Genomic DNA, 57,671 nt, shown 5'->3' with positions numbered 1-57,671 from the left:
CTGCGCATCATGGCCGGCATTGATACCGAAATCGAAGGCGAAGCTCGTCCACAGCCGGGCATTAAAATCGGCTACCTGCCGCAGGAACCAAAACTGAACCCGGAACACACCGTCCGTGAGTCTGTTGAAGAAGCGGTGGCCGAAGTGGTTAACGCCCTGAAAGGCCTGGATGAAGTGTATGCCAAGTACGCAGAACCGGACGCCGACTTCGATAAACTGGCCGCGCAGCAGGGCAAGTTTGAAGAGATTATTCAGGCGCACGACGGCCATAACCTGAACGTGCAGCTCGAGCGTGCCGCTGACGCCCTGCGTCTGCCGGACTGGGATGCCAAAATCGAGAACCTTTCCGGTGGTGAACGCCGCCGCGTCGCGCTGTGCCGCCTGCTGCTGGAAAAACCAGACATGCTGCTGCTCGACGAACCAACCAACCACCTGGATGCCGAATCCGTCGCCTGGCTGGAACGCTTCCTGCACGACTTCGAGGGTACCGTCGTGGCGATTACCCACGACCGTTACTTCCTCGACAATGTTGCGGGTTGGATTCTGGAGCTGGACCGCGGCGAAGGTATTCCATGGGAAGGCAACTACTCCTCCTGGCTGGAGCAGAAAGATCAGCGTCTGGCGCAGGAAGCTTCTCAGGAAGCCGCTCGTCGTAAATCTATCGAGAAAGAGCTGGAGTGGGTGCGTCAGGGCGCGAAAGGCCGCCAGTCTAAGGGCAAAGCCCGTCTGGCGCGCTTTGAAGAGCTGAATAACACCGAATACCAGAAGCGTAACGAAACCAACGAACTGTTTATTCCACCTGGACCTCGTCTGGGCGATAAAGTCGTTGAGGTCAGCAATCTGCGTAAATCCTACGGCGATCGCGTGCTGATCGACGACCTGAGCTTCTCGGTACCGAAAGGCGCTATCGTCGGCATCATCGGTCCGAACGGCGCGGGTAAATCAACCCTGTTCCGCATGATGTCCGGTCAGGAACAGCCTGACAGCGGCACCATCACGCTGGGCGAAACCGTGAAGCTGGCCTCCGTTGACCAGTTCCGTGACGCAATGGATAACAGCAAAACCGTGTGGGAAGAAGTTTCCGGCGGGCTGGATATCATGAAGATCGGCAACACCGAAATGCCAAGCCGCGCCTACGTAGGCCGCTTTAACTTCAAAGGCGTGGATCAGGGTAAACGCGTGGGCGAACTGTCCGGCGGTGAGCGCGGTCGTCTGCACCTGGCGAAGCTACTGCAGGTTGGCGGCAACATGCTGCTGCTCGATGAACCGACCAACGACCTGGATATCGAAACCCTGCGCGCGCTGGAAAACGCCCTGCTGGAGTTCCCGGGCTGCGCGATGGTTATCTCGCACGACCGTTGGTTCCTCGACCGTATCGCCACCCACATTCTGGACTACCAGGATGAAGGTAAGGTTGAGTTCTTCGAAGGTAACTTTACCGAATACGAAGAGTATAAGAAACGCACGCTGGGCGCCGATGCTCTGGAGCCGAAGCGTATCAAGTACAAGCGTATTTCTAAGTAATTACCGTTAAGCGCCGTATCCGGTCTACGAGGTTAATGCAACTTCCAGGCCGGATAAGCGCGGCGCTATCCGGCATTTAACCTATCTCTGCTCGCCCATCAACTCTTTCACCAGCTCCACGCAGCGCAGGAATCGACCATCGTAGTCAGGTTCCTGAACGTGCACGAAATCGATATTGTTTTCCTGCAGCATCTCGACCAGCAGCGACTGAAACGCTTTTCGGTCAACCGAGCTGCCAAGGCTACGCAAACCATCCGCCACCCATGGGGTGTTGTTTTCCAGCAGGATCACCAGGTCAAAACGGTACTCATCAATCAACGCCTGCACAAACGGGTGTTCACGCCCTTCGTACTTTTTACAGAATGCCTGAGTGGTCACGAAATCGGTATCGATAAACGCCACTTTATTGGCATACTTGACAGCAAAATCAATGTATTGCGCTTGTCCGAGGGCAATCTTATCGTAGTCGGAATATTGCAACGCCATCTCGTCGCCGCCCAAATGGGAGAAGACGTAATCACGCCCGTATTCCCACGCACTGGTGGTGTTAAAGATATTGGCGAGCTTGTTCACCAGCGTGGATTTTCCGCTCGACTCCCCGCCAAGGATCGCCACGGTGCGCACGAAAAACGGCTTCACTTCGGTGGGAATATACTCCCAATAGCGAAACGGGTTTTCGCGGATTTGCCCGCCACTGATGCTCATAAACGTCCGTTTCGGATCCACCAGCACCGTTTCGATCCCCAGATGTTTCAGATACTGCGGGGCATCTGACTCTTCAGAGGTGTAGATCCAGTTTGGCTGGATCCCCTTCTCCTGCATAAACGTTTTGATGCCGTTGCTCCACACGTCCCAACCGTGCGGATACGGCTCCATGCCCTCTTCGTTGAAGGCATGAATTCGGATATTTTTCTGATATTTAAATGTTTGCAGCAGCCAACGTAAACGATCGGGCACCGTCGGCTGTTGCGACATGGCGCTGTCTTCAAACAGGCTGCGATCGCGCGTATCGTCATAACCCATGATGATATGCAGCTCATCGACCTGACTACAGGCACGCTGGATGAGATAGATGTGGCCGGTGTGCAGCGGATAAAACTTACCGAATACCACACCGATATTTTTCTGCTGGCGCGGAAACTCCAGCCCGAGAAAACGGTGCAGCGCCTCCAGCTTTTGCGCGCTGGGGCTTTTGATTTTGGCATTCAGCAGTTGGCTTAAATATCCCTTGGTCATGCCACTGGCATCCGCCACCTGTTGCAGGGTACAGCCCTTTTGCTTTATGGCGGTTTTGAGATAGTCGAACGATGACACAAGAGCCTCCTGCTGGAAAAATCGCGTAACACTGCCTGATGGCGCTTCGCTTATCAGGCCTACAACATCAATCCGTAGGCCGGATAAGACGCATTGCGTCGCCATCCGGCAAATTATACAACATCACTGCATACAGAGGATTATAAGTCGTCAAACACGCTTAACGCATCTGCAAGCTTTTTAACGCCAAAAACCTGCATCCCTTCCGGAACTTTTTTCGGGACGTTGGCGGCAGGCACAATCGCCCGACGGAAGCCATGCTTCGCCGCTTCAGAAATACGTTCCTGGCCGCTCGGCACCGGGCGAATCTCGCCCGCCAGTCCCACTTCGCCAAAGACCACTAAATCCTGCGGTAGCGGTCTGTCACGTAAGCTGGAGACCATTGCCATCAGCAGCGCCAGATCGGCGCTGGTTTCGGTGACTTTGACACCACCGACCACGTTGACGAACACATCCTGATCCGCCATCTGCAAGCCGCCGTGACGATGCAGCACCGCCAGCAGAATCGCCAGACGGTTCTGTTCCAGACCGACCGCCACGCGACGCGGGTTCGCCATCATTGAGTGATCGACCAGCGCCTGAATCTCTACCAGCAGCGGACGCGTACCTTCCCAGACCACCATCACCGAACTACCGGAAGTAACTTCATCGCCACGGCTTAAAAAGATAGCGGAAGGATTGCTGACTTCACGCAGGCCCTGCTCGGTCATGGCAAAGACGCCCAGCTCATTCACCGCGCCAAAGCGGTTTTTATGGCTACGCAGGGTACGGAAACGGGAGTCGGCATCGCCGTCGAGCAGCACCGAGCAGTCGATACAGTGCTCCAGCACTTTTGGCCCGGCCAGCGATCCGTCTTTCGTCACATGACCTACCATCACAATCGCCACGCCGCGCGTTTTGGCAAAGCGCGTCAGGTAAGCGGCCGTTTCGCGCACCTGCGCCACGCTGCCCGGCGAAGACTGAATATCCGCCATGTGCATCACCTGAATGGAGTCGATCACCATCAGCTTCGGCTGTTCTTCTTCGGCAATCAGGCAAATTTGTTCGATGCTGGTTTCCGACAGCATGTTCAGATTCGCCGTCGGTAGGCCAAGCCGATGCGCGCGCATCGCCACCTGCTGTAGCGACTCTTCGCCGGTGACGTACAGCGTTTTCATCTGCTCGGCGAGCTTGCACAGCGTTTGCAGCAGCAACGTCGATTTGCCCGCGCCAGGGTTACCGCCAATCAGAATAGCGCTGCCAGGTACCACCCCACCGCCCAGCACGCGGTCAAACTCTTTAAATCCGGTGGAAAAACGCGGCAATTCCTCAAGGCTGATGTCAGACAGCTTCTGCACTTTTGCGACACCCGCATTCCCGGCATAGCCGCTGAGCCGCTCGTTACGCGCCACCGTCGGCGACGCGGCAAGGCGCACCTCGGTAATGGTGTTCCAGGCCTGGCAGGCGCTGCATTGCCCCTGCCAGCGCGGGTAATCGGCCCCGCATTCATTACAAACAAAGGCGCGTTTTGGAGCTTTTGCCACGTTTTACCTCTTTCGTTAACGCTTTTGCCGGATAGCGCTGACGCTTATCCGGCATCAACACTATTTCTGGTTCATACTGCCGGAGAGAATGCAGAACACCCCCATCAGATCGGCGTGACGGATAGTAATCTCTGTCTTTTCATTCACTTTGGGTTTGGCATGATACGCAATGCCCAACCCTGCGGTTTTAATCATCGGCAGATCGTTCGCGCCGTCGCCGATCGCCACCGTCTGCGCCATCGGGATCTCATACTCTTGCGCCAGACGGGTCAGCGTATTGGCTTTGTATTGCGCATCGACGATATCGCCAATCACATTGCCGGTAAATTTCCCGTCCATGATCTCCAGCTCGTTTGCTACAGCCGCCGTCAGACGTAACTTATTACGCAGATAATCTGCAAAGAAGGTAAACCCGCCGGAGGCGATAGCCACTTTCCAGCCAAGCGTTTCCAGCTTCAACACCAGTTGAGTCAGACCAGGCATCAGCGGTAAATTTTCGCGTACCTGATGCAAAATATTGGCATCCGCGCCTTTCAACGTTGCCACACGGCTGCGCAGGCTGGCGGTAAAGTCCAGTTCACCGCGCATCGCACGTTCAGTGACTTCGGCAACCATCTCGCCGGTGCCGGCCAGCTTCGCGATTTCATCAATGCACTCGATCTGGATCGCCGTTGAATCCATATCCATCACCAGCAAACCCGGCGTACGCAGATGTGGAATCTTGCCGAGTGGCGCAACATCCAGTTTGGCATCATGCGCCAGTTTTGCCGCACGCGGCGTTAACGAACCCGCCAGGCGAATCACCTGATAATCCTCAACGCACCAGGCGGCCACGATCACCATCGCCGCGCCCAGTTTGCTCTGGTATTGCGTGAGACGTTGTTTATCCAGCCCGCGACCATACAGCAGCCAGCCACTACGGCCCGCGTGGTAATCCAGCGGCATGACTTCATCGCCACTTAAAGAGAGGGGCAGACCTGGCCACAGAGAGACATCTTCAGGTAGATCGCACCAGGTAATGTTAGGCATTAAAGCTCCTGTAAAATCGTTCGGGTCGGAATCATCCAGGGGAAAATAACGCATGAGGCTACCCTGTAACCAGCGCTTCTGGCAACATTAAGTCTCAAATTTTCAGCAGGTGGTATATGGCTCGCACAAAACTGAAATTCCGACTACATCGTGCAGTGATTGTATTGTCCTGCCTGGCGCTGCTCGTCGCCCTGATGCAGGGCGCATCCTGGTTTAGTCAAAGCCACCAGCAACAACGTAATCCGCAACTGGAAGAGCTGGCCCGTACGTTGGCACGTCAGGTCGCATTAAACGTCGCGCCGCTGATGCATACCGAAACGCCGGATGAAAAGCGCATTAAAGCAGTGCTCACGCAACTGACGGAAAGCAGCCGTATTCTGGATGCGGGCGTGTACGATGAACAGGGAGACCTGATTACTCGTACCGGTGAGAGCGTCAACGTTCGTGACCGACTGGCGCTGGACGGTAAAAAAGCCGGGGGCTATTTTAACCAGCAGATTGTCGAACCCATTCAAGGCAAAAATGGTCCACTGGGCTATCTGCGCCTGACGCTGGATACCCACACGCTCGCCACCGAGGCCAAACAGGTGGATAACACCACCAACATTCTACGCCTTATGCTGCTCCTGTCACTGGCGATTGGCGTGGTGCTGACCCGCACCTTACTGCAAGGTAAGCGCACCCGCTGGCAACAATCGCCGTTCCTGCTTACCGCCAACAAACCGGTGCAGGAAGAAGATAAAGATGATTAAGAAAAGGAAATCGCTATGACTACCCTGCGCCTGCTTATTTCAGACTCTTACGATCCGTGGTTTAACCTGGCGGTTGAAGAGTGCATATTTCGCCAGATGCCCGCTACGCAACGCGTTCTGTTCTTATGGCGTAACGCCGATACGGTGGTGATTGGCCGGGCGCAAAACCCATGGAAAGAGTGTAATACCCGTCGTATGGAAGAGGATAACGTGCGGCTCGCCCGTCGCAGCAGCGGCGGCGGCGCGGTGTTCCATGATTTAGGCAATACCTGCTTTACCTTTATGGCCGGCAAACCGGAATACGACAAAACTATCTCTACCGCTATCGTACTCAATGCATTGAATTCATTGGGCGTTATGGCCGATGCTTCGGGACGCAACGATCTGGTGGTGAAAACGCCGGACGGCGATCGCAAAGTCTCTGGTTCAGCCTATCGCGAAACCAAAGATCGCGGCTTCCATCACGGTACGCTGCTGCTGAATGCAGACCTCAGCCGCCTGGCGAACTATCTGAATCCGGATAAAAAGAAACTCGCGGCGAAAGGGATTACCTCCGTTCGCTCCCGCGTGGCCAATCTTACCGAGCTATTACCGGGCATCACCCATGAACAGGTCTGCCAGGCGGTCACGGACGCCTTTTTCGCTCATTACGGCGAGCGCGTCGAAGCAGAAGTAATATCCCCGGATAAAACGCCGGATCTGCCGAATTTTGCCGAAACCTTTGCGCGCCAGAGCAGTTGGGAGTGGAATTTCGGCCAGGCGCCAGCGTTCAGCCATCTGCTGGACGAGCGTTTCACCTGGGGCGGCGTCGAGCTACACTTCGACGTCGAAAAAGGTCATATCACCCGTGCACAGGTCTTTACCGACAGCCTCAATCCCGCGCCACTGGAAGCGCTGGCGGGGCGGTTGCAAGGGTGTTTGTATCGCGCGGATATGCTGCAACAGGAGTGCGAGGCGCTACTGGTTGATTTCCCGGAGCAAGAAAAAGAACTACGAGAACTGTCGGCGTGGATTGCCGGAGCGGTGCGTTAATAAAAAAAGCCGGATGGCGGCTACGCCTTATCCGGCCTACGATCGCGAGGCCCGGTAAGCGCAGCGCCACCGGGCATCACACAGTCTTACTCTTTATCGCCCAGCAAAACAGATTCCAGCGCGATTTTGATCATGTCGTTGAAGGTCGTCTGACGCTCAGCGGCCGTGGTCTGCTCGTGGGTACGAATATGGTCGGACACGGTGCAGATGGTCAGCGCTTTCGCACCAAACTCAGCAGCAACGCCGTAGATGCCCGCCGCTTCCATTTCCACGCCCAGTACGCCGTATTTTTCCATCACGTCGAACATTTCGCCGTCCGGAGAGTAGAACAGGTCAGCGGAGAACAGGTTGCCTACGCGCGCGTCAACGCCCAGCGCTTTTGCCGCATCAACCGCGTTACGTACCATGTCAAAGTCAGCGATAGCCGCAAAGTCATGATCTTTAAAACGGATACGGTTCACTTTGGAGTCGGTGCAGGCGCCCATACCGATCACCACGTCGCGCAGTTTGACGTCCATACGCACAGCACCGCAGGAGCCGACGCGAATGATTTTCTTCACGCCGAAATCGGTGATCAGCTCTTTGGTGTAGATGGAGCAGGATGGGATACCCATACCGTGGCCCATAACAGAAATCTTACGGCCTTTGTAAGTACCGGTGAAACCTAACATGCCGCGAACGTTGTTCACTTCACGAACATCTTCGAGGAAAGTTTCAGCAATATGTTTTGCACGCAGCGGGTCGCCCGGCATCAATACGACGTCAGCGAAATCACCCATTTCTGCATTAATATGTGGAGTTGCCATCTTCAGTTCCTTTTACATTGTTGTTTTTGCCGGATGGCGGCTGCGCCTTATCCGGCCTACAAACGATTCCTGGTAGGCCGGATAAGCGTAGCGCCATCCGGCAACGGGCATTACAGCATGTTTTTACCGTAGTCCATTGGCGACGTACCGAAGTAGCTCGCCAGCGTCTGTCCGATATCCGCGAAGGTTTCACGGTGACCTAAAGAGCCCGGTTTCACTTTCGGACCGTAGATCAGCACCGGAATGTGCTCACGGGTATGGTCGGTACCGGTCCAGCTCGGGTCGCAGCCGTGGTCGGCGGTGAGGATCAGAATGTCATCTTCACCCACCAGTTCCATCAGCTCCGGCAGACGACGGTCAAACAGTTCCAGACCAGCAGCATAGCCCGCGATGTCGCGGCGGTGACCCCAGGAAGAGTCGAAGTCCACGAAGTTAGTGAAGACAATGGTCTCGTCACCCGCTTCTTTCATCTCTTTAATCGTGGCGTCGAACAGCGCATCCAGGCCGGTCGCTTTCACTTTTTTGGTGATACCGCAGTTGGCGTAAATATCCGCGATCTTACCGACAGACACAACATGACCTTTTTTCTCGTCAACCAGTTTCTGCAGCACGGTCGGCGCTGGCGGCTCAACGGCCAGGTCATGACGGTTACCGGTACGCTGGAAGTTACCGGCTTTATCACCGATAAACGGACGCGCGATAACACGACCGATGTTGTAACCGCCCTCGGTCAGCTCTTCACGCGCGATTTCGCACAGCTCGTAGAGTTTATCCAGGCCAAAGGTCTCTTCATGACAGGCAATCTGGAACACGGAGTCAGCGGAAGTATAGAAAATCGGCTTCCCGGTTTTCATATGTTCTTCGCCCAGTTGATCCAGAATCACGGTACCGGAAGAGTGGCAGTTACCGAGGTAACCCGGCAGGTTGGCACGTTTTACCAGCTTATCCAGCAGTTCCTGCGGGAAGCTGTTTTCGTGGTCGCTGAAGTAACCCCAGTCAAACAGAACCGGCACTCCGGCGATTTCCCAGTGGCCAGACGGCGTATCTTTCCCGGAAGAGAGTTCATGCGCCCATGCGTATGCGCCAATGACTTCCGCATTACCGTCCATACCAGCAGCAATTTTACCGGTAGAACCTTCGTGAGCCTTCACCAGGCCCAGACGGGTCAGGTTAGGCAGATTCAGTGGGCCTTTGCGACCATTGTCAGCCTCACCTTTCGCACAGGCTTCTGCAATGTGTCCCATAGTGTCTGAGCCTACGTCGCCAAAGCGATCCGCATCTTCAGTCGCACCAATACCAAAGGAGTCCAGCACCATAATAAATGCACGTTTCATCTTGTTCTCCATACATCTGCGCCGCAAAAAAGCGATCAGATCAGTATACAGTTATTCGGTTATACGACGATAGACTGTCGGTGTAATTTCTGGCGCTTTATTGTCAAGGCTAATTGCCGCTTTGACCGCTTTCGCCGCTTCCTGCCAACTGGCTTCATCTTTCGCGTGGATCACTGCCAGCGGACGCTGTCCGTCTACGCTGTCGCCCAAACGGGCCATGTCGCTAAAGCCGACGCTGTAATCGATGGTATCCGATGCCTGACGGCGTCCACCGCCCATGGAAACGACTGCCATACCCAACGCGCGGGTATCCATCGCGCTGACAAAACCCTCAGTATCAGCATATACCGCTTTGCTGAGCATTGCCGTCGGCAGATACTTCGCATAGTTTTCGACGAAGTCGGTCGGGCCTTTCTGCGCCGCAACCATACGGCCAAAAATTTCCGCCGCTTTACCGTTGTCCAGCACCGCCTGCAATTTCGCACGGGCTTCGGCGTCATCTTTCGCCAGATTGCCGGAGATCAGCATTTCCACGCACAGCGCCATGGTGACATCTAACAGACGTGGATTACGGTATTCACCTGTCAGGAACTGGACAGCCTCGCGGACTTCTACCGCGTTACCTGCGCTGGAAGCCAGCACCTGGTTCATATCGGTTAACAGCGCGGTGGTACGTACACCCGCCCCGTTCGCCACGCCGACAATTGCTTCGGCAAGGGCTTCAGAAAGTTCATAGGTCGGCATAAACGCGCCGCTGCCTACTTTCACATCCATCACCAACGCATCCAGCCCTTCCGCCAGCTTTTTCGCCAGGATAGAGCCGGTAATCAGCGGGATGGAATCCACCGTCGCGGTAATATCGCGGGTGGCATAAAAACGTTTATCCGCCGGTGCGAGCGAGCTGGTTTGCCCAATAATCGCCACACCCACATCTTTAATAATTTCACGGAAACGCGCGTCGTCCGGGAAGATATCAAACCCAGGAATCGCTTCCAGTTTATCGAGCGTACCGCCGGTATGACCCAGGCCGCGCCCAGAAATCATCGGAATATAGCCGCCACAGGCTGCCACCATCGGGCCTAACATCAGCGACGTTACGTCGCCCACGCCGCCGGTAGAGTGTTTATCCACAATCGGGCCGTTCAGTTGCAGGCTTTTCCAGTCCAGCACGGTTCCTGAATCACGCATTGCCATGGTCAGCGAAACTCGCTCAGGCATTGTCATATCGTGGAAGAAAATGGTCATCGCCAGGGCGGCGATTTGCCCCTCAGAGATAGTGTTGTCGCGAATCCCATTGATAAAGAAACGAATTTCTTCATCGCTCAGCGCATGACCATCACGTTTTTTACGAATAATTTCTTGTGCGAGAAACACGGTAACCTCCCGATTATGGGCCGGGTAAGCAGTGCGCTCCCCGGCTAGTCGTATTGATGCCGGATGGCGGCTTACGCCTTATCCGGCCTACGATGGGCAATTCAAACTTAGTAGCTGCTTGCGCTCTTACCGTCGCCGTGACCCAGCGCTTTGAGCAGGCTCGCCAGCAGGCTGGATGCGCCAAAACGGTAATGGCGGGAATCTGCCCAGTCAGCACCAAACAGTTCGTCAGCAATCGCCAGGAACTGCTGTGCATCTTCTGCAGTACGCACGCCGCCAGCGGGTTTGAAACCAACGGTTTTAGAAACGCCCATATCACGGATCACTTCCATCATGATGCGTGCGCTTTCCGGCGTCGCATTGACCGGTACTTTACCGGTAGACGTTTTGATGAAATCAGCACCCGCTTTGATAGAAATTTCAGACGCTTTGCGAATCAGGGCTTCTTCTTTCAGCTCACCAGTTTCGATGATCACTTTCAGCAGCACATTTGCTGCCGCACATGCATCTTTACAGGCTTTAACCAGATCAAAACCAATCTGCTCATTACCCGCGATCAGCGCACGATACGGGAACACCACATCAACTTCGTCAGCACCGTAGGCAATCGCCGCGCGGGTTTCAGCCAGCGCGATCTCAATGTCGTCATTGCCGTGCGGGAAGTTGGTGACGGTGGCAATACGGATATCCGGTGTGCCCTGCTCTTTCAGGGTCTTACGCGCAACAGGAATGAAACGTGGATAGATGCAAATTGCTGCCGTATTGCCAACCGGGGTCTTCGCCTGATGACACAGCGCGATCACTTTTTCATTGGTGTCGTCGTCATTCAGGGTGGTCAGATCCATCAGTTTCAGTGCACGCAGGCTGCTTGCTGTTAAATCGGTCATAACATTCTCCAACGGCATCGCCGTATAAAATTTCACCTTGCGAGTTTGTTAGTATTCTAACATCCGCTCGCGATTACACTTCGATATACATCACAGTTAATGAAAACCACATACAGATTTGCATTACTCTAATGAGATCTGCTTCAAATAATTCACCTTTACACCACAGGTGCGGTGGCATCAGACGCATCCGGATCAAAGGTTGCGGCGGCATAGCTTTCTACAATGGCGCTATACCTTCGGCACATAAAGGAACCAACGATGCCCACTTCAAGCGAATTCGCGCTGCAACAGCGGTGCCAACAAATCGTGACCAGCCCGACGCTCAGCCCTGAGCAGAAACGCCACTTTTTGGCGCTGGAGGCTGAAAACGCGCTGCCTTATCCGCCACTGTCCGCTGAGGCCCGCCAGGCGCTGGATGACGGGGTGATCTGCGATATGTACGAAGGTCATGCCCCGTTCAAACCGCGCTATGTGCTGCCTGATTACGCGCGTTTTTTGGCCAACGGTTCCTCATGGCTGGAGCTTGAAGGCGCCAGCGACCTTGATGATGCGCTGTCCTTGCTCACCATCCTGTACCACCACGTTCCGTCAGTGACCTCGATGCCGGTCTACCTCGGTCAGCTCGACGCTCTGTTGCAACCGTATGTTAGAATTCTAACACAAGAAGAGATCGATATTCGAATAAAACGTTTCTGGCGTTATCTCGACAGAACCCTGCCAGACGCGTTTATGCATGCCAATATCGGCCCTGCCGATACGCCAGTCACCCGCGCAATTTTACGTGCAGATGCAGAGTTAAAGCAGGTTTCACCGAATCTGACATTCATTTATGATCCGCAAATTACCCCTGATGATCTGCTGCTCAACGTGGCGCAAAATATCTGCGAGTGCAGTAAGCCGCACATATCCAACGGCCCCGTAAATGATAAAATTTTCACAAAAGGTCAGTATGGCGTCGTGAGTTGTTACAACTCTTTACCGCTCGCCGGGGGCGGCAGCACGCTGGTCAGGCTCAATCTGAAAGCCATCGCAGAGCGCAGCACCTCTGTCGATGACTTCTTTACACGCACCCTACCGCACTACTGCCAGCAGCAAATCGCCATCATTGATTCACGATGTGAATTCCTCTACACGAAATCACATTTCTTTGAGAATAGCTTCCTCGTGCAGGAAGGGTTGATTGATCCCGAACGTTTTGTGCCGATGTTCGGGATGTATGGTCTGGCGGAAGCGGTAAACCTGCTGTGCGAAAAGGCAGGACAAAGCGCCCGCTACGGGAAAGATGCGTTCGCCAATCAGCTCGGGTATCGCATTAGCGCCCAACTGGCGGAGTTTGTCGAACGCACGCCGGTGAAGTATGGCTGGCAGCAGCGCGCGATGCTGCATGCACAGTCGGGGATCAGTTCTGACATCGGCACCACGCCCGGCGCGCGTCTGCCTTATGGTGATGAACCTGACCCCATCACCCATCTGCAAACCGTCGCGCCGCATCACGCATATTATCACGCCGGGATCAGCGATATCCTGACGCTGGATGAAACCATCAAGCGTAATCCACAGGCGCTGGTGCAACTGTGCCTCGGCGCGTTTAAAGCCGGAATGCGTGAATTCACCGCCAACGTGAGCGGCAACGATCTGGTCCGCGTCACGGGCTATATGGTGCGCCTGTCGGATCTGGAAAAATATCGTGCCGAAGGATCTCGCACTAACACCACCTGGCTTGGTGAAGAGGCCGCACGCAATACGCGCATTCTGGAACGACAACCTCGTGTGATAAGCCATGAACAGCAGATGCGCTTCAGTAAGTAAACTGATCCCTTTCTCCTGCGTCGACGGGCCGGGCAGCCGCCTGGCTCTGTTCCTGCAAGGGTGTAATCTGCGCTGTAAGAACTGCCACAATCCATGGACGATGGGGCGCTGCAACGACTGCGGAGAATGTGTGCTGCATTGCCCGCATGAAGCGCTAAGCCTGAGTGCAGGAAAAGTATGGTGGCAGTCCGATGTGTGTCAGCAGTGCGACACCTGCCTGCGCCTGTGCCCGCAGCAGGCGACGCCGATGGCGCAAACCATGAGCGTTGATCAGGTGCTGCAGCATATTCGCAAGGCAGCCCTGTTTATTGAGGGAATTACGGTCAGCGGTGGCGAAGCGACTACCCAGTTGCCGTTTATTGTGGCGCTGTTTACCGCGCTCAAAAGCGATCCTCTGCTGCAACATCTGACCTGCATGGTCGACAGCAACGGCATGCTGAGCGAAACCGGCTGGCAAAAACTATTGCCGGTGTGCGACGGGGTAATGCTCGATTTAAAAGCCTGGGATAGCACGTGCCATCGCCAGCTTACCGGTCGAGATAATACGCTGATTAAACAAAGCATTACCTTTCTGTCAAGGCAGGGAAAGCTTGCTGAGCTACGCCTGTTAGTGATCCCCGGTCAGGTGGATTATTTGCAGCATATTGATGCGCTGGCGGCGTTCATTAAGCAGTCAGGCGAGGTACCGGTGCGACTGAATGCCTTTCATGCGCATGGGGTGTATGGCGAAGCAAAAGACTGGCCGAGCGCAACGCCAGAGGATGTGGAGCAACTGGCGGCAGGATTGCGCGAGCGTGGGGTGGATAACCTGATTTTCCCGGCGCTGTATCTGTGACTGCCGGATGCGACGGCATCATAGGTAGGCCGGATAAGGCACAGCCGCCATCCGGCGCCCAACAATCACACATTAAACAACGCGGTCGTATTGCGATACAGCGCATCTGCTATCACGTCCGCAGGCTCTTGACGCAGTTCGCATAATGTCTCAAACACTCTGAGGGCCTGCTCGGGGCGATTGGGCTGCCCCTGAAAACCATTGAGCGGCATGTCCGGCGCGTCGGTTTCCAGCAGGAGTGATTCCAGCGGCAGTTGCGCCATCACCTCACGGGTTTTACTGGCGCGTGGATAGGTAATGGTGCCGCCAACGCCAATTTTGTACCCCAGTTGCACAAAGCGTTGCGCCTGCTGCAAACTCCCGGAAAAACCATGCACCACGCCGGTTCGTGGCAGAGCATGACGTTTCAGATGCATCGCCAATTTGTCATGAGTCCGTCGCGAATGCAGGATCACCGGCAGTTCATAACGCTTCGCCAGGTTAAGCTGCGCGTCCAGCACGCGTTCTTGTTTATCAAATTGCGGATCGTCCCGATAAAGGTCCAGTCCAATCTCGCCTACGGCTACCAGCTTTTGCGGGCGCGTATCCAGCGCCTGCTGCAGTTGGTCCAGACTGTCATCGCCGTGTTGTTCAATAACAATCGGATGCAGACCCAAAGCCGCAAACAACGGCGGATACTTTTCCGCTAACGCCAGTACGCGGGAAAAGTTTGCCGCCTGCGTCGCCGGAACAATGATGCAATTCACACCGACCGCCGCGGCACGTTGAATGCTGGCGGGCTCATCATCGGTAAACGGCGGGAAATCAAAGTGACAATGTGTATCAATGAAACGAAAACTCACGCCAGATCCTCGCTATCAAACGTTGTATCGTTAGCCTGAGGCGCATTGGTCACCACGGGCGCGTGGGCATCGTTGGCCACCGGTGCGGGAGGAACCACCACCGGTCCCGGCACGACAATCTTCGGCGTCTGACGAGGCAATGGCGCGTTTTTCGCCAACAACTTGCCGACGGTGGCAAGGAAGTAACGACCACACAAACGCCCGGTCTTATAGTCTTCTCGCAGCGCCGGAATACGGCTCCCCAGCGCCATGCTGTGGAGCGGTTTAGGCGGATAGATCTCAAAGATTCTCAGCTTACCCGGCGGCTTTTCAATAAAGCTCTGGATCGCGCGATAGCTGGTTTCATGGTGCTGGACCAAATTCAGCAACGGTTGCAGACTGCTTTCGCCCAGCCAGCGCTCCATACGTTTGAACCACTGCGGGGTGTAGTACATTTGCGAAGGCACAGTGCGGATCACCACCAGCGTTTTTGCGCCATGCTTCGCCGCTTCCTGTACGGGTATGGCATCGCTGACTCCCCCGTCCAGATAGTTCACACCGTCCAGCGCAACGCCAGTGCGGTAGAATCCCGGAATAGCGCTGGAGGCGCGAATGAGATCGAGCCAGTTTTGCCGGTTTGGCGAAAAATAACCAGGCGTATAATCATCACCCCGGCAGGCGCACATATAAAACGCTTTCCCTGAGGCAAACAGGCGCTCGGCGTTATCCATCGCCAGCGGCATTTGGGATGCGGTCGAATCCACCAGCCAGTCGAGATCGATTAAGTTTCCCCCGCGCACAAAGCGCACCGGGTCAAAAAACTCACGGCGGGTGGTGTAACGCATAATGACTTTACGACCATAACCGGGCTGGTTACAAAGATAGGCTGAAAGGTTTTGCGCCCCGGCGGACGTCCCGTAGTAAAGGTCAAAGGGATTAAACTGCGCACGCATGAACTCATCCAGTACGCCAGCGGTAAAGATTCCTCTTTGTCCCCCACCCTCACACACCAGCGCCATACTGCCTGGTTGAAACGGACGTAACGATAACGGCGCAATATTACCGAGCGTGACGGGTATTCTCTGCCCCACCTCTGCCTTCCTGTTATTTTTGTACTGGAACAACAAAGTAACGCAAATTGCCTGACGCTAAAACCGTAAAAGCCAGTCCACTGGACTGGCTTGGTAGCAAGTTATCTTTACGGTTTACTGACTAGGGTCGTTTACGCCCTGTAAACAGGCTGACCAGAAACAGAATGATCCCCACCACGAAAACAATTTTCGCTGCGCCTGCAGCGGTACCAGCCAGTCCACCAAAACCCAGTGCGGCGGCAATTAACGCGATAACCAGAAATATGATGCCCCATCGAAACATGCGCTTCTCCTTTACCATAGTTAACGTCACCGCTTGTTATGAGCGCTCAGGCTGCTCATCGGCGATATTTTTAGTGTGGTGCACAACACGCCTCCCGACAAACGTCAGGAGGACGAATTAAGTCGAATTACTGAGTTTTAAGGTCGTTTTTGACGCTTTTCACGCCATCAACGGCTTTGGCGATGCTCTCAGCACGATCGCTTTGTGCTTTTGAGTCAACGGTGCCGGAAAGTTGAACCACTCCATCAGTGGTCTCTACTTTCACTTTACGGGAAGGGACAATGTCATCAGCCAGCAGTTTTGCTTTAACTTCGCTGGTGGTTGCCGTGTCGCCCGCATAGCCTTTTACGGATGTGCTTTTGCTGTCGCGTACGTGTAGTTTGTCGCTCACTGAGGTTACGCCCTCAACGCCTTTGGCCACTTTCACGGCTTCTTCAGCCTGTGCCTGGCTTTCAACAAACCCGCTTAACGTCACCACTTTCTGGTCTGTTTTCACAGAAATATCGGTGCTCTTGATGCTTTCGTGATCCACCAGCGCAGCTTTTACTTTTGCTGTGATAGTGCTGTCATCCATGAAATTACCGACTTTGTTCATAGAGCTATCGACTTTCTGCCCCGCACTTTCGACACCAGATTGCGCTTTATCCGTCGTGGCGTTTTCTGCAAAAGCAGAACCCGTTGCAACAGCGGAGGTCAGCATCACGGCCAGCAGCGTTTTAGAAATCTTAAGTCCTGTCATTGTCATCGATGTATTCCTGTATGTTTTGCTAAAAGCGATGGTCTGCCGTAAAACGGCGTTAACCAGCAACTAATCTTGTAAGTGGAATAAATATCAGCAATAGAAGCTGCAACAGGCAGCCTAAAAAGCATTTAACGCCGATATTTATGTCATCACATTGTTAAATATAGTTCAGGATTTCGTGATCGCAGTCCGGATTGACTAAAAAACAGGCAAACAACAGAAAAACGAGAGGTTTTAAGAACATTCCGCAAGGGATTTAAAAGACAGGGAAAGTTGCAGGGCACGGCGAATACCGTGCCCCGGAAGGCGATTAGTGTTCGCGCGTTTTGCGGAACTGAACGTCAGGGTAACGTTCCTGGGTGAGATTCAGGTTAACCATGGTCGGTGCGATATAGGTGAGGTTATCGCCGCCATCCAGCGCCAGCTGCACTTCGTTTTTACGCTTAAATTCTTCGAATTTTTTCACGTCAGAACATTCTACCCAGCGCGCGGTCGCCACGTTGACAGACTCATAAATCGCTTCAACGTTGTACTCGCTCTTCAGACGCGAAACCACCACGTCGAACTGCAGCACACCAACAGCGCCCACGATCAGATCGTTATTAGCAATTGGACGGAAGACCTGCACCGCACCCTCTTCCGACAGCTGAACCAGCCCTTTCAGCAGTTGTTTCTGCTTCAAAGGATCTTTCAGGCGAATACGACGGAACAGCTCCGGCGCGAAGTTCGGAATACCAGTGAACTTCATCATTTCACCCTGGGTGAAGGTATCGCCGATCTGAATAGTGCCATGGTTGTGCAGACCGAGAATATCGCCCGGATACGCTTCTTCCACATGAGAACGGTCACCGGCCATAAAGGTCAACGCATCGGAGATCACCACGTCTTTACCAATGCGTACCTGACGCATTTTCATGCCTTTCTCGTACTTACCGGAAACCACGCGCATGAACGCCACGCGGTCACGGTGTTTCGGATCCATGTTGGCCTGGATTTTAAACACGAAGCCGGTGAACTTCTCTTCTGAGGCTTCCACGGTGCGGGTATCAGTTTTACGCGGCATCGGCGCAGGCGCCCACTCCACTAAGCCGTCCAGCATATGGTCAACGCCGAAGTTACCCAGCGCGGTACCGAAGAAGACCGGGGTGATTTCGCCCGCGAGGAACAGATCATGGTCGAACTCGTTAGACGCGCCCTGCACCAGCTCCAGCTCGTCGCGCAGCTGCTGCGCCAGATCTTCACCTACGGCGGCATCGAGTTCCGGGTTATTCAGCCCCTTAACAATACGCACTTCCTGAATGGTGTGGCCTTTACCCGTCTGGTACAGGTAAGTTTCGTCTTTATAAAGATGATAAACGCCCTTGAACAGCTTCCCGCAGCCAATCGGCCAGGTGATCGGCGCACAGCCGATTTTCAGCTCGTTCTCGACTTCATCCAGCAGCTCCATCGGGTCACGGATGTCACGGTCGAGTTTGTTCATAAAGGTCAGGATCGGCGTATCGCGCAGACGGGTAACTTCCATCAGCTTGCGGGTACGATCCTCAACGCCTTTCGCGGCGTCGATAACCATCAGACAGCAGTCTACCGCCGTCAGGGTACGATAAGTATCTTCGGAGAAGTCTTCGTGCCCCGGGGTGTCCAGCAGATTCACCAGGCAGTCGTGATACGGAAACTGCATTACAGAGGTGGTAATGGAGATACCACGCTGCTTTTCCATCTCCATCCAGTCAGATTTCGCATGCTGGCTGGAGCCACGGCCTTTTACCGTACCGGCGGTCTGAATCGCCTGTCCGAATAACAGCACCTTTTCAGTAATGGTCGTTTTACCGGCATCCGGGTGAGAAATAATGGCAAAAGTGCGGCGTTTGGCCACCTCTTGCAAATAAGGAGACAACGTCATAGTCAAATCTTCTTAGGTAAGCACGGCAACAGGCCGTGCAAGTTGAATACGAAAAATTGCGGCTATTTTACCCATCAACGGGGGGGAGGCAATCAGTGTTTACACAGGAGCTGCTCCAGTTCGCTTAATGACGCGACCGTCCAGGTCGGCTGAATGCCAGCTGGCTGCTCGCGATGGTGCGTATTTAGCCAGCAGGTGGATAGCCCGGCGTTAATGCCGCCAAGAATATCGGACTCTGCGGTATCGCCCACCATCAGCACGCGGGAACGGTCAGGATTGCCCGCCTGCTCCAGCGCATGGTCAAAAATACGGGGATCGGGTTTTGCCACCCCAACCTGCTCAGAAATCACCAGCAGATCGAAATAGTCGCGCAGCCCCGTCCGCTCAAGGCGGATTTGCTGCAACGCCGTAAAACCGTTAGTAATGATGCCAATTTTCGTTTTATCACGAATCGCATTGAGCAGAGAGACCGCCCCTGGCAACGGCGAGCAGATCTCAGCCATCGCATTGATAAATGCGTCATTAAGCTGGCCTGGTTCGACCTTCAGGCGTTCAGCCCAGCTCTGGAAACGGGCATGCTGCAATTGTAATGACGTAATCGCGCCGTTTTGATAATCCACCCATAGCGGTTTATTCACGGCCTGGTAGTCCTGAAAATCTTCAGCGGTAAAGGTAATGCTATAGTCGAGAAACATCCGCTGTAAGCCGGTAAACGAGTCAAACGTAAACAGCGTTTCGTCGGCATCAAAGAAAATCCAGTCCCACTTCTTCATCATTACACCTTGTCTTACATGCTGATTGGCAATGCCATGATAATGGCGTCTTCATGACCATCGGCCGTCGGATAATAATTGCGCCTGATCGTCGCCTCGTTAAAGCCCAGGCTTTCATACAGCGCGATAGCGGCAGCATTTGAGGCGCGCACTTCCAGCCACAGCGTCAAAATGCCGCGCTTTTCCAGCTCATCGATCAGGTGCTCCAGTAGCTCGCGCCCCAGGCCCTGGCGCTGAAAGTCAGGATCGACGGCGATATTGAACAGCGTAGCTTCATCCAGTACCACCTGCGTAATCGCAAAGGCGGCCATCACGTCGTCAACCCTCAACTGAAAATTGAGGTAGCGATCGCCCTGGTTGCTGGCAAATGTTTTTTCACTCCACGGAAAAGCGTGGGCGCGTTTTTCAATCTGAAATGCTGCAGGTAAATCAGTCGGTTCGAGGGAAGAAATCGTGTTCATATGCGCAGATTTGTTGCCATAACGCGGCGCGGGCCGCTGGGTTTTCCCGTAATTCATTAAACGCAGGACTCTCGACCTGAGCGCCTTCCAGCAGCAGCGGCTCTTCGGTTCCCAGCCGCCAACTATTACAGCGACTGCCCTGCGGCAGCATGGCGACACGGTCAGGCGTCAATTGTAAAACCTGATCCGGGCTGACGGTTATTGCGCGTAAAATATCGCTCATTAACGGTTCGGTTAGCGCGGGTAGTTGTGCAGCAACCATCACTAAACGGATATGCGCAGGAATGGAGATCGCGATTTCGCCCTGCAGTGCGCCAGGACGACGCAGCGACCACTGCGTAATGCCCAGTTGCTGTAACTGCCAGTCTCGTCGGGATGTCATAGCGAAACACTCCTGTCTATCAGGGGCGCAAATATAGCAAATTTGTCGAATCCGTGCCATCAAACAACTATAATCCCCGGCTGTACAATTTAAGGAGCACTCCATGTCTGCTTTTACCCCGGCAAGTGAAGTCTTGCTGCGCCACAGTGATGATTTCGAACAAAGCCGTATTCTGTTTGCCGGTGATTTGCAGGATGATCTGCCTGCCCACTTCGAAAGCGCCGCCAGCCGTGCGCACACTCAACAACTTCACCACTGGCAGGTGCTGAACCGCCAGATGGGTGACAACGTCCGTTTTAGCCTCGTCGCTAAGGCCGATGACGTTGCCGATAGCGATACGCTAATCTACTACTGGCCGAAGAATAAGCCGGAAGCGCAGTTCCAGCTGATGAACATTTTGTCGCTGTTACCGGTGGGCAGCGATGTTTTTGTTGTGGGTGAGAACCGCAGCGGCGTACGTAGCGCAGAGCAAATGCTGGCCGAATACGCACCGCTTAATAAAGTCGACAGCGCGCGTCGCTGTGGCCTGTACCACGGTCGTCTGGAAAAACAGCCGGTCTTTGATGCAGAAAAATACTGGGATGAATATCAGATTGATAATCTGACCATCAAAACGCTGCCGGGCGTATTCAGCCGTGACGGCCTGGATGTTGGCAGCCAATTGCTGCTCTCCACACTGACGCCGCATACCAAAGGTAAAGTTCTGGATGTCGGTTGTGGCGCGGGCGTACTCTCCGTCGCTTTAGCCAGCCATTCGCCCAAAGTCCGCTTAACCCTGTGTGATGTAAGTGCGGCCGCTGTTGAAGCCAGCCGCGCCACGCTTGCCGCCAACGGTATTGAAGGTGATGTGATCGCCAGCAACGTTTTTTCTGACGTGACGGGCCGCTTTGATATGATCATCTCCAACCCACCGTTCCATGATGGGATGCAGACCAGCCTCGATGCCGCGCAAACGCTGATTCGCGGCGCGGTGCGTCATCTCAACAGCGGCGGTGAACTGCGTATCGTGGCGAACGCCTTCCTGCCCTATCCGAAGGTGCTGGATGAGGTATTCGGATTCCATGAAGTTATCGCACAGACCGGACGCTTCAAGGTCTATCGCACCATCATGACGCGTCAGGCGAAAAAAGCCTAACTGATCAAGGCTGGATCAGGCATTTACGCTGCCGCCAGACGTGACACTGAGCAACGCCGGATAGCGCTATCGCTTATCCGGCCTGGATAAAACGCCAAAAACCGTAGAAACGCCTTTTTTTTCGGCAATCACGTTAAGTTCGATAATTAACTGTTGACGCCCTGCATAAAATCTCTAGAATTCGCCTCCGTGGTAACGATACTTTTTGAGTGTCGATGGTATGCGAAGGTGGCGGAATTGGTAGACGCGCTAGCTTCAGGTGTTAGTGTCCTTTCGGACGTGGGGGTTCAAGTCCCCCCCCTCGCACCATAATCCACGTTGATATTGCTCGCACTGGGCGAAGGTGGCGGAATTGGTAGACGCGCTAGCTTCAGGTGTTAGTGTCCTTTCGGACGTGGGGGTTCAAGTCCCCCCCCTCGCACCAACGAGGCGATATCAAAAAAATAAGATGACTGTGCGAAGGTGGCGGAATTGGTAGACGCGCTAGCTTCAGGTGTTAGTGTCCTTAGGATGTGGGGGTTCGAGTCCCCCCCCTCGCACCAATTATCTTATTTCGTTCTCTTTTTCCCCTGTTTTGCTTATCCCTGATTCCAGTTCATCATTACCAGCACAATGCCGCCAATCAGCGCTGCACATGAAGGTAACAGAATAAAATGCCGTAAGCGCTTGTGGTATAGCATGAGCGAAGTCAATAGTAATCCTAATACAATCATTACCTTCCATACATTGACCGACAGGTCGGTAAATGCCATCCCGGCAATGAGTATCCCCGGCAGCAGAACTCCCCATCCACTGCCCAGCGTACGTTGCAACATGGTTCCACCTACGACATTGATAATGATAACCAATATCATATGATATGTTTTCTCATTTGTCAGCTGGGAGGCACTATCAATTATATGAGTTTTACTTAACGATTGATGACATGAATAATCTAAGGTGATAAATTGCTCGCCGGTTAACGCTTCAACTAAAAATAAAGACCTCAGCGAATGATACCCCGTTCGTTATTTGTTTTATTTACCAACACATCTTCGTATATTACAGATAACTAACAATATTTACTATGACAGTACAATCCTGGCGAACTCTGCGCACTAAAAAATATCAACTCTCTTTGCGTTTGTTTCTGCTTCTCAACGCAGTCTCCGCGCTGTTTACGCTTTTTTTCCCACTTTTTGCCGTCAAAGCCTTATCTGTACCGGCTCTGCTGATACTGATCACCAGTACGCTGCTGCTTATATGGCATGGTAAATACACGGATAAAAAAATTAATCTCCCTTTTATTTCAATAATCTTTGGCTTGTTATGGGCATTCCATATTTTTCAGAAATATTCCACTCTCGGTCATAATGACTATTATTTTCTGTTAATCGCACTGCTCAGCGTGCTGTTTATTGGATCTATTGCTTTCGCCAATAATATCATCGCGTTTACGCTTCATTCTCTCCCCTCCGTCGCCGTCTGTTTATGGCTTAGCGGCAACGAGCATAGTTTACGAATTTTCTATTTTATGGCGTTACCGATGGCCGGGATCGCCATCCAACATGTGATACAAAAGCGCTACGATGGTTTCGCCCAGCAGTTGATGTACAAACTGCTTGAGGAACGGGAAACGCTCAACGGACTCAGCATGCTTGACCCGCTTACCGGTTTGTATAACCGCCGGGGACTGCAACACAGACTCGATACGCTGTTGGCGCTGAGCAACTCGAAACACTACGTGCTGTTATTGGATATCGACCACTTCAAAGCCTATAACGATCATTACGGGCATATGATGGGCGACCAGGCGCTGATCCGCGTCTCAGCCGCCATTCGAGATTCCGTACGATCCCGGGATGTGGTGGCGCGATTCGGCGGCGAAGAATTCATGGTTTTGCTGACCGCGATCGATCCGCAGCAGGCACAGGCCGCCGCCGAGCGTATTCGTCAGAAAGTGTACGACCTTAAAATACCCCACATGTTTAACGAAAACGTGGCAACCAACGTGACCGTCAGTATCGGCATTGCGCCGCTGGTAGAGCAGGATATTGAGGCCGCTATCGCCAGAGCGGATAAAGCCCTGTACGAGGCGAAAAATCTTGGGCGTAATAACACGCTGGTCAGCGATGAGCTGAGGGTAAACCGCCCTTCACTCTGAGCTATCTGTGCGGTGGCATCCGTCATCGCGACAAAGATCTTGCCATCGTTCATCGTCAACTATAGGATTAGCAATCATTATCATTTCGATTAACATCCTTATATTGCCATGGCTTATCGTTCCGCACCGATCGTTGAAGATGTCATCTGGCGTAGCCACCTTCCAGCAAAGATGCCCTCGCTGGCTGCTGCTGTACGCGAAACGATAGCCCAAACTCGTGAGCACCTGCTGGACTTTATTCGTCTTGACGAAATCCCCGTACCGGGCGCGATGACGCTACATGAATGGACGCAACCAGCGACGCTCAGTTCGCTGTTGGCCGTTTATTCAGACCATATCTATCGCAACCAGCCCACGCTGACACGCGAAAATAAGCCGCTGATTTCTCTCTGGGCGCAATGGTATATCGGGCTGATGATGCCCCCACTCATGGTAGCCCTGCTAACGCAAAAAGAGGCCATTGACGTCTCACCTGAACACATGCGCGTTGAGTTTCACGAAACGGGCCGTGCAGCCTGCTTCTGGATTGACGTCCACCAGGATCATCAGACTACAGCCCTGTCGCCTCAACAACGCATGGAAACGCTGATTCTCTCGGCACTAACGCCGGTTGTGCAGGCGCTGGAAGCAACAGGCGAGATCAACGCCAGGCTTATCTGGAGCAATACCGGATATTTAATTCACTGGTATTTAACGGAAATGAAGCCATTGTTAGGTGAAGAGCTGCTGAACTCACTGCGGCAAACCTGCTTTTTTGAGAAACAACTCTCCTGCGGTCAGGATAATCCGTTGTGGCGTACCGTTGTTCCACGCGAAGGATTACTGGTGCGCAGAACCTGCTGCCAGCGTTACCGCCTGCCCGACGTTCAGCAATGCGGTGACTGTACGCTGAAGTAAGCGAGGAGCCGTAGCCCCTCGTCAACAATTTATGCAACCTGCTGGTTTTCCTCTTCTATACGCTGTGCTTCTTCTTTTTCCTGCGCCAATAGCTGCTTTTCATAGACCTTAAAGAATGGGAAATAGATGATCGCCGACACCAACGCCAGCAGGACGACCAGGATGGCCGCGCGATAATCCCAGCCTAACGCCCATGCCGCACCAACCGGTGCCGGGGCCGTCCAGGGAACGACGGAAATCACCCGTCCAATTAAATCCAGCTTCATCGCCGCCCAGGCCAGCACCGCATTCACCATCGGGGCCAGCAGAAACGGGATAAAGAACACGGGATTCATGACAATCGGCGTACCGAAAATCACCGGTTCGTTAATATTAAAAATGCTGGGGACCACACTCAAACGCCCAATCGAACGTAAATGCGCCGAACGGCTGCGCAGATAGCAAATCACTAACCCCATCGTCGCGCCGGACCCACCAACCACGATGAAAAACGTCCAGAATGCTTCCATAAAGATATGTGGCAAAGGTGCGCCCTGTGCCAGCGCCGACTGATTCATTCCGAGATTGGTTAGCCAGAACATTTGCAGCATCCCCGAAACAATCGCCGCACCATGGATCCCAGCAAACCACAGTAGATGACCAATCAGCACGGCCAGTAGTATCGCCGGGAGAGAATCAGCAGCGGATACCAGTGGTTTAAAGATAGCCATAATGGCCTGCGGAATTAGCATGTCAAACTGCGACTGTATCACCAGGCTCAGAGGGTACAGCGTTAGCACCACCACCAGCACCGGAATCAGCAGATCGAAGGAGTTTTTGATCATTGGCGGCACCTGATCGGGTAAACGGATGCCGATGTTGTGCGCCTTCAGGAAACGCATCATTTCCACACAGTAAATCGCCACGAGGATAGCAGTGAAAATTCCCGTCCCACCCAGGCTATCGACGGGCATCGCGCCTTTGGTTTTCGGCGCGGCAATCAGCAAAAAAGCCATGATGGACAACATCGCGCACATAAACGGATCTAACTGATGCGACTTCACATAGTGCTTACCCAGGTTATAAGCGATAGCCGCACAGATGTAGACCGACATGATCCCCATCGTCATATCAAACGGTGTGAGGATCTGGCCTTCAAACTGTTTTGCCATATCCAGCCATGCACGGGCAAATCCCCATGTGGTATCAGGAGAAAATGGCGGGTAGGCGAAAACCAGCAGAAATGAACCGACGATCATAAAGGGCATAGCCGAAATAAACCCATCGCGGATTGCCATCACATGACGTTGTGAAGAGATTCGTCCGGCGACAGGGCTGACGTAGTTTTCAACAAAACGGAAAATCACATTAAACACAGCATGATTAGTAGACATAGCCGCTCTCCCGTTGCGCAAAACCCTGCAGCCATGCAGGCATCAACACCACCACGCAAAGCTCATTACACTTTTTCGCAACCGTGCCGGGAAGAACACCAGCGCTACTGCATTTTGAGTTAAGTTTCATAGATGGCTCTTATTATGTGATACAGAGGAAGTGACAACTTCAGTATTAATCGTCATTTCAACATTCTGCAACCGGTTACTGTAACCGGTTTCTTTGATTGTGAAGATGATCGAAAAACTGCCAATGTTGCCATGTTGTTACAATAAAATATTTACAGCGAGCTTGCCCCTATGACAAATTACGCCATGCGGTTTTCTGCTGTATGGAGCTGCCCGTAGGCGATTTGGAGAGAAGAATGAGTTTGCAATCAGTACGCCAATTTTTGGCGCAACATGCCCCAGATATTGAGATCATCGAATTAGATCAGAGCACGGCAACCGTCGAGCTGGCAGCAAAAGCCCATAATGTCGAACCCGGTCAGATCGCGAAAACACTTTCGCTAAAAGTGAAGAACGACATCATTCTGGTCGTCGCCAAAGGCGATGCCCGGCTGGATAATAAAAAGCTAAAGAGCACATTCGGCGCCAAAGCCCGTATGCTGAGTAGTGATGAGGTCGTGAATGCGACGGGTCACCCCGTTGGCGGCGTTTGTCCTTTCGGGCTGGAAACACCGATATCGGTTTATTGCGATGTCTCTCTGAAGCACTATGCTGAAGTGCTGCCTGCGGCAGGGGCCATTCACAGCGCTGTTCGCATCACGCCGGAAAGGATGGCTGAGCTAACTTCAGCCACCTGGGTTGATGTGTGCCAATGATGTTTCACGCCCCGGGCCGGTGACTGAACCCGACACAAAATACGTCTACGTTGGCCGTCACGACGCCGCTTGTAGAATGGGTGTCGGTTCGCCTGCGCGCAGATACAGCAGGATATCGGCAGCATCCAGTAAACCCGCATCTGAGCTCACGCCCAGCTTGGACATTACGTTAAATTTATGCGCCCGAATGGTTTTAATATTCCGTTCAAGCTGAACGGCAATCTGCGGCATCGAATAGCCATTTGACATAAAACGCAGTATTTCTCGTTCTGTGGGGCTAAGCACACGGCTTTGATTGATAAACCAATGGTTTTTCGCGCTTTCGGTTGTCCGAGTAGGGCAATTCAACGACGTAAACAAAGCTTCCTGCAGCACAGTTAACGAAGAGGCTTTGCTAACGACCCCATCCAGCGGCAATGGTGACAGAGAGCCAATTAAACGTGCCTCAGCATCGTCATCGGCAATCACCACACGCCTGATGCGAGGGAAATTTATCGCCATCTCCGTCAGATAGGCGAGTCCTGCTCTGCGATCGGTTCTGATAGCAGAAAGAGAAAAAATTACTGCCGAAAATGACATTTTTAACATCGCCTGACTAAAAGCAGGCTGGTTCGAAAAGAGATGAAGTGCGTATTGGTCATCCGGCATGGTATTAAATAAACTCTCAATACCCACACGACTCATCGCACATTTTTCTACAAGTGCGACGTTTCTTTTAATGCTTCTGCTTTCCATTCCGTGGTCTCCCCATATACTGAAGGTAAATTCAGTTCTCGCGATCCTTGAGAACTATTTATCCATGCGTACATTTCTGCATTGCTATGTATTGATAAGCGACGCATGGCGCTGTTCTTTTGGGCGCTGATTGTTTTATTACTTTTCTTAAGTAACGATGCAATCTGGTTAATTCCCCAACCTTTTCCCAGGAGTCTCAGCACTTTCCTCTCCGAGAGAGTAAGTGCAATTGAGCGGGCGCTATTGTCAGCCAACTCTGGCATTACGGGAGGGGAAATCAGAGATTTACTTATCCTCTCAGCTCGGGTATTTCCCGCGTGAATTACATTCACTAAACTTTCAATCGGCTCAGCATCAGATAACAGTGAACTGATCGGGCACATCAGCAGTTCGATGGCGAGAGGGTAAAAAACACGAGAGACAAGAAACACCCAATGAATATCACGGTATTGAGATAATAAAGAATAAAATTGTTCGCAAACTGAGCGAGGATGATTGCAGTCTGCTGATAAATCAGCAATCACCAAGTCAGCGCACCGCAACTGCAACAATGTCAGTTCTTCAACAGAACGACAGTAAGTCAATTCGTAATCAGCAAACTGTTCTTGCATTACACCTTTAAGCCCAGTTTGTACGATCGGTAATTTGCTAATAATAATTGCGTTTTTGCAGCGTCCTGGCAACATATCCCCTCCACATTCACCAGTCCGTATTCGCATTTATTAGAAGATCCCTGATAAATTAAACGTATTAATTAACAGAAAATCCCTAAACAATAGACGAGGTGAATTGTTTATCCTTGGATTTCATTCAAACATTAAAATAATGGCGCTATAATCCCAATAGCGTTCAAACTATTGAACCGTTATTACAAAATTACGCATAAATACATTCTATGTACAATTAAAAGAACTAAAATAGAACATTAGAATTGCTTACGTATTTGCCATCCTGATAAATAAAACTATCTTATCATGTGATACTGTTTTTATTGATTAGCAGGTAAGGCATGTAAGCGAGTACGACCTGCGTCTTTTTTCAACACAAAGATTGATCTTGCCAGAGCTAACTGGCTCATGCTTCATGATAAAAAGAAGACATTCACTATTCAATGAGATCCTTTTCAGTCAGAGCGAACCATGCAAACAGAGCAGTCGTCACAGCGAACGGTTACACGGTTATGTATACAATGTGGGCTTTTTTTACTCCAGCATGGTGCAGAAAGCGCGCTGGTTGACGAGTTATCCACTCGCCTCGGCCTGGCGCTTGGCATGGATAGCGTAGAAAGCGCCATCTCCTCCAACGCGATTGTCCTGACTACCATTAAAGATGGGCAATGCCTGACGTCGACCCGAAAAAATCATGATCGCGGCATTAACATGCACGTCGTGACGGAAGTGCAGCACATCGTTATTTTAGCGGAACACAAACTACTGGATCTAAAAGGCGTTGAGAAGCGCTTTAGCCAGATTAAGCCGCTACGCTATCCAAGATGGCTGGTCGCATTGATGGTCGGTTTGTCCTGCGCCTGCTTTTGCAAACTCAATAACGGCGGATGGGACGGCGCGGTGATCACCTTTTTCGCCAGCATGGTGGCGATGTATATCCGCCAGATTCTGGCGTCACGGCATTTGCATCCGCAAATCAACTTTTGTATCACTGCCTTTGTAGCGACCACAATATCCGGCCTGTTGCTGACGCTGCCGACCTTTAATCACACCCCAACCATCGCCATGGCTGCCAGCGTGCTGCTGCTGGTTCCGGGTTTTCCGTTGATCAACTCTGTCGCGGATATGTTTAAGGGGCACATTAATACCGGGCTGGCTCGCTGGGCCATTGCCAGTCTCCTGACGTTGGCAACCTGCATTGGGGTGGTTATGTCGATGACCTTATGGGGGCTGCGCGGATGGGCGTGATCGATTTCATTCTGGCGCTGATACAGGACATGATCCTGTCGGCGATCCCGGCTCTGGGCTTTGCCATGGTGTTTAACGTCCCGCACCACGCGCTTCCCTGGTGTGCGTTACTCGGCGCGCTGGGCCATGGTTCACGAATGGTGATGATGAGCGCAGGGTTTAATATTGAATGGTCAACCTTTATGGCGTCGCTGCTGATTGGCTGCATTGGGATCCAGTGGTCGCGCTGGTATCTGGCGCATCCGAAAGTTTTCACCGTTGCGGCTGTGATCCCTATGTTCCCCGGGATCTCCGCCTACACCGCCATGATCTCCGCGGTAAAAATTGGCCATTTTGGCTACAGCGAAGCGCTGATGATTACCCTGTTAACCAATTTCCTGAAAGCCTCATCAATTGTTGGTGCGCTCTCTATCGGCTTATCCGTACCAGGCTTATGGCTGTATCGCAAACGCCCACGCGTCTAGCGCGGTAATTTCTTAGCATATCGCAGAGGGGGGAATCTCCCCCTCATCTGCTGCTCTCATGGTTCTCTGTGTTACTATAAAAGCAGTCCCTTCTCGGTTGTTGTTCAGTTTTGAGAAACATTATGCCCTGCAAAATTTTGACGCCGGACGTCATCAGCATTGACGCCTTACTACACGATCACCACGCGGTACTGGCAAAGTCTGCGGGTGGCGCCGTAGCGGTATTCGCCAACAATGCGCCAGCGTTTTACGCGCTGACGCCTGCGCGACTGGCTCAGTTGTTGGCGCTTGAAGAGAAGCTGTCACGTCCAGGAAGCGATGTGACGTTGGATGCGCAATTTTATGAAGAGCCGCAAGCTGCGCCCGTGGCCGTGCCAATGGGGAAATTTGCGATGTACGCTGACTGGCAGCCCGATGCCGACTTTCAGCGCCAGGCCGCTCTGTGGGGCGTGGCGTTAAGAGAACCGGTCACCGCCGAGGAACTGGCCTCATTCGTCGCTTACTGGCAGGCCGAAGGCAAAGTCTTTCACCATATTCAGTGGCAGCAAAAACTGGCGCGTAGCATCCAGATTGGCCGGGCCAGCAATGGCGGAATGCCAAAGCGCGATGTGAACAGTGTCAGCGAACCTGACAGCCATATTCCACCAGGTTTTAGAGGATAACGATGAAAAACGTTGGCGATCTGATGAAACGTCTGCAAAAAATGATGCCGCCCAATGTCGAGCCTGCCTTTAAAACGGGCGAAGAGCTACTGGCATGGCAAAAAGAGCAAGGTGAAATTCGTGCCGCAGCGCTGGCCCGCGAAAACCGGGCCATGAAAATGCAGCGCACATTCAACCGCTCCGGTATCCGTCCGCTGCACCAAAACTGTTCATTCGATAACTATCGGGTGGAATGCGAAGGTCAGATGAATGCCCTGAGCAAAGCCCGCCAGTACGTTGATGAGTTTGACGGCAACATCGCCAGCTTTATTTTCTCGGGCAAACCCGGCACCGGCAAAAACCATCTGGCGGCAGCTATCTGCAACGAACTGCTGCTCCGCGGTAAGTCGGTACTGATCATTACCGTGGCTGATATCATGTCGGCGATGAAAGAAACCTTTAGTAACCGTGAAACCAGCGAAGAACAGTTGCTCAACGATCTTAGTAATGTGGATCTACTGGTGATCGATGAGATCGGCATGCAGACCGAATCCCGCTATGAAAAAGTGATCATCAATCAGATCGTCGATCGCCGATCGTCCTCAAAACGCCCGACCGGTATGTTAACCAACAGCAATATGGATGAAATGAACAAACTGCTGGGTGAGCGCGTGATGGATCGCATGCGTCTCGGTAACAGCCTGTGGGTGATTTTTAACTGGGACAGCTACCGTAGCCGGGTAACAGGAAAAGAGTATTAACGTATTAGGACCACTCCTAAAGCTGCCAGCGCTATACTGCGCTGAAAAGGCATAACACGAGTTGCATATAATGATGAAAACAACCAAACGTCTGCTGTGCTGTGCGCTTGCCGCCAGTACGCTCATCTCCACCAGCGTTTTTGCCGCCTCCTGGCAGGACTCGCTCTCCAGCGCGGCCAGCGAACTGAGCAAACAAAGCTCCGGCTCGCAGGGCAGCTCGTCGCTCTCCTCCCTGACCAGTCTGCTGAATGGCAGCAATCAGTCACTGACCTCAAGCAGCATGAATAACGCCGCCGGGATCCTGGAATATTGCGCCAAACAGAAACTGGCCTCGGTCACCGACGCGCAAAATGTCAAAAACCAGGTGCTGGATAAACTCGGCCTCAGTGCCCCAGAGCAGAAACAAGACACCAATTACATGGACGGCATTCAGGGCCTGCTCAACGCCAAAGATGGCCAACAGCTGGACCTGAACACGATTGGTAATAGCTCGCTGGCGAAGCAGGTAAAAACCAAGGCCTGCGATCTGGTGTTAAAACAGGGTATGAACTTCATTTCCTGAGGCATTAAATGCCGCGTATCCCCTGCGCGGCATCCCCCTATTCCTGCCGATACAGACCGCCATCACGAAAGCCGTAATTACCCGCCAAAAACGCGCATATCTAAACCAATTCTGAATAACAACGTAATTTAATGTCACTACAATTGCAGCAATATAACAACGCTATTACATTGTTCTCTCACCAAATGATTAGCCTGCCAGGCATGTGCCCGGTTTACTGAGGATCGACCGTGTCAGAATTAATCTCCATCACTCTGTTTCTCGCTTCAGTGCTGATTTATGCCTGGAAAGCGGGTCGCAATACCTGGTGGTTTGCCGCCACGTTAACGGTGCTGGGGACTTTTATTGTCTTAAATATCACACTGTATGCCAGTGACTATTTCACCGGCGACGGAATCAACGACGCGGTGCTTTATACTCTGACCAACAGCCTGACCGGCGCAGGTATCGGGAAATATATTCTGCCTGGCGTCGGCATTGCGCTGGCGCTGACGACCGTCTTCGTCGCCCTCGGCTGGATCCTTCGCCGCCGTCGCCATCACCCGCATCACGTGGGTTACAGCCTGTTGGCCCTGCTGCTGGCGCTGGCCTCCGTTGACGCCAGCCCGGCGTTTCACCAGATAACTGAACTGGTGAAATCTCAGTCGCGCGATGGCGATCCGGATTTCCTGACCTATTATAAAGAGCCGTCGAAAACCATCCCTCATCCGAAGCTGAACCTGGTTTATATCTACGGCGAAAGTCTCGAACGCACCTACTTTAATAACGAGGCGTTCCCGGATCTGACCCCGGAGCTCGGCGCGTTGAAAAACGAAGGCATGGATTTCAGCAACACCATGCAGCTACCAGGGACGGATTACACCATCGCTGGCATGGTCGCTTCGCAATGTGGCATCCCGTTATTTGCGCCATTTGAAGGCAACGCCTCGGCATCGGTTTCCAGCTTTTTCCCCAACAATATCTGTCTCGGCGATATCCTGAAAAACTCCGGCTACCAAAACTACTTTGTGCAGGGGGCCAACCTGCGCTTTGCCGGGAAGGATGTGTTCCTGAAATCTCACGGGTTTGATCATCTGTACGGCGCAGAAGAGTTAAAAAGCGTGGTGGCGGATCCCGCATATCGTAACGACTGGGGCTTTTACGATGACACCGTGCTGGACGAAGCATGGAAAAAATTTGAAGAACTTTCGCGTTCAGGACAACGTTTTTCACTGTTTACCCTGACCGTGGATACCCATCATCCAGATGGATTTATCTCTCGTAGCTGTAACCGTAAACGTTATGACATCGACGGTAAGGCCAATCAGTCCTTCAGCGCGGTGAGCTGTAGCCAGGAAAATATCGCTGAATTTATTAATAAAATCAAAGCATCCCCGTGGTTTAAAGATACCGTGATCGTGGTTTCTTCCGATCATCTGGCAATGAACAACACCGCCTGGAAGTATCTGAACAAGCAGGACCGCAACAACCTGTTCTTCGTGTTACGCGGCGACCAGCCGCAACAGGATACGCTGGCGGTGAAACGTAACACGATGGATAACGGCGCAACGGTGCTGGATATTCTGGGCGGCGATAACTTTATCGGCCTTGGCCGCAGCAGTTTGTCGGGCGAATCCGTATCGGAAGTATTCCTCAACATCAAAGAAAAAATGCTGGCGTGGAAGCCCGATATCATCCGCCTGTGGAATTTCCCGAAAGAGATGAAAGAGTTCACCATTGACCAGGACAAGAACATGATCGCGTTCTCCGGCAGTCATTTCCGCCTGCCACTGCTGCTGCGCGTATCAGATAAACGCGTCGAACCACTACCAGAAAGCGAATACTCGGCGCCGTTGCGCTTCCAGTTGGCGGATTTCGCGCCGCGCGATAACTTTGTCTGGGTCGATCGCTGCTACAAAATGGCGCAGCTGTGGGCGCCGGAGTTGGCGCTTTCCACCGACTGGTGCGTCTCTCAGGGGCAACTGGGCGGGCAACAAATTGTGCAGCACGTTGACAAAGCCAAATGGAAAAGCAAAACCGTCTTTAAAGACACGGTGATCGACATGGAGCGCTACAAAGGAAACGTCGATACGCTGAAAATTGTCGATAACGATATTCGCTACAAAGCCGACAGCTTCGTCTTTAACGTGGCGGGTGCGCCGGAAGAGGTGAAACAATTTAGTGGTATTTCACGCCCCGAATCCTGGGGACGCTGGTCCAATGCGCAGCTCAGTGAAGAGGTAAAAATCGAATACAAAGCGCCATTGCCGAAAAAATTCGATCTGGTCATCACCGCCAAAGCCTATGGCGATAACGCCAATCGCCCGATACCCGTGCGCGTTGGCAATGAGGAACAGACGCTGGTGTTAAGCCATGATATCAGCACCACTACCTTACATTTTGAAAACCCGGCGGATGCCGATACGCTGGTGATTATCCCACCCGATCCGGTCGCCACCAACGAGGGCAATATTCTCGGCCACTCGCCGCGCAAGCTGGGGATCGGGATGGTGGAAATCAAAGTGGTGGCAGCTCAGGGGTAAAAAAAGGGAGCATTGCTCCCTTTTCTGTTAGTACTCAAACTGGCGGTAGTAACGGCGGATGTCCAGGCTGTGGCCCGTATAGTGCTCAAAGTGCGCCGCGAGGCGATCAACCAGCAGCGTCGAGACCAGGCAAGGCGCCATTATCCAGCGGAAAGCGTCGTCGATGCCCGGCATCGGGTAATGTGCCGGATCGATCACCACCAGATTATCGGTGATCTGCGCGGCAAAACGCTCCACGCGTTCATCAAGCGCCCGACATTTCCCCTCCCCTTTCACCAGCAGCAGCGGTACATCTTTCTCCAGCAGTTCCAGCGCGCCATGAAAGAACTCCGCTGAGGTCACTGGCCGGGTGCGTTTCCACTGCATCTCTTCCAGAATACACATCGAGAACAGATAGACCTCACCCCACATCTCTGCTCCGCCGACCCACATCATATAGTCACTGCGATGGTAACGACTGGCGATCTGGTCCGCCTGCGGATCAAAGATCTGCTTCGCCTGCAGCAGGTGCTCAGGCAATGTCTCCAGCTGGCTGGCAAACCGCTCGTAATCCGCAAAGTCACCATGATGAGAGAGAACGCGGAAGAACAGCCAATACAGCAGCATATACTCATATTCCACGCCATTTTTGTGGCGCATCGGAATATGCCATGTTGCCGCCTGCGCCAGCGGTGAGTCGGCGTTTTTGGTAATTGCCACCACGCGAATGCCCTGCGCTTTACACCACTCAGCGATAGCGACCGATTCTTTGGTATCGCCTGATTTCGATAGCGTCACTACCACCGAATCTTTATTTAGCCGTTTATTACCTTTATGAATTAATTCTGCCGCCTGTTCGATATAAACCGGCAGATCGGTTAATTCTTTGGCGAATTCATTTATGGCCATCATGGGTGCTAATGAGCCCCCTACGGAGGCAAAAAATAAAGAACTGAAGCCCGACTGATGAATATCATCCGCCACCTGTTCTGTTTTTTTGCGCGCAGCAATTATCTCACGAGCACTCGTCAGGTACTCGTCCTGATTAAAACCCAACATATTTTCTCTCCTGATAAATTAGATTTTACTTTTTAATACGCGATCGAAATCGTCAAAAATACGCACAGAAAGGTCGATGCCTTTCAGCGATGCAATATAGAAAGCCAGCAGTTGTACCGGCACAATGAGTAACAGCGGCGATAAAAAATGATCCACATCCACACCAAGAGCCAATGTCTCGTCATCCTGCGCCTGTGCCGCCAGAGTCACCCTAAAGGCTCGCTCCACCGCCGGCGACATATAGCCACGCAGCGCCCGGGAGCGCTCGTCGCTATCGTCGTCAAAGAAGAACATCACGTGCTCCGCATTGGCCTCCAGATAAGGCCCATGCATGTATGCCTCAAGCTCAAATCCGGCAGACGGCACACGCACCGTCTCGGTGAACTTGGTTTCAAACTCTTTTGCCACCCCCACCAGCGCACCATAGCCGATGGCGACAAACCGTTTTCCCTGTTGCAATATGGTTTGATGCGTATGAATAAATGCTTCAGTGCGCGCGATCGCGTCAGGAATCTCCACCGCGATGCGCTCAAGCTGCGCCAGATAATCCACCATTTCGCGCTCATCCAGGCGCTGTTGCTGGCGGGCCAGCAGTAGTGCCACCAGCAGCAAATTAAGTACGGTGGCGCTGAATCCGCGGGTAACAAATCCGACCTTCTCAATGCCGGTAAGAATATCCAGCGGATAGTCACAGGCCAGCCCAACAGGGCTCTGCCGATCGGAGGTCAGTGCAAAAACCGGAATCCCCTGCGCTTGCACCTTCCGCATGGCATCCAGCGTGGAGGCGCTTTTACCGCTTTGTGAAATCGCAATCACCATGTCAGCCTGCGGGTCGAGATTCTCATAATGGGTAAAGGTGTACGGCTCTTTAATATCGATATTTATCGCGAACTTTTCGAAAAAATAACGGGCGCAATATGCCGCATTTAATGACGAACCGGTAGCCAGTATCGTGATTCGTTCTATTTTGCGGTGGTGCGCAAAGTCGGAAATATCGGCCAGCGTTTGACGATATTCGCGCAGGATGCGGACCAGCGTTGCAGACTCTTCATTGATATACGTCAGCATGGTTGGTGACATCATTTTTCCCTCTTAAAAAAGACCAATCCAGGAACCCAAAATACCGACCAATGCGATACCGCCAATAATAGTTAATGGCTTAACCTTCTTGCCAAGTAGCCAGTAAACGATGGCAAAGCTCACCAGTGGTAACAGGCAGGGCATAATGTCGTTGATAATGTCCTGCACATGGGTTTTCGCCTCACCCGTACCAAAGGTGATGGGGATCGTGATATCAATCATCGACGCCGTCATGGCACCCACTACCATCAGGCCAATAATCGAAGCACCGTAAGTCAGGCTCTCCATCATGCCGCTTTGCTGTATTCTCTGCAGCACGCCGGTGCCCAGCACATATCCCCAGCGTGTAAACAGCCAGCGCACCAGAATATGCGGCACATTGAAGACCAGCAGGAACAGAATAGGGCCCAGGATATTGCCTTTTAGCGCCAGGCTGGTGCCGATACCGGTGGCAATCAGGCGCAGCGTTCCCCAGAAAAAGGAGTCGCCAATTCCTGCCAACGGCCCCATCAGCGATGCCTTAACGTTATCAATGGATGTCGCATCCATACCTTTCTGCTGACTGTTTTTCTCCTCCATAGCCACGGTGATCCCAAGGATCAGAGTGACGATATGCGGCGTGGTATTAAAGAAAGCGAGGTGGCGTTTCAGCGCCTGCGCCAAATCCTCTTTGCGGGTATAGAGCTTTTTCAGTACCGGAATAAGCGTATACGCAAACGCCAGGTTCATCTGTCGTTCATAATTCCAGGAAAACTCCATCATGAAGGAGCGCCAGAAAACACGGCGGAGATCGCGTGCGGTCACTTCTCCTGCGGTGTCCACCTGCTGGCGATCGTCTTCAGAAATCATCTTCATCGTCATGAGGCGCTCCTTGTGCGGGTGCAGTCTGAGATTGATTTATTTTCGGCATATTCACCATCACCACGGCGACAATCGCGCCGAGAATCGCGATACCCGTGACCGGTATTTTCAAATACGCCATTAATACAAAACCGAGAAAAAAATAAGGGGCTACTTTTTTGTTAATTAACAAACGTGCCAGCATGGCGAAACCAAGCGCCGGAATAATCCCGGTGGCAACGCTTAAACCATGCTTAATAAATTCCGGAATGGCATCGAGAAAACCTTTCACCACATTCACACCGGCGAGATAAGAGACGGTGACAATAATTCCCAACGTCAGCGAAAGCCCAATTCCGGAAATTAAGTGCATCCGTTCAATACCGCGGGTATTTCCCACTTCAGCGTACGCATCGGCTTTATGACAAAGCAGCGGGATGAACATCCCGTTATAGATATTTTTTACGATAAGCGCCAACGTGGCGATGGGCAGACCCAGCAACAACGCGGTCTCTGCGCCCGCTCCTGAGTTAATCGCAAAAGCAACGCCCAAAATACCGCCGGTTACCACGTCCGGCGGCAGCGATGCTCCCACCGAGAACGAACCAATAAACGCCAGTTCAAGCGTCGCCCCCATCACAATACCAGTTTCCATATCCCCCAATACCAGTCCCGTCAGTAGTCCCGTCACGATAGGTCTGGAGATCAACGAGGTTCCCAGCGCATATTCAGACTGCGCTATAAACGCCACCAGACCGAGTAAAAGTGCCTCTACCATAATGTATCCTCAGGAAGTAATCCGTTCAGGCAAAGCGTTGTTTGCGATCGTTGGGCACCAGCCGAATCTCAACCTCAACGCCGGCAGCCACCAGCTCCTGAAGTTGGGCCACTTCTTCCGGTAATAGATTGATCGCTTTGGAAATATTCTGGCTTCCCTCACGGACTTTGGTGCCACCGAGATTGATGCTTTTTATTTCGGGCAACTCACGTGCCAGACGCCAGGCGTCGGTGACCGACTCCACGACAATAAACAGCTTATATTTATCAGTAACGCCGCTCTTAATAGCTTCAATCGCATCGTTAATATTTTTAATGACTAATTTAACCGCCGGTGGCTTAGCCATTTTTATGGTCGTTTTACGTAATTCATCGTTGGGTACGCTGTCATTAGCAATAAGGATGCAATCAGCGTCAACATATTGCGTCCATGAAAACGCCACCTGACCGTGTAATAAGCGATGATCCACGCGAAGAAATACAATCATGATTCTCCCTCCCCTTAAAAGTCTTTATCGCCGTGCATGGCGCTGGTGATGGTCTGATTGCAATACTGAATATTTTCTTTTGAGTTCATCAGCGCGGCGGAAATGACCTGTGCGGCATTGCCCTCCTCTTCCGACATAAACAGGTCAATCACCAATGGCAGATTTATTCCGGCCAGCAGGTGAAAATGATCGCGTGATAAATAGCGCACGAACTCATTGTTGACGCTTCCCGCGAAGATATCGGTCAGAGCGATCACCTCAGCGTCCTGCGGAATCTGCGCCATCAGCGCATCAACCTGTTGGCTTAAATCCACACCTTCTTCAACATAAGCGCACAGCGTTAGCACGTTATTGCGTTTACCTAAAATCAGTTCAACGGAATTTAAAACGCCGCTGGCAAGCGTGCCGTGACTGGCAAAAATATACTGTCTCTTCATCCTTACCTCTGAAAACAGATTCCACTGCTGTTAACAGAGCAAGCGGCGTGCCAGAAACAGTGGCCCGCCGCCGAGAAAAGAATGAGAGTGGGATAAAGAGATTAAAACTGTTGATCTTGCTCGATATATTCTGTGTCGAAGGTCAGAATATTATGGATATAGCAAAGCTCTGCGCCGGGGATTTTGACACTGTAGTTACTCTCAATGACACTAAACGCCTCGCGCAGCATATTCAGCTCGTGTTCCGGACACTGGTGCCCGCTGTGGGCGGTAATCCCCGCATTGCGGATCAAACGCTCAATCAGACAACTGATGTGCACGTACAGCGCAACCTTGCGCTCGTTAGAAACAATCTGCCCCGCCAGTTGCTCATAGCGCAGCAGAAACTGTTCAACGTGATTAATCACTTTTCCGGTATCCAGAATGGTGACTGACTCGATCACCCTTCTGAGCGAGAAGTTTTTCAGGATGAGATTATTAATTTCCGTCACCTGCTCAGGCGTGGTTAACGCGCCAAACAGCGTCCTCAACTGCTGATTCCCCTCCCCTGAAATCAGGGAATCCAGCGAGATCCAGGGAAGGCTGCGTATTTGCGGATCTAACGTGCCGACTATCGCCAACACGTCATAACGGCTAAACACCGGTTCCTGCTGTTTATTGTGCGCCAGCATGGCATAGTCGCAGGCCACCACTTCAATTCCCAGAGCCTCCGGGATACTGGCCTGCAGCAGTGAACAAAGGTTGGTCGCCACGCCAATTCCGGTGGCGCAGGTAGTCAGAATAGCTTTAGGTTTGCTGCTTTTCGGCCAATAAAGCTGATGCTCCACCGGTAAATCCTGAGCAATATCGCGGGCAATGTCCTCAATAAAATGTCCCTGTAAAATACGCTCGCCCACATACAGCGCCATGCTGGTTGAGACGTTATTGACGATGGTCACCGGCGTTGAGATTGCTTTGTCGAAGTGTTGATGTATGGCCTTCAGCGAGCCCATATCCACGAGGATCATTAATCCTGATGCCAGCGGGTGACTTTCCAGATAACGCATCACCTGCTGAGCAATCGCTTCTGGCGTGACATCCAGCGGCATATCGAACGACTCAAAAATATTATTTTTTAACAGCCGGTTCGCCACGTTGGCAATACTGCTGGCAGTGGCGTAACCATGTGCGAGGATCACGGCATGAGTGACCTGTTTTTGGCTGGTTACCCCTTGCTTATGCAGCCAGAGCACCAGTAGCAAAACATCGATCCGCCGCGGCTCCAGATCCAGCTTCTGAGTGAGCGTGTCCAGAATCTGCTGGCAGAAGCTATACAGTAGCGGAAATTTTTGGGCGAGAAAGCCATCCAACTGGCGAACCTGTTCGCTGTTCAGACGCGAGGGAGCCAGCGTGGCGCGGTGGATCAAATAGTGGCTGAGCGCGTAAATGCAGTTGCCATTGAGCTGCATATTGAAGCGTTTTTCCAGCCGCCAGAACTCCTCTCTTACCTGACTGGTGATCAGCAACAACCGCTGGGAGTGGGAACGATCGTCGCCGCTGAAGATTAGCCGATCAAACAGCGTTTCGATCTCATCCCCCATGCGCTTTTGTACCGTCGCCCAGCTCTCCTTTGCACAGCGAACGGACTCGTACAGCGCCAGCACCAGACACTGAGTGTCGTGGATCATGCCCTGTGTTTCATCACGTGCGCGCAGCAGCCAGAGCAGGTTGCTCTGCGGTGTAACGGTGACCGGTTCTTCCTCTGTAATCGGCTCATTCAGCGACGGCAGCGCAGTCAGCATGGCATCGGGCAGATCGTGCAACGACACGGTGACCGACTCCCGCCCCGGATTTTTCGCCCATGCGGTCGCCACCGCATACTTCACCGCATTTTTCAGTTCGCCGACGTTACCGCGATAGACATACTGATTGAGGATTTGCAACAGGCGAGGCTTAAGCGTCAACGTGGCTGATAAAGTCTTCGCCTCTGACCAGAAGAACAGCAGGATCAACGCTTCTTTTTCCTGACGGCTGCGCTGCTGAAGATCCGGCAGACTGACCTGGATCGGGATCCTGCGTAAGAAAGTGGTCAGAAACGTACTATGCAGCTCTTCGGTGGTGGCAAACACCAGCCGGACGGACACCGGATGCCCTTGCGCCGTCTCGCCCACCCGGTAGATCTCGCCGCGATCGAGCCAGGTGAACAGTTTTTCCTGACCGTCGGTGTTCAGCCGGTGCACCTCATCGAGAAATAGCATCCCGCCGTGCGCCGCCTCAAATGCGCCGGCTTTGTCGGCCAGCGCTCCGGTGAAGGCTCCCTTCACATAGCCGAACAGGTTCGCGGCGAGCAGTTCCGGATTACTGGCATATTGCGCACAGTTAAAAGTGATAAAAGGGGCATCCGGGGCGATCAGTTCCTGCGCGATGGCGTACTCATGCATCAACTGCGCGAGATAGCTCTTCCCCGTGCCGCTCTCCCCGGTAATCAACAGCGGCAGCCCGCCCTCAGGGTAGAACAACGCGGTCTTCAGTTGCTCTATTGGTTTTTTCAGGCTTTCGTTGTGGCCAATCAGCAGAGAAAAGTGATCCCCCGACTGGTCCTCCTCCTCCCCTTGCGCCAACAGCTCTGCCACGCTGGCATATTCATTACACGACAGGGCAAAAAATTGCTGAGCAAATGCTTGTTTATGCAAGAAATAAACGGGACGGGTGTTGATTTTAACCAGAATCCCCTGTGCAACCAGCTGGTTCAGATAATGGCTGGCGGTATTGCGCTGCATGTTGAAACGCTGCGCCAGATAGCGCGCGGTAAAGACTTCGCTGATATGCTCAGGATCGAAAAAATCGGTCTGATTAGTCAGAAAAGCCAGCAGGGCATCTTTGCGCATCGTACTCTCTCATGATTGTTACCGTGGCAATAATGATGCCGCTAAACAATCCCTCATTGACGCGCCAGATGCCGCTTTATTCCTGTTTTGTGATCTTGCCTGATAAAAAAACAGCGCCCAACACCACTCCGGGCGCTGCATGGCAACCTTATTCCAGACAGTTCACCGCCTGACGCATACCCTGCACCAGAATCATTTCCAGATTGGCTGTCACCTGCTCAGCAAGACCTGGCAATAACGTTAAATCTTCACCCCAGTGCGCGGCCTCGCCGAGCACGGCATTCACCAGTTCCCGCAGCGTTAAATCATTGCCAACTTGCGGCCACAGGCTGGCATACAGATTTATCCACTGCTCGTCATCCTGCAATGGATAGCCTTCCCCGGCCCGTTCACTGCGATAAAACGCCAACAGCGCGGCCAGAGCGAAGGTTAAGCGCACAGGCCAACATCCATTTTGCTGGCCCGCCAGCAGCTGCGGCAATATACGGGTGCGGAATTTGGTCATGCCGTTAAGCGCGATGGAAAGTAACTGATGGCGAATGTAGGGGTTCTGAAAACGCCCGCTCACCGCACCGGCAAATTCTCGCAGTTCATCGGCGTCGAGATCCAATACCGGTATAATTTCCTCGCTAATCGCTCGCTCGACAAAACGGCGGACATCGGCATCCTGCATCGCTTCGCCAACGGTATCCAGCCCGCACAGCCAGGCAACCGGCACCAGCGCCGTATGCGCGCCGTTCAGAATCGCGACCTTACGTTCCTTGTACGGCTTAATATCGTTTACTACTCGGATATTCAGAGGGCATTGCGCCAGCTTTAACTCTTCAGCCAGCCATACAGGTCCCTGAATCACGAACAGATAAAAGTGTTCCGCGGTATCGAGAAATGCATCGTGATAGCCAAGCGTAGCTTCCAGCGCGGCGGCTTCTTCGCGCGGGTAGCCGGTAACAATGCGGTCAACCAGCGTGGAACAGAAGGTATTCGCCGTTTCCACCCAATCGGCAAACGCCGCAGGAAGCTGCCAGTCCTGCGCATACTGCAGCACCAGCGTTTTAAGCGCATCGCCGTTATAGTCGATCAGTTCGCAAGGAATAATCACCCAGCCCTTATCCACCGCCCCCGCAAAATGGTTAAAGCGCTCCAGCAGCAGTCGCGTCAGTTTGGCCGGAAAACTCACCGGCGGGGCATCATCCACACGGTCCGCCGCGTGATAGCTAATCCCGGCTTCAGTGGTGTTCGAAAACACAAAGCGGATGTCCGCATTGTGCGCCAGCGTCAGATACGCCGCGAAATCCTTGTACGGGTTGATTTCGTTATTCACCGAACGAATCAGCCGCGCCTCGCTTACCGCCTCGCCTTGCTCGTTCAACCCACGAATAAGCGTGGTATATAACCCATCCTGAGCATTCAGCGACGGCGGAAAATCGGTATTAATCGGGCGAACGATGGTCACGCCAGCATTGAGATCCGTTTTCTCATTAAGGATATCCAGTTGCCAGTCGACAAACGCCCGCAGGAAATTACCTTCACCAAACTGGATTACGCGCGTTGGGTAGCTGGCCCCCGGAAAATCACGTCGATTCAATGTTTTCATCACACTTATCCTCTCAGAACGTGATCACGCCTTTAATCAGTTCCCGGTTGTTAATCACGTCCCGCTCGTAGATCTCTGCAAGTTGGGCAAACGCGTAACGGTGCGTGAGCATCATGTCGGCGGTCAGTTTGCCTGCCGACATCAGGCGGCCCACCTTGGCAAAATCTTCCGGGGTCGCGTTGCGACTGCCCATCATGGTGGTCTCTTTCTTGTGGAACTCAGGATCGGAGAACTGTAAATCGCCTTTAAACAGCCCAACGAAAACGATGCTGCCGCCATGGCGAATCAAATTCACCGTGTTGTTCATCGCATGCTGATTCCCCGTGGCATCAATGACCTTTTGCGCCAGCGAGCCGCCAAACTGAGCGCGCAATTGCGCATCAAAATCTTCAGCAGACGGATCGATAACCGGAAGATCCAGTCGGGAAACCACATGCTCCCGGCGCGCGGGGCTGGTATCCGCCACCACCACTTGCGCGCCATCGGCTTTGGCAATCGCCGCCGCGCCCAGACCAATCGGACCGGCACCGACCACCAGCACCTGCTCACCCGGCGCTACCGCCGCCCGACGTACCGCATGTGCGCTGATGGCATAAGGCTCAATCAACGCCGCCGCCTGCGGGTCAATGCCCTGCGCATCCAGCAGGTTGGTCACCGGCACGGACAAGTATTCGCTGAAGCCGCCATCCTGGTGCACGCCAATCACTGAAATATTCTCGCAGCAGTTGGTGCGCCCGCTCTGACATGCCGGACACTGCTGACAGGCCACGTAAGGAATAACCGCCACCTGCTGGCCATTTTTCAGATTTTGTATATTTTTGCCCAGCCCGACAATTTCCCCACATATTTCATGGCCTAATACACGTGGATAGCTGAAAAAAGGTTGATTGCCGCCCCAGGCATGAATATCGGTGCCACAAATCCCCACCGACTTAATTTTTATTAATGCCTCACCCTCACCCGGAACAGGTATTTCACGCTCTTTCCAGACTAATTTTTTAGGTTCCTGGCAAATCAACGTATTCATCGTAGACATGATTCTGCTCTCCTGTTTTTTTGTTGCCTCAGATATCGACGAAAATAAAAAAACCGGAGAAAGCGGAAACGTAATCTGTGAATCTCAGCGCATAAAAATGTTTTAAATCGGGTTTTAATAGCGAAAAAGGAGACACCATGAGCCGTTCACAGAACTTACGCCACAATGTGATTAACCAAATAATCGATGATATGGCGCGTGGTCATATCCCTTCCCCACTTCCGTCGCAAAGCGCGCTGGCCGAGATGTACAACATCAGTCGCACCACCGTGCGCCATATGCTGAGCCATTTAAGCGAATGCGGCGTACTGACGCAGGTCGGCAGCCACTATGTCATCGTGCGTAAACCTGACCATAACGACGGTTTTGCCTGCACCACCGCCTCCATGACCGAGCAAAACCGGATCTTCGAGCAGGCTTTTTTCACCATGATCAACCAGCGCCAACTGCGCGCAGGCGAGAGTTTCTCCGAACTGCAGCTTGCCAGAGCCGCAGGCGTCAGTCCGGTAGTTGTGCGGGAATATCTTTTAAAATTCGAACGTTACAACCTGATTAAAAACGAAAAACGCGGTCAGTGGAGCATGAAGCAGTTCGATCAGGCCTATGCGGAACAGCTGTTTGAACTCAGAGAAATGCTTGAGACCCATTCTTTACAGCATTTCCTCAATCTGCCCGATGATGACCCGCGCTGGCTGCAGGCCAAAACGCTGTTGGAGCGCCATCGCATCCTGCGCGACAGCATCGGCAGCAGCTTTCGTATGTTCTCGCAGTTAGACCGTGAGTTTCATGCTTTACTGCTCTCTGCTGCCGACAATATATTTTTTAATCAATCACTTGAAATCATCTCCGTGATTTTCCACTTCCACTATCAGTGGGATGAAAGCGATCTTAAACAGCGCAATATCATTGCCATCGATGAGCATATGACTATCCTCAGCGCGCTGATCTGCCGCAGCGACCTGGATGCCACCCTGGCGCTATGTAACCATTTGAATACAGCCAAACAATCGATGATCCGCTCCATTAATCAAAGTAGCGCTGCTGCGCATTAAGTACCGATAAAAAACAGCAAACCATTACCGGGAGCACGATTTTATAAAAATATAAACCCCTGAAAAATACCTCTTGCCTATGCTCACGCTAAGTCGACTGCATTAAAAACTTTTGTGAGTGGTGATGAGTAAATTGATTCATCACTGGTATTTTTTCAATACTGCACAGCCCACTGCTGTGTGAAAATAAATTATTGAGGTTCAGGAGTCCGGCGTGGAAAAAAATAATATTACCCTCGACCCGAGTTCTTCGTTTGACACGTCGTCATCAGCGGATATTAATGTTCCGCCTGAGGGCATGGTACAACGCAGTAGCCGAATTAAACGTATTCAGACCACAGCAATGATTTTATTATTTTTTGCTGCGGTGATTAATTACCTCGACCGTAGTTCATTATCAGTCGCCAACTTAACAATTCGGGAAGAACTGGGGCTGAGCGCCACGCAAATCGGCGTCCTGCTGTCGGTCTTCTCTCTCGCTTACGGTATTGCACAACTGCCCTGCGGCCCGCTGCTGGATCGCAAGGGTCCGCGCATTATGTTAGGACTCGGGATGTTCTTCTGGTCGCTGTTTCAGGCGCTGTCCGGGATGGTACACAGCTTTACTCAGTTTGTGCTGGTGCGTATTGGCATGGGGATCGGCGAAGCGCCCATGAACCCGTGCGGCGTAAAAGTCATCAACGACTGGTTTAACATCAAAGAGCGCGGCCGCCCCATGGGTTTATTTAACGCCGCCTCCACCATCGGCGTCGCCATTAGCCCGCCGATTCTGGCTGCAATGATGCTGGTTATGGGCTGGCGCTGGATGTTTATTACCATCGGCGTGCTGGGCATTTTCCTCGCTATCGGCTGGTACATGTTGTATCGCAACCGCGAGCAGATTAATCTGAGCGCCACAGAACAGGCTTACCTGAACGCCGGCAGCGTCAATGCCCGCCGCGATCCGCTGAGCTTTGCCGAATGGCGCAGCCTGTTCCGCAACCGTACCATGTGGGGCATGATGCTGGGCTTTAGCGGCATCAACTACACCGCATGGTTATACCTGGCCTGGCTGCCGGGCTACCTGCAGACCTCCTACAACCTGGATTTAAAAAGCACCGGCTTAATGGCGGCCATTCCGTTCCTGTTTGGCGCAGCTGGCATGCTGATTAACGGTTTTGTCACCGACTGGCTGGTGAAAGGCGGTATGGCACCGATTAAGAGCCGGAAGATTTGTATTATCGCCGGGATGTTCTGCTCTGCAGCCTTCACCTTCGTGGTACCGCAGGCGACAACGTCAATGGCCGCGGTGTTACTGATCGGTATGGCGCTGTTCTGTATCCACTTCGCCGGAACCTCCTGCTGGGGCTTGATCCACGTCGCCGTCGCTTCACGTATGACCGCCTCCGTAGGCAGTATCCAGAACTTTGCCAGTTTTATCTGCGCGTCCTTTGCGCCGATCGTTACCGGCTTTATTGTGGATACCACTAACTCTTTCCGCCTGGCGCTGATTATCTGCGGTTGCGTCACCATGGTGGGCGCCCTCGCCTACATCATCCTGGTACGCCAGCCCATTAGCGATCCGCGTAAAGATTAATCCTCCAGATGCCCGATAACACCGCGCTTATCGGGCATGTTATGCTCCACGTATGAACATTATCTTGCGCGCCACGACTCTGGCAGAAACTGCCGCTCTTCCCGCCATCGAACGATCTGCGGGGCAACGTTTTTTACTCATCCCCGACCTGGCGTGGATTGCTGACGACCAGATTATATCGGCTGCTCAGCATCGGGCATTTGCCGCCGCCGGCATGAGCTGGCTGGCGCAGGTCGATGAGCGTCCGGTCGGTTTTTTGGTAGCCGAAACGCTGGGGTCATCGCTGTTTATTGCTGAACTGTCGCTGCATCTGGAGTGGCAGGGAAAAGGAATTGGCCGCAGGTTGATTGGCTATGTTGCCGAACAGGCTCGCGAGAAAGGTTATACGTCACTGACGCTGACCACTTTCCGCGATGTGCCGTGGAATGCGCCGCTATATGCGAGGCTGGGTTTTGAAATGCTGGCTGACGAGACGCTTTCGCCGGAATTGCGCGAAAAAAGAGCTGAAGAGGTGGCGCACGGGCAGACGTACGAACGACGCTGCGCCATGCGCCTGATGCTGCGTTGATTGCCCGATGGCGGCTACGCCTTATCGGGCATCACAGGCTTAGAACGTTTCCCAGTTATCCCCGGCATCAGTTACCGCTGCTTTACGCGGCTGGACCGTTGAAACCGGTTTAGCGGCGGCAACGTCGCGCGCGCGCTGCTGGTCATGCTGAATACGGAACACGGCTACGGCCTGGGTCAGACGGCTGGCCTGCTCTTCCAGTGCCGCGGCGGCAGCGGCGGATTCTTCCACCAGCGAGGCGTTCTGCTGCGTCACGCGATCCATCTCTGCAACGGCCAGACCCACCTGGTCGATGCCGCGGCTCTGCTCATCAGAGGCGGAGGCAATTTCACCCATGATATCGGTCACGCGGGTTACCGCATTGACGATCTCATCCATGGTTTCACCGGCGCTTTCCACCAGCGTTGACCCCACATCCACACGGCTGACCGAGTCTTCAATCAGGCTCTTGATCTCGCGCGCGGCCTGCGCACTACGCTGTGCCAGGTTACGCACTTCACCCGCAACCACTGCAAAACCACGCCCCTGCTCGCCCGCACGTGCGGCTTCTACCGCGGCGTTGAGCGCCAGAATATTGGTCTGGAAGGCAATACCGTCGATAACGCTAATAATATCGGCGATTTTCTGCGAACTGGAAGCGATATCGCGCATGGTTTGCACCACGTTATCAACCACTTTACCGCCTTTCTGCGCGGTTTCCGAAGCGCTCAGCGCCAGATGGCTGGCCTGACGCGCGTTTTCGGCGTTCTGCTTCACGGTCGCCGTCAGCTGTTCCATGCTGGCCGCCGTTTCTTCCAAAGAAGCTGCCTGCTGCTCGGTACGTGAGGAGAGATCGTTGTTGCCCATCGCAATCTCGCTGGCGCCGCTGTAAATCGCGTTAGCGCCGTTACGCACGTCACCCACGGTGTTCATCAGTTCACCCTGCATGTGGCGCAGGCTTTCCGCCAGTTGTCCAATCTCGTTGGAACCTTCCACCTCAATACGCTTCACCAAATCGCCGCTGGCGATATGACGAATGCTTTCAATCAGGCGGTTCATCGGAGAGATCAGCGTCAGTTTGATACCAAACCACACCGCAACGATAGCGGCCAGCACGGTAATCAGTACACACACCAGCACCCACATCGCCTGGCTATAGGAAGCGTTATTGTCCTCAACCGCGATGTCATACAGGCGATCGTTCTGCTGCATGTAACTCATGTACTGCTTCTCAAAACCGTCCTGATAGCTCTGAGTCGGTTGATCAAAAAACGCGTTGATCTTGCCTTCACCCAGTAACTGGATCAGCTCCGCCAGCGCGCCGTGATAGATGTCATAGGTGCGGTTGATCTCCTGGAACGCGGCTTCGCTTTGACGCGGATCGCGCGGAAGCGACTCGTAAATCGCCCAGTTTTTTTCGGTCAGCTTCAGGGCATTGCTCGCCACCTGCATCAGTTCTGCAACGGTCGCGCCGCTGCCGATGTTGCTCTGATCCATCATGTAGCGAATCCCCGCCCGGTTCAGGGTATTACGCGTTTGCAGTAGCTCAACCCAGGTAGCGTTCAGCGCAGACTGCTGCTGGCGAATGGTTTGCAGAACGGTAAAGTTCTCTTTGTCATTCTTCAGTGAGTTAAAAAACAAGCCGCCTGAGGCGAGCTGTAAAAGGCCAAATAGCGCCAATACCAGCAGTAAGCTGGTAACAATCTTCATTCGTTTTAACATGTTTTCTCTTTCCGCTAGACAGATACTCTGGTTTTCGGCCTGGAAAGAGAAAACTTTATGGTGCCAGCAATTGCTACATAATTATCGTTTCCGCATTAAATTTCGTTCCCTATGACAAATTACGCAAAAAATTACTCGTTCCATTGCGTCTTAGGTGTAGGATTCCCGTTTTTAAGGAAAGGATGCTTGTATGTTGAATCGCGATTTTGATCACCTATCCACCCTCGCGCACCACTTTTTTGAACGTGAAGATATTCGCCAAAAACTTAATATCATCGATCAGTACAACATCTCCGGTTGGGAAGTCTGGATGCAGATAGAATTTGCCAATCTTTTGGCTTCGACGGGTCATGAATGGTGGCGTGAACAAACTCTCGCCTGCGATCTGCGGAAAAATCCACAGCGTTTGTCTGTACGTGCAGATTTCTTGTTGCGGAAAAAAGGCTGGACTCAGGACAGCTACATTGCACTTGAACTCAAGCAGAACCAGGATCCGACAAGTTGCGTCAGAAATATGATTGCTGATTTGGTTAAAAGCGCCAAAATCAAACGTTCAGAATTAGAGCTGCGTAGCTTCTGGACGCTCGGGGTAACACCCCGCATAGACAAAGAGCGCCTCGATGAACTTATTGACCACTATCTGGATGAAAAATATTACCTGACTAAATCACGTAAGAAACATGTGTTGTTAAGAGACATCGAACAAACGCCTTACTGTTATATCGTCATCTAAGTATCTCAGTCAGATACTGTGTCAGTGGGGAAACACGGCATTTAGGCAAGCGAACACTATAATGCCGTGATCTCAATCACATAAACTCCCCCATTCACCCTCATTGCTAACCGCTCACTGACACTTGAGACCGCTTAAGCTGACATACAACCGCTCACTTATTTACCTTACTTTACGCGCGTAATTCTCTGGCAAGATCCCTCCAACATAGCAGTCAATTTACCTCCTCAAACACAAGATCAAACCCACGCGGCTTCGGCCAATTATTAATTAGATACCAGGTTTTACTATGGATACGAAAAAGATATTCAAGCACATACCCTGGGTGATTCTTGGAATCATCGGTGCATTCTGCCTCTCGGTAGTGGCATTACGTCGGGGTGAGCACATTAGTGCCCTGTGGATCGTGGTGGCCTCAGTTTCTGTTTATCTGGTGGCCTATCGTTACTACAGTCTGTACATCGCCCAGAAAGTGATGAAACTTGACCCGACGCGCGCCACGCCGGCGGTCATCAACAATGATGGTCTGAACTACGTTCCTACTAACCGTAACGTATTGTTTGGGCACCACTTTGCCGCTATCGCCGGTGCAGGTCCGCTGGTCGGACCGGTACTGGCCGCGCAGATGGGCTACCTGCCCGGAACGTTATGGCTGCTGGCAGGCGTGGTGCTGGCCGGTGCGGTACAGGACTTCATGGTGCTGTTTATCTCTTCCCGCCGTAACGGCGCATCTCTGGGCGAGATGATCAAAGAAGAGATGGGCCCGATCCCGGGAACCATTGCTCTGTTCGGCTGCTTCTTAATCATGATCATCATCCTGGCGGTACTGGCGCTGATCGTGGTGAAAGCGCTGGCGGAAAGCCCGTGGGGTGTCTTCACCGTCTGCTCAACCGTACCGATTGCGCTGTTTATGGGGATCTACATGCGATTCCTGCGCCCAGGCCGTGTGGGCGAAGTGTCGGTAATTGGTATTGTGCTGCTGGTAGCTTCAATCTACTTCGGCGGCGTGATTGCGCACGATCCGTTCTGGGGCCCGGCGCTGACCTTTAAAGACACCACCATCACCTTTACCCTGATCGGTTACGCGTTTATCTCTGCGCTGCTGCCGGTATGGCTGATCCTCGCCCCGCGCGACTATCTGGCGACCTTCCTGAAAATCGGCGTTATCGTCGGCCTGGCGGTGGGGATTGTTATCCTCAACCCGGAACTGAAAATGCCGGCGATGACGCAGTACGTTGATGGTACTGGCCCGCTGTGGAAAGGCGCACTGTTCCCGTTCCTGTTCATCACCATCGCCTGTGGTGCGGTATCTGGCTTCCACGCGCTGATTGCTTCCGGTACCACGCCGAAGCTGCTGGCTTGTGAAACCGACGCGCGTTTCATTGGCTATGGCGCAATGCTGATGGAATCCTTTGTGGCGATTATGGCGCTGGTTGCCGCCTCCATCATCGAACCGGGACTGTACTTCGCGATGAACACCCCGCCTGCGGGCCTTGGCATCACCATGCCGAACCTGCATGAAATGAGCGGTGAGAACGCGCCGCTGATTATGGCGCAGTTGAAAGATGTCACCGCACATGCGGCGGCGACCGTCAGCTCCTGGGGCTTCGTGATTTCGCCTGAACAGATCCTGCAGACCGCGAAAGACATCGGTGAACCGTCCGTTCTGAACCGCGCAGGTGGCGCGCCGACGCTGGCTGTGGGTATCGCTCACGTGTTCCACAAAGTACTGCCGATGGCTGACATGGGTTTCTGGTACCACTTTGGTATTCTGTTTGAAGCACTGTTCATCCTGACCGCACTGGATGCCGGTACCCGTTCTGGCCGCTTTATGCTGCAGGATTTACTGGGTAACTTCGTCCCGTTCCTGAAGAAAACCGACTCTCTGGTGGCGGGTGTCATCGGTACTGCAGGCTGCGTAGGCCTGTGGGGTTACCTGCTGTATCAAGGCGTTGTTGACCCGCTGGGCGGCGTTAAGAGCCTGTGGCCGCTGTTCGGTATCTCTAACCAGATGCTGGCTGCCGTGGCGCTGGTTCTCGGCACCGTGGTGCTGGTTAAAATGCAGCGCACCAAATACATCTGGGTAACCGTGGTTCCGGCAGTATGGCTGCTGATCTGCACCACCTGGGCGCTGGGTCTGAAACTGTTCAGCACCAACCCGCAGATGGAAGGCTTCTTCTTTATGGCGAATCAGTACAAAGAGAAGATTGCTAACGGCGGCGAACTGACCGCTCAGCAGATTGCCAATATGAACCATATCGTCGTCAACAACTACACCAACGCAGGTCTGAGTATTCTGTTCCTGGTGGTGGTGTACAGCATCATTTTCTACGGGTTCCGTACCTGGCAGAAAGCCCGCGCCATCAACGGTCGCTCCGATAAAGAGACGCCGTATGTACCGGTGCCGGAAGGCGGCGTGAAGACCTCTTCACACCACTAAACTGAAGCCGGGTGGCGCACTGCGCTCCCGGCCGGGATCACTTAGTGCCGCAGGCGTAATTGGCGCAGTCAGTTTGACTGCGGACAGCGCGCAGCAACCGGAGCGTACACGCAGTACGTGAGGATTGCGAGCACTGCCCGCGGTCAAAGTGGCAAGTGAAATAGCCTGCATCTACGAGCTCAACATATATCCGGGGCGTTTTATGTTTGGTACTTTAGGTCAGGCAAAAAAGTATCTCGGTCAGGCGGCGAAGATGCTGATTGGCATTCCGGACTACGACAACTACGTCGAGCACATGAAGACCAACCATCCCGATAAGCCGTACATGACCTACGAAGAATTCTTCCGCGAGCGCCAGGAAGCCCGCTACGGTAGCGGCGGAAGCAGTTGCTGTTAGAAGGAGAAGTGAATGACCCCGATTGCAGTTACCCTACTCACCGGTTTTCTTGGCGCGGGTAAAACCACCCTGCTACGCCATATTCTCAACGAGCAGCACGGTTACAAGATTGCCGTTATCGAAAATGAATTCGGCGAAGTCTCAGTGGACGATCAGTTGATCGGCGACCGCGCCACGCAGATTAAGACCCTGACCAACGGCTGCATTTGCTGTACCCGCTCCAGTGAGCTGGAAGATGCCTTGTTAGACCTGCTCGACAACCTCGACAAAGGCACTATCAATTTTGACCGTCTGGTGATCGAGTGCACCGGCATGGCCGACCCCGGCCCGATTATCCAGACCTTTTTCTCCCATGACGTGATTTGCGAACGCTACCTGCTGGACGGCGTGATTGCGCTGGTTGACGCGGTGCATGCTGACGATCAGATGAACCAGTTCACCATCGCCCAGTCGCAGGTCGGCTATGCTGACCGCATCCTGCTGACCAAAACCGACGTCGCTGGTGTTAGCGAGAAACTGCGTGAGCGCCTGGCGCGCATCAACGCCCGTGCGCCGATTTACACCGTGACGCATGGCGATATCGACCTTTCGCTGCTGTTCGATACCAACGGTTTTATGCTGGAAGAGAACGTGGTCAGCGCCAAACCGCGCTTCCACTTTATCGCTGACAAGCAAAACGATATTTCCTCGATCGTCGTCGAACTGGATTATCCGGTGAACATCAGCGATGTGTCGCGCGTAATGGAAAACCTGCTGCTGGAATCCGCCGAGAAGCTGCTGCGCTATAAAGGCATGCTGTGGATTGAAGGCGAGCCAAACCGCCTGCTGTTCCAGGGCGTCCAGCGCCTGTACAGCGCCGACTGGGACCGCCCGTGGGGCGACGAACAACCGCACAGCCTGCTGGTGTTTATCGGCATTAACCTGCCGGAAGACGAGATCAGAGCCGCGTTTGCGGGGTTGAAGAAGTAATCCTCTGCTGAATTGCCCGGTGACGCGATGTGACCGGGCCCGGAAATCCCGCTCCTTGTAGGCCGGATAAGGCGCAGCCGCCATCCGGCACTGGCCGTTTTCATTCCGATAAATGATTCACCCCATGGAATTTTTCACCTGGTATGGCAAGCTATTGTCATTGCACTCGTTAAGGGATCAACGTGAAAAATTACAAAGTGATTACCCCGCTTTTTCCGACCTACGCCCAGGTTAAAGCGATGATGAAAGCCATTTCAGGCTATTCCCTGAAATCGGTACGCAGCATGATTACCGCCATCTTTGAACAAACCGGTACCCCGCAAAACCCGGTCGACTGGTCAGAACCTGATTTATGGATCAACGAGCGCTTAAGCGGCGAAGATGCCGAAATTGCGCTACGTATCTGGCAAACCGACAATCATATTCTGAACCCACGCCACAGCTACGGCTGCTACCTGTTCCTCAACTACCCGCTGTTTGATCTGATGGCAAGCACCGCCGATGACATCTGGGCACCGACCGCTCGCGGCGAACGTTTTCTGCAAGACGACGACGAAACGCTGCGCTGGCTGGACGACCAGGAAGGGCTGATACAACTGCTGGAACTGCTTGCCGGTCGTGAAATGTCGCGCCGTGGGGATCTGCTACCAGAATGGCTGGCGTTTTTGCATCAGCATTCTAAATTTGCCTCCGACCGCTCGGCAAAAAGCACGCTCTACTCGCGCCTGTATAACCTGATTGACCGCCAGCTGGCGACCAGAGAAGGAATGAGCTACCGCATTACTGACGCAGGTCGCCAGTGGCTGACACAAGCGCTGCCAACCAAAAAGGCGGACCCGCGTAAGGCGCTGCTCGATGCGGTAAAACGCTACAACGAGCAGCAAAAAGAGGTACTACGCGAACAGCTTTCCACCATGAACCCCTACAAGTTCGAGCATCTTGTGGCGCAGCTTCTTGAAGCGATGGGCTATGAAGAGGTCGAGGTCACCAAAGCCTCTGGCGATAAAGGCGTGGATGTGATTGGTAAGGTGCAGGTGGGCATCACCACCATTACCGAAGTGGTGCAGGTGAAGCGGATGCAGAACACCATTACCCGCCCGTATATCGATCAACTGCGCGGCGCACTGCCTTATCACAAAGCCATTCGCGGCACGCTGATCACCACCGGCAAGTTTGCTGCTAAATGCGCGGAAGCAGCGCTGTTTCCGGGGGCCGCCCCTATCACGCTGATTGACGGCGATCGCCTGCTGGAAATGTTGATAGAAAATAACGTTGGGATTCGACGCAGCAATGCGGTGGAGTTGCTGGACGTGGACTTACAATTATTCGACGAGCTGGAAATAGACTAAAGGGCGAATTTGGCCGCTTTTATCGCTACAATAGCGGCCAAATTTTTCCAGAACGAGTTCATCATGGCCAAAGCACCAACCAAAAAAGCCAAAGCAAAGAAAGGCTTTGAAGACACATTGTGGGATACCGCGAACCAGCTTCGCGGCAGCGTTGAATCCTCCGAATACAAGCACGTGGTGCTGAGCCTCGTGTTTCTGAAATTTATCAGCGATAAGTTTGAAGCCCGCCGTCAGAAGATGAAAGACGAGGGACAGGGCGATTTCCTTGAGATGGAAGTCTTCTATCAGCAGGACAACATCTTCTATCTGCCGGAAGAGGCGCGCTGGTCGTTCATCAAGCAGCACGCCAAGCAGGATGATATTGCCGTACGGATTGATACTGCCCTCTCCACCATTGAGAAGCGCAACCCAACGCTGAAAGGCGCGCTGCCGGACAACTACTTCAGCCGCCAGAATCTGGAAACCAAGAAGCTGGCGTCGCTTATCGACACCATCGATAACATCGAAACGCTGGCCCACGAAACCGACGTCGAAGCGCTGTCGAAAGAAGACCTGGTCGGTCGCGTGTACGAATACTTCCTCGGCAAGTTTGCCGCCACCGAAGGCAAAGGCGGCGGCGAGTTCTATACGCCAAAATGCGTGGTGACGCTGCTGACCGAAATGCTCGAACCGTTCCAGGGCAAAATTTATGACCCCTGCTGTGGCTCGGCGGGGATGTTTGTCCAGTCGGTGAAATTTGTCGAAAGCCATCAGGGGAAAAGCCGCGATATCGCCCTGTACGGTCAGGAGCTGACGGCCACCACTTACAAGCTGGCGAAGATGAACCTTGCGATTCGCGGCCTCTCCGCCAACATCGGCGAACGCCCGGCGGACACCTTCTTCAGCGATCAGCACCCGGACCTGAAAGCCGACTATATTCTGGCCAACCCGCCGTTTAACCTGAAAGACTGGCGCAACGATGCCGAACTGACCAAAGACCCGCGCTTTGCCGGCTACCGCACGCCGCCAACCGGTAACGCCAACTACGGCTGGATTTTGCATATGCTCTCCAAGCTGTCGGCCAACGGCACCGCCGGTTTTGTGCTGGCGAACGGATCGATGAGTTCCAACACCAGCGGCGAGGGCGAGATCCGCGCACAGATGATCGAAAACGATCTGATCGACTGCATGATTGCCCTTCCTGGCCAGCTATTCTTCACCACCCAGATCCCGGTGTGCCTGTGGTTTATGACCAAGTCGAAGGCAGCCGATCCGGCCAAAGGCTATCGCAACCGTCAGGGCGAAACGCTGTTTATCGATGCGCGTAATCTTGGCACCATGATGAACCGCACCACCAAAGAGCTGACGGCGGATGATATCGCCACCATCGCCGATACCTACCATGCCTGGCGCAGCACGCCAGAAGAGCTGGCCGAGCGCGTGAAACGCGGCGACAGCAAACTGGCGCAATACGAAGACCAGTCTGGATTCTGCACGGTCGCGACTATTGAAGAGATCAAGGCTAACGACTATGTGCTGACGCCGGGCCGCTACGTCGGTGCCGCCGAGCAGGAAGATGACGGCGTGGCATTTGAAACTAAAATGCGTGAGTTGTCGCAGACGTTGTTTGCGCAGATGAAGCAGGCGGAAGAACTGGATAACGCGATTCGCCAGAACCTGGAGGCGTTGGGTTATGGGGAGTAAGTGGAAAACCGTTCGTCTTGGTGACTACTGTATTAAGATTGGTAGTGGAGCTACCCCTAAAGGCGGTAATAGTGTTTACACTGATACCGGCAATACGTATTTTATTCGCAGCCAGAATGTTTATAACAATGGTTTTAATACTAATGGGCTAGTTTTTATTACTGATGAAGCAGCATTTAAACTTAAAAATGTAAATGTTCAGGAAAATGATGTTTTATTAAACATCACTGGCGACTCCGTTGCTCGCGTATGTATCGCCCCAGGAGCTTTTCTACCTGCTCGAGTTAACCAACATGTCGCTATAATTCGCCCTAAAAATGATGCATTTGACCCCCGTTTCCTTAGATATTTTTTATCAAGCCCCCACCAACAAACCCTGCTGTTAACACTTGCTAGTG

Annotated in this window: 55 protein-coding genes and 3 tRNA genes (2 of these 58 cut by a window edge); 28 read left to right on the top strand and 30 right to left on the bottom strand. The window is 52.9% G+C overall.

The annotated features are described in order from the left end of the window. Positions 1–1,524 carry the 3' portion of an energy-dependent translational throttle protein EttA gene (gene ettA / locus OGV69_RS10175; protein ID WP_038637020.1) on the top strand. It extends 144 nt beyond the left edge of the window, so only the last 1,524 of its 1,668 coding nucleotides appear in the window; the start codon falls outside the window, past its left edge; it ends in the stop codon at positions 1,522–1,524. 81 nt (positions 1,525–1,605) lie between these two features. Here ettA and nadR read toward each other — a convergent pair whose 3' ends face one another. From nadR to serB, 3 genes are all read right to left on the bottom strand, one after another. Continuing rightward, positions 1,606–2,838, bottom strand: coding sequence for a multifunctional transcriptional regulator/nicotinamide-nucleotide adenylyltransferase/ribosylnicotinamide kinase NadR (gene nadR / locus OGV69_RS10170; protein ID WP_038637017.1), 1,233 nt, complete (start codon positions 2,836–2,838; stop codon positions 1,606–1,608). Positions 2,839–2,978: 140 nt separating this feature from the next. After that, the gene (gene radA / locus OGV69_RS10165; RefSeq protein ID WP_069324098.1) at positions 2,979–4,361 is read right to left on the bottom strand and encodes a DNA repair protein RadA; all 1,383 of its coding nucleotides are present in this window, start codon (positions 4,359–4,361) and stop codon (positions 2,979–2,981) included. A gap of 60 nt (positions 4,362–4,421) precedes the next feature. Then, entirely contained in the window at positions 4,422–5,390 is a 969-nt protein-coding gene (serB, locus tag OGV69_RS10160) for a phosphoserine phosphatase (protein ID WP_038637014.1), read from the bottom strand. 116 nt (positions 5,391–5,506) lie between these two features. Here serB and OGV69_RS10155 point away from each other — a divergent pair, with 116 nt between their 5' ends. Together OGV69_RS10155 and lplA are read left to right on the top strand one after the other, a co-directional pair. Next, a complete protein-coding gene (locus OGV69_RS10155) occupies positions 5,507–6,142 on the top strand; it encodes a YtjB family periplasmic protein (protein WP_038637011.1) in 636 nt (211 codons plus the stop codon). A 15-nt stretch (positions 6,143–6,157) separates the two neighbouring features. Beyond that, a complete protein-coding gene (gene lplA, locus OGV69_RS10150) occupies positions 6,158–7,174 on the top strand; it encodes a lipoate--protein ligase (protein ID WP_038637010.1) in 1,017 nt (338 codons plus the stop codon). An 86-nt stretch (positions 7,175–7,260) separates the two neighbouring features. Here the strand turns inward: lplA and deoD are convergent, their stop codons facing one another. The 4 genes from deoD to deoC form a co-directional block, all read right to left on the bottom strand. Continuing rightward, positions 7,261–7,980, bottom strand: coding sequence for a purine-nucleoside phosphorylase (gene deoD / locus OGV69_RS10145; RefSeq protein WP_000224864.1), 720 nt, complete (start codon positions 7,978–7,980; stop codon positions 7,261–7,263). 110 nt (positions 7,981–8,090) lie between these two features. Continuing rightward, positions 8,091–9,314 carry a phosphopentomutase gene (gene deoB, locus OGV69_RS10140; RefSeq protein WP_042312511.1) on the bottom strand — a complete coding sequence of 408 codons (1,224 nt, stop codon included), beginning with the start codon at positions 9,312–9,314 and terminating at the stop codon, positions 8,091–8,093. Positions 9,315–9,365: 51 nt separating this feature from the next. Then, on the bottom strand, positions 9,366–10,688 hold the full coding sequence (deoA, locus tag OGV69_RS10135) for a thymidine phosphorylase (protein WP_069324099.1): 1,323 nt from the start codon (positions 10,686–10,688) through the stop codon (positions 9,366–9,368). A 107-nt stretch (positions 10,689–10,795) separates the two neighbouring features. Next, complete coding sequence (gene deoC / locus OGV69_RS10130; protein WP_165406788.1) at positions 10,796–11,575, bottom strand: deoxyribose-phosphate aldolase; 780 nt, start codon at positions 11,573–11,575, stop codon at positions 10,796–10,798. A gap of 261 nt (positions 11,576–11,836) precedes the next feature. Between deoC and OGV69_RS10125 the strand changes: the two genes are divergently transcribed. Beyond that, positions 11,837–13,387 carry a YjjI family glycine radical enzyme gene (locus tag OGV69_RS10125; RefSeq protein WP_069324100.1) on the top strand — a complete coding sequence of 517 codons (1,551 nt, stop codon included), beginning with the start codon at positions 11,837–11,839 and terminating at the stop codon, positions 13,385–13,387. Continuing rightward, on the top strand, positions 13,359–14,222 hold the full coding sequence (locus tag OGV69_RS10120) for a YjjW family glycine radical enzyme activase (protein WP_069324101.1): 864 nt from the start codon (positions 13,359–13,361) through the stop codon (positions 14,220–14,222). The genes OGV69_RS10125 and OGV69_RS10120 overlap by 29 nt, the downstream gene beginning before the upstream one ends. Positions 14,223–14,287: 65 nt before the next feature. Here the strand turns inward: OGV69_RS10120 and OGV69_RS10115 are convergent, their stop codons facing one another. From OGV69_RS10115 to holD, 8 genes are all read right to left on the bottom strand, one after another. Continuing rightward, positions 14,288–15,064, bottom strand: coding sequence for a metal-dependent hydrolase (locus tag OGV69_RS10115; RefSeq protein ID WP_069324102.1), 777 nt, complete (start codon positions 15,062–15,064; stop codon positions 14,288–14,290). Then, the gene (locus tag OGV69_RS10110; RefSeq protein WP_069324103.1) at positions 15,061–16,134 is read right to left on the bottom strand and encodes a patatin-like phospholipase family protein; all 1,074 of its coding nucleotides are present in this window, start codon (positions 16,132–16,134) and stop codon (positions 15,061–15,063) included. Before OGV69_RS10110 ends, OGV69_RS10115 begins: the two co-directional genes overlap by 4 nt. 121 nt (positions 16,135–16,255) lie before the next feature. Next, positions 16,256–16,417, bottom strand: coding sequence for a DUF1328 domain-containing protein (locus OGV69_RS10105; RefSeq protein ID WP_003019081.1), 162 nt, complete (start codon positions 16,415–16,417; stop codon positions 16,256–16,258). Positions 16,418–16,544: 127 nt separating this feature from the next. Next, positions 16,545–17,162 carry a molecular chaperone OsmY gene (osmY, locus tag OGV69_RS10100; protein ID WP_038636996.1) on the bottom strand — a complete coding sequence of 206 codons (618 nt, stop codon included), beginning with the start codon at positions 17,160–17,162 and terminating at the stop codon, positions 16,545–16,547. Positions 17,163–17,469: 307 nt separating this feature from the next. After that, positions 17,470–19,059 carry a peptide chain release factor 3 gene (gene prfC / locus OGV69_RS10095; protein ID WP_006686587.1) on the bottom strand — a complete coding sequence of 530 codons (1,590 nt, stop codon included), beginning with the start codon at positions 19,057–19,059 and terminating at the stop codon, positions 17,470–17,472. Positions 19,060–19,151: 92 nt separating this feature from the next. Continuing rightward, on the bottom strand, positions 19,152–19,832 hold the full coding sequence (yjjG, locus tag OGV69_RS10090) for a pyrimidine 5'-nucleotidase (RefSeq protein ID WP_008786125.1): 681 nt from the start codon (positions 19,830–19,832) through the stop codon (positions 19,152–19,154). 14 nt (positions 19,833–19,846) lie between these two features. Then, positions 19,847–20,293 carry a ribosomal protein S18-alanine N-acetyltransferase gene (gene rimI / locus OGV69_RS10085; RefSeq protein WP_038636994.1) on the bottom strand — a complete coding sequence of 149 codons (447 nt, stop codon included), beginning with the start codon at positions 20,291–20,293 and terminating at the stop codon, positions 19,847–19,849. Beyond that, positions 20,262–20,675, bottom strand: coding sequence for a DNA polymerase III subunit psi (holD, locus tag OGV69_RS10080; protein ID WP_038636992.1), 414 nt, complete (start codon positions 20,673–20,675; stop codon positions 20,262–20,264). The genes rimI and holD overlap by 32 nt, the downstream gene beginning before the upstream one ends. A gap of 103 nt (positions 20,676–20,778) precedes the next feature. Here holD and rsmC point away from each other — a divergent pair, with 103 nt between their 5' ends. The 4 genes from rsmC to OGV69_RS10060 all read left to right on the top strand — a co-directional run bounded on the left by rsmC (position 20,779) and on the right by OGV69_RS10060 (position 22,352). Beyond that, positions 20,779–21,810, top strand: a complete 1,032-nt coding sequence (rsmC, locus tag OGV69_RS10075; protein ID WP_069324104.1) for a 16S rRNA (guanine(1207)-N(2))-methyltransferase RsmC — start codon at positions 20,779–20,781, stop codon at positions 21,808–21,810. A gap of 222 nt (positions 21,811–22,032) precedes the next feature. Then, positions 22,033–22,119, top strand: a tRNA-Leu gene (locus tag OGV69_RS10070). A gap of 28 nt (positions 22,120–22,147) precedes the next feature. After that, positions 22,148–22,234: transfer RNA gene (locus OGV69_RS10065), tRNA-Leu, on the top strand. A gap of 32 nt (positions 22,235–22,266) precedes the next feature. Further along, a tRNA-Leu gene (locus OGV69_RS10060) sits at positions 22,267–22,352 on the top strand. A 36-nt stretch (positions 22,353–22,388) separates the two neighbouring features. Here OGV69_RS10060 and OGV69_RS10055 read toward each other — a convergent pair. Continuing rightward, the gene (locus tag OGV69_RS10055; RefSeq protein WP_074458506.1) at positions 22,389–22,625 is read right to left on the bottom strand and encodes a DUF1435 domain-containing protein; all 237 of its coding nucleotides are present in this window, start codon (positions 22,623–22,625) and stop codon (positions 22,389–22,391) included. Positions 22,626–22,876: 251 nt separating this feature from the next. Here OGV69_RS10055 and OGV69_RS10050 point away from each other — a divergent pair, with 251 nt between their 5' ends. Together OGV69_RS10050 and fhuF are read left to right on the top strand one after the other, a co-directional pair. Beyond that, positions 22,877–23,953 carry a GGDEF domain-containing protein gene (locus OGV69_RS10050; protein WP_038636989.1) on the top strand — a complete coding sequence of 359 codons (1,077 nt, stop codon included), beginning with the start codon at positions 22,877–22,879 and terminating at the stop codon, positions 23,951–23,953. 108 nt (positions 23,954–24,061) lie between these two features. Continuing rightward, a complete protein-coding gene (gene fhuF / locus OGV69_RS10045; protein WP_038636988.1) occupies positions 24,062–24,850 on the top strand; it encodes a siderophore-iron reductase FhuF in 789 nt (262 codons plus the stop codon). A 29-nt stretch (positions 24,851–24,879) separates the two neighbouring features. Here fhuF and OGV69_RS10040 read toward each other — a convergent pair whose 3' ends face one another. Further along, positions 24,880–26,223 (bottom strand): PTS sugar transporter subunit IIC, encoded by a 1,344-nt coding sequence (locus tag OGV69_RS10040; RefSeq protein ID WP_032940335.1) that lies wholly within the window; start codon positions 26,221–26,223, stop codon positions 24,880–24,882. Beyond that, a complete protein-coding gene (locus OGV69_RS10035; RefSeq protein ID WP_165353551.1) occupies positions 26,213–26,353 on the bottom strand; it encodes a hypothetical protein in 141 nt (46 codons plus the stop codon). Before OGV69_RS10035 ends, OGV69_RS10040 begins: the two co-directional genes overlap by 11 nt. A gap of 235 nt (positions 26,354–26,588) precedes the next feature. Here OGV69_RS10035 and OGV69_RS10030 point away from each other — a divergent pair, with 235 nt between their 5' ends. Then, the gene (locus OGV69_RS10030) at positions 26,589–27,047 is read left to right on the top strand and encodes a YbaK/EbsC family protein (RefSeq protein ID WP_038636987.1); all 459 of its coding nucleotides are present in this window, start codon (positions 26,589–26,591) and stop codon (positions 27,045–27,047) included. Positions 27,048–27,104: 57 nt separating this feature from the next. Here OGV69_RS10030 and bglJ read toward each other — a convergent pair whose 3' ends face one another. Further along, positions 27,105–27,782, bottom strand: coding sequence for a DNA-binding transcriptional activator BglJ (gene bglJ, locus OGV69_RS10025; RefSeq protein WP_051594501.1), 678 nt, complete (start codon positions 27,780–27,782; stop codon positions 27,105–27,107). Beyond that, a complete protein-coding gene (locus OGV69_RS10020; protein WP_038636985.1) occupies positions 27,743–28,468 on the bottom strand; it encodes a helix-turn-helix transcriptional regulator in 726 nt (241 codons plus the stop codon). Before OGV69_RS10020 ends, bglJ begins: the two co-directional genes overlap by 40 nt. Before the next feature lie 453 nt (positions 28,469–28,921). On the opposite strand from OGV69_RS10020, the gene OGV69_RS10015 reads away from it, so the two are divergent. The 6 genes from OGV69_RS10015 (at position 28,922) to opgB (ending at position 34,648) form a co-directional block, all read left to right on the top strand. Continuing rightward, on the top strand, positions 28,922–29,698 hold the full coding sequence (locus OGV69_RS10015; RefSeq protein ID WP_038636983.1) for a threonine/serine exporter family protein: 777 nt from the start codon (positions 28,922–28,924) through the stop codon (positions 29,696–29,698). Beyond that, positions 29,689–30,162: a threonine/serine exporter gene (locus OGV69_RS10010; RefSeq protein WP_286469236.1), complete on the top strand. Its 474-nt coding sequence runs from the start codon at positions 29,689–29,691 to the stop codon at positions 30,160–30,162. Before OGV69_RS10015 ends, OGV69_RS10010 begins: the two co-directional genes overlap by 10 nt. A gap of 122 nt (positions 30,163–30,284) precedes the next feature. After that, positions 30,285–30,824: a primosomal protein DnaT gene (gene dnaT, locus OGV69_RS10005; RefSeq protein WP_006686572.1), complete on the top strand. Its 540-nt coding sequence runs from the start codon at positions 30,285–30,287 to the stop codon at positions 30,822–30,824. Between the two features lie 2 nt (positions 30,825–30,826). Next, a complete protein-coding gene (gene dnaC / locus OGV69_RS10000; protein ID WP_038636979.1) occupies positions 30,827–31,564 on the top strand; it encodes a replicative helicase loader DnaC in 738 nt (245 codons plus the stop codon). Between the two features lie 70 nt (positions 31,565–31,634). Continuing rightward, entirely contained in the window at positions 31,635–32,126 is a 492-nt protein-coding gene (locus OGV69_RS09995) for a YjjA family protein (protein ID WP_048215003.1), read from the top strand. A gap of 230 nt (positions 32,127–32,356) precedes the next feature. Beyond that, positions 32,357–34,648, top strand: a complete 2,292-nt coding sequence (gene opgB / locus OGV69_RS09990; RefSeq protein ID WP_069324105.1) for a phosphatidylglycerol--membrane-oligosaccharide glycerophosphotransferase — start codon at positions 32,357–32,359, stop codon at positions 34,646–34,648. 27 nt (positions 34,649–34,675) lie between these two features. Here opgB and OGV69_RS09985 read toward each other — a convergent pair whose 3' ends face one another. The 9 genes from OGV69_RS09985 to OGV69_RS09945 form a co-directional block, all read right to left on the bottom strand. After that, positions 34,676–35,686: an SIS domain-containing protein gene (locus tag OGV69_RS09985; RefSeq protein ID WP_069324106.1), complete on the bottom strand. Its 1,011-nt coding sequence runs from the start codon at positions 35,684–35,686 to the stop codon at positions 34,676–34,678. A gap of 18 nt (positions 35,687–35,704) precedes the next feature. Continuing rightward, the gene (locus OGV69_RS09980; RefSeq protein ID WP_069324107.1) at positions 35,705–36,766 is read right to left on the bottom strand and encodes an SIS domain-containing protein; all 1,062 of its coding nucleotides are present in this window, start codon (positions 36,764–36,766) and stop codon (positions 35,705–35,707) included. A gap of 12 nt (positions 36,767–36,778) precedes the next feature. Then, positions 36,779–37,627 carry a PTS system mannose/fructose/sorbose family transporter subunit IID gene (locus tag OGV69_RS09975; RefSeq protein ID WP_038636969.1) on the bottom strand — a complete coding sequence of 283 codons (849 nt, stop codon included), beginning with the start codon at positions 37,625–37,627 and terminating at the stop codon, positions 36,779–36,781. Continuing rightward, positions 37,605–38,384: a PTS mannose/fructose/sorbose/N-acetylgalactosamine transporter subunit IIC gene (locus tag OGV69_RS09970; RefSeq protein WP_006686564.1), complete on the bottom strand. Its 780-nt coding sequence runs from the start codon at positions 38,382–38,384 to the stop codon at positions 37,605–37,607. Before OGV69_RS09970 ends, OGV69_RS09975 begins: the two co-directional genes overlap by 23 nt. A gap of 25 nt (positions 38,385–38,409) precedes the next feature. Further along, positions 38,410–38,871, bottom strand: a complete 462-nt coding sequence (locus OGV69_RS09965; protein WP_038636968.1) for a PTS sugar transporter subunit IIB — start codon at positions 38,869–38,871, stop codon at positions 38,410–38,412. Between the two features lie 14 nt (positions 38,872–38,885). Continuing rightward, entirely contained in the window at positions 38,886–39,308 is a 423-nt protein-coding gene (locus OGV69_RS09960; RefSeq protein WP_038636967.1) for a PTS sugar transporter subunit IIA, read from the bottom strand. Between the two features lie 101 nt (positions 39,309–39,409). Continuing rightward, a complete protein-coding gene (locus tag OGV69_RS09955; protein WP_069324108.1) occupies positions 39,410–42,175 on the bottom strand; it encodes a sigma-54-dependent transcriptional regulator in 2,766 nt (921 codons plus the stop codon). Positions 42,176–42,323: 148 nt separating this feature from the next. After that, a complete protein-coding gene (locus OGV69_RS09950; protein ID WP_069324109.1) occupies positions 42,324–43,769 on the bottom strand; it encodes a tagaturonate reductase in 1,446 nt (481 codons plus the stop codon). A gap of 13 nt (positions 43,770–43,782) precedes the next feature. Continuing rightward, on the bottom strand, positions 43,783–44,805 hold the full coding sequence (locus OGV69_RS09945; RefSeq protein ID WP_069324110.1) for a zinc-binding alcohol dehydrogenase family protein: 1,023 nt from the start codon (positions 44,803–44,805) through the stop codon (positions 43,783–43,785). Between the two features lie 137 nt (positions 44,806–44,942). On the opposite strand from OGV69_RS09945, the gene OGV69_RS09940 reads away from it, so the two are divergent. The 3 genes from OGV69_RS09940 (at position 44,943) to OGV69_RS09930 (ending at position 48,001) form a co-directional block, all read left to right on the top strand. Then, the gene (locus OGV69_RS09940) at positions 44,943–45,857 is read left to right on the top strand and encodes a GntR family transcriptional regulator (protein ID WP_069324111.1); all 915 of its coding nucleotides are present in this window, start codon (positions 44,943–44,945) and stop codon (positions 45,855–45,857) included. A 214-nt stretch (positions 45,858–46,071) separates the two neighbouring features. After that, positions 46,072–47,433 (top strand): MFS transporter, encoded by a 1,362-nt coding sequence (locus tag OGV69_RS09935; RefSeq protein WP_069324112.1) that lies wholly within the window; start codon positions 46,072–46,074, stop codon positions 47,431–47,433. Between the two features lie 52 nt (positions 47,434–47,485). Next, on the top strand, positions 47,486–48,001 hold the full coding sequence (locus OGV69_RS09930; protein WP_042312563.1) for a GNAT family N-acetyltransferase: 516 nt from the start codon (positions 47,486–47,488) through the stop codon (positions 47,999–48,001). A 39-nt stretch (positions 48,002–48,040) separates the two neighbouring features. On the opposite strand, the gene tsr is transcribed toward OGV69_RS09930, so the two are convergent. Then, positions 48,041–49,702 carry a methyl-accepting chemotaxis protein gene (tsr, locus tag OGV69_RS09925; RefSeq protein WP_038636951.1) on the bottom strand — a complete coding sequence of 554 codons (1,662 nt, stop codon included), beginning with the start codon at positions 49,700–49,702 and terminating at the stop codon, positions 48,041–48,043. A gap of 190 nt (positions 49,703–49,892) precedes the next feature. Here tsr and OGV69_RS09920 point away from each other — a divergent pair, with 190 nt between their 5' ends. The 7 genes from OGV69_RS09920 to OGV69_RS09890 form a co-directional block, all read left to right on the top strand. Next, on the top strand, positions 49,893–50,435 hold the full coding sequence (locus tag OGV69_RS09920; protein WP_069324113.1) for a hypothetical protein: 543 nt from the start codon (positions 49,893–49,895) through the stop codon (positions 50,433–50,435). A 289-nt stretch (positions 50,436–50,724) separates the two neighbouring features. Then, positions 50,725–52,875 (top strand): pyruvate/proton symporter BtsT, encoded by a 2,151-nt coding sequence (gene btsT / locus OGV69_RS09915; protein ID WP_038636946.1) that lies wholly within the window; start codon positions 50,725–50,727, stop codon positions 52,873–52,875. Positions 52,876–53,077: 202 nt separating this feature from the next. Continuing rightward, complete coding sequence (locus tag OGV69_RS09910) at positions 53,078–53,272, top strand: YbdD/YjiX family protein (protein ID WP_003830038.1); 195 nt, start codon at positions 53,078–53,080, stop codon at positions 53,270–53,272. A 12-nt stretch (positions 53,273–53,284) separates the two neighbouring features. Then, complete coding sequence (gene yjiA, locus OGV69_RS09905) at positions 53,285–54,241, top strand: GTPase (RefSeq protein ID WP_069324114.1); 957 nt, start codon at positions 53,285–53,287, stop codon at positions 54,239–54,241. 182 nt (positions 54,242–54,423) lie between these two features. After that, positions 54,424–55,590: a restriction endonuclease gene (locus OGV69_RS09900; RefSeq protein WP_069324115.1), complete on the top strand. Its 1,167-nt coding sequence runs from the start codon at positions 54,424–54,426 to the stop codon at positions 55,588–55,590. 63 nt (positions 55,591–55,653) lie between these two features. After that, positions 55,654–57,273 carry a type I restriction-modification system subunit M gene (locus OGV69_RS09895; protein WP_069324160.1) on the top strand — a complete coding sequence of 540 codons (1,620 nt, stop codon included), beginning with the start codon at positions 55,654–55,656 and terminating at the stop codon, positions 57,271–57,273. Beyond that, a protein-coding gene (locus OGV69_RS09890) for a restriction endonuclease subunit S (protein ID WP_069324116.1) crosses the window boundary here: on the top strand, positions 57,263–57,671 show its 5' end (the start). Its footprint extends 923 nt past the window's final position; only the first 409 of its 1,332 coding nucleotides appear in the window; it begins with the start codon at positions 57,263–57,265; its stop codon lies off the right edge, out of view. The genes OGV69_RS09895 and OGV69_RS09890 overlap by 11 nt, the downstream gene beginning before the upstream one ends.

Origin of the sequence: Citrobacter sp. Cc139 (assembly GCF_030334645.1) — a bacterium.
Lineage (GTDB): Bacteria > Pseudomonadota > Gammaproteobacteria > Enterobacterales > Enterobacteriaceae > Citrobacter > Citrobacter werkmanii.
This window is presented reverse-complemented; position numbering and strand designations above follow the sequence as displayed.

Bases quoted from the DNA above. Each gene is read 5' to 3' on its own strand.
- lplA (WP_038637010.1), top strand. From the start codon at position 6,158: ATGACTACCCTGCGCCTGCTTATTTCAGACTCTTACGATCCGTGGTTT.
- dnaT (WP_006686572.1), top strand. From the start codon at position 30,285: ATGCCCTGCAAAATTTTGACGCCGGACGTCATCAGCATTGACGCCTTA.
- btsT (WP_038636946.1), top strand. From the start codon at position 50,725: ATGGATACGAAAAAGATATTCAAGCACATACCCTGGGTGATTCTTGGA.
- prfC (WP_006686587.1), bottom strand. From the start codon at position 19,059: ATGACGTTGTCTCCTTATTTGCAAGAGGTGGCCAAACGCCGCACTTTT.
- OGV69_RS10035 (WP_165353551.1), bottom strand. From the start codon at position 26,353: ATGAAACTTAACTCAAAATGCAGTAGCGCTGGTGTTCTTCCCGGCACG.
- OGV69_RS09930 (WP_042312563.1), top strand. From the start codon at position 47,486: ATGAACATTATCTTGCGCGCCACGACTCTGGCAGAAACTGCCGCTCTT.
- yjiA (WP_069324114.1), top strand. From the start codon at position 53,285: ATGACCCCGATTGCAGTTACCCTACTCACCGGTTTTCTTGGCGCGGGT.
- OGV69_RS09995 (WP_048215003.1), top strand. From the start codon at position 31,635: ATGATGAAAACAACCAAACGTCTGCTGTGCTGTGCGCTTGCCGCCAGT.
- yjjG (WP_008786125.1), bottom strand. From the start codon at position 19,832: ATGAAGAAGTGGGACTGGATTTTCTTTGATGCCGACGAAACGCTGTTT.
- OGV69_RS09950 (WP_069324109.1), bottom strand. From the start codon at position 43,769: ATGAAAACATTGAATCGACGTGATTTTCCGGGGGCCAGCTACCCAACG.
- dnaC (WP_038636979.1), top strand. From the start codon at position 30,827: ATGAAAAACGTTGGCGATCTGATGAAACGTCTGCAAAAAATGATGCCG.
- OGV69_RS10055 (WP_074458506.1), bottom strand. From the start codon at position 22,625: ATGTTGCAACGTACGCTGGGCAGTGGATGGGGAGTTCTGCTGCCGGGG.
- OGV69_RS09920 (WP_069324113.1), top strand. From the start codon at position 49,893: ATGTTGAATCGCGATTTTGATCACCTATCCACCCTCGCGCACCACTTT.
- OGV69_RS09955 (WP_069324108.1), bottom strand. From the start codon at position 42,175: ATGCGCAAAGATGCCCTGCTGGCTTTTCTGACTAATCAGACCGATTTT.
- OGV69_RS09980 (WP_069324107.1), bottom strand. From the start codon at position 36,766: ATGTCACCAACCATGCTGACGTATATCAATGAAGAGTCTGCAACGCTG.
- OGV69_RS10030 (WP_038636987.1), top strand. From the start codon at position 26,589: ATGAGTTTGCAATCAGTACGCCAATTTTTGGCGCAACATGCCCCAGAT.
- OGV69_RS09945 (WP_069324110.1), bottom strand. From the start codon at position 44,805: ATGTCTACGATGAATACGTTGATTTGCCAGGAACCTAAAAAATTAGTC.
- OGV69_RS10010 (WP_286469236.1), top strand. From the start codon at position 29,689: ATGGGCGTGATCGATTTCATTCTGGCGCTGATACAGGACATGATCCTG.
- OGV69_RS09940 (WP_069324111.1), top strand. From the start codon at position 44,943: ATGAGCCGTTCACAGAACTTACGCCACAATGTGATTAACCAAATAATC.
- OGV69_RS10040 (WP_032940335.1), bottom strand. From the start codon at position 26,223: ATGTCTACTAATCATGCTGTGTTTAATGTGATTTTCCGTTTTGTTGAA.
- OGV69_RS09975 (WP_038636969.1), bottom strand. From the start codon at position 37,627: ATGACGATGAAGATGATTTCTGAAGACGATCGCCAGCAGGTGGACACC.
- OGV69_RS09895 (WP_069324160.1), top strand. From the start codon at position 55,654: ATGGCCAAAGCACCAACCAAAAAAGCCAAAGCAAAGAAAGGCTTTGAA.
- OGV69_RS10105 (WP_003019081.1), bottom strand. From the start codon at position 16,417: ATGTTTCGATGGGGCATCATATTTCTGGTTATCGCGTTAATTGCCGCC.
- deoC (WP_165406788.1), bottom strand. From the start codon at position 11,575: ATGACCGATTTAACAGCAAGCAGCCTGCGTGCACTGAAACTGATGGAT.
- OGV69_RS10015 (WP_038636983.1), top strand. From the start codon at position 28,922: ATGCAAACAGAGCAGTCGTCACAGCGAACGGTTACACGGTTATGTATA.
- serB (WP_038637014.1), bottom strand. From the start codon at position 5,390: ATGCCTAACATTACCTGGTGCGATCTACCTGAAGATGTCTCTCTGTGG.
- OGV69_RS09910 (WP_003830038.1), top strand. From the start codon at position 53,078: ATGTTTGGTACTTTAGGTCAGGCAAAAAAGTATCTCGGTCAGGCGGCG.
- bglJ (WP_051594501.1), bottom strand. From the start codon at position 27,782: ATGGAAAGCAGAAGCATTAAAAGAAACGTCGCACTTGTAGAAAAATGT.
- OGV69_RS10050 (WP_038636989.1), top strand. From the start codon at position 22,877: ATGACAGTACAATCCTGGCGAACTCTGCGCACTAAAAAATATCAACTC.
- rimI (WP_038636994.1), bottom strand. From the start codon at position 20,293: ATGAACACGATTTCTTCCCTCGAACCGACTGATTTACCTGCAGCATTT.
- holD (WP_038636992.1), bottom strand. From the start codon at position 20,675: ATGACATCCCGACGAGACTGGCAGTTACAGCAACTGGGCATTACGCAG.
- OGV69_RS09970 (WP_006686564.1), bottom strand. From the start codon at position 38,384: ATGGTAGAGGCACTTTTACTCGGTCTGGTGGCGTTTATAGCGCAGTCT.
- osmY (WP_038636996.1), bottom strand. From the start codon at position 17,162: ATGACAATGACAGGACTTAAGATTTCTAAAACGCTGCTGGCCGTGATG.
- OGV69_RS09960 (WP_038636967.1), bottom strand. From the start codon at position 39,308: ATGAAGAGACAGTATATTTTTGCCAGTCACGGCACGCTTGCCAGCGGC.
- deoD (WP_000224864.1), bottom strand. From the start codon at position 7,980: ATGGCAACTCCACATATTAATGCAGAAATGGGTGATTTCGCTGACGTC.
- tsr (WP_038636951.1), bottom strand. From the start codon at position 49,702: ATGTTAAAACGAATGAAGATTGTTACCAGCTTACTGCTGGTATTGGCG.
- rsmC (WP_069324104.1), top strand. From the start codon at position 20,779: ATGTCTGCTTTTACCCCGGCAAGTGAAGTCTTGCTGCGCCACAGTGAT.
- OGV69_RS10120 (WP_069324101.1), top strand. From the start codon at position 13,359: ATGAACAGCAGATGCGCTTCAGTAAGTAAACTGATCCCTTTCTCCTGC.
- OGV69_RS09965 (WP_038636968.1), bottom strand. From the start codon at position 38,871: ATGATTGTATTTCTTCGCGTGGATCATCGCTTATTACACGGTCAGGTG.
- OGV69_RS10125 (WP_069324100.1), top strand. From the start codon at position 11,837: ATGCCCACTTCAAGCGAATTCGCGCTGCAACAGCGGTGCCAACAAATC.
- OGV69_RS09985 (WP_069324106.1), bottom strand. From the start codon at position 35,686: ATGTTGGGTTTTAATCAGGACGAGTACCTGACGAGTGCTCGTGAGATA.
- deoB (WP_042312511.1), bottom strand. From the start codon at position 9,314: ATGAAACGTGCATTTATTATGGTGCTGGACTCCTTTGGTATTGGTGCG.
- fhuF (WP_038636988.1), top strand. From the start codon at position 24,062: ATGGCTTATCGTTCCGCACCGATCGTTGAAGATGTCATCTGGCGTAGC.
- OGV69_RS10155 (WP_038637011.1), top strand. From the start codon at position 5,507: ATGGCTCGCACAAAACTGAAATTCCGACTACATCGTGCAGTGATTGTA.
- OGV69_RS10020 (WP_038636985.1), bottom strand. From the start codon at position 28,468: ATGTTGCCAGGACGCTGCAAAAACGCAATTATTATTAGCAAATTACCG.